Source organism: Streptomyces sp. H27-D2 (assembly GCF_035828615.1).
In the GTDB taxonomy this organism is placed as follows: Bacteria; Actinomycetota; Actinomycetes; order Streptomycetales; family Streptomycetaceae; genus Streptomyces.
Genome location: NZ_JAYMZR010000020.1, coordinates 1 through 57671, shown reverse-complemented (window position 1 = coordinate 57671; position 57671 = coordinate 1). Strand labels below are relative to the sequence as shown.

At 72.1% G+C, this 57671-nt stretch carries 46 protein-coding genes and 2 pseudogenes (1 of these 48 running past the window's edge); 28 read left to right on the top strand and 20 right to left on the bottom strand.

Annotated elements, in window-relative coordinates:
* The 4 genes from QMK28_RS11015 to QMK28_RS11000 form a co-directional block, all read left to right on the top strand.
* Window positions 1-1099, top strand: the end of a protein-coding gene (locus QMK28_RS11015; protein ID WP_443050655.1) for an ATP-binding protein. Its footprint begins 1151 nt before the window's first position; the window shows 1099 of its 2250 coding nt (coding positions 1152-2250); its start codon lies off the left edge, out of view; the stop codon is at window positions 1097-1099.
* A 126-nt stretch (window positions 1100-1225) separates the two neighbouring features.
* The gene (locus tag QMK28_RS11010) at window positions 1226-2431 is read left to right on the top strand and encodes an acyl-CoA dehydrogenase family protein (RefSeq protein ID WP_326436888.1); all 1206 of its coding nucleotides are present in this window, start codon (window positions 1226-1228) and stop codon (window positions 2429-2431) included.
* A gap of 59 nt (window positions 2432-2490) precedes the next feature.
* Window positions 2491-3318: an enoyl-CoA hydratase family protein gene (locus QMK28_RS11005; protein ID WP_326436887.1), complete on the top strand. Its 828-nt coding sequence runs from the start codon at window positions 2491-2493 to the stop codon at window positions 3316-3318.
* On the top strand, window positions 3297-3992 hold the full coding sequence (locus tag QMK28_RS11000) for a TetR/AcrR family transcriptional regulator (RefSeq protein ID WP_326436886.1): 696 nt from the start codon (window positions 3297-3299) through the stop codon (window positions 3990-3992). The genes QMK28_RS11005 and QMK28_RS11000 overlap by 22 nt, the downstream gene beginning before the upstream one ends.
* 323 nt (window positions 3993-4315) lie before the next feature.
* Here QMK28_RS11000 and QMK28_RS10995 read toward each other — a convergent pair whose 3' ends face one another.
* Window positions 4316-5416, bottom strand: a complete 1101-nt coding sequence (locus tag QMK28_RS10995; protein WP_326436885.1) for a citrate synthase 2 — start codon at window positions 5414-5416, stop codon at window positions 4316-4318.
* Window positions 5417-6146: 730 nt separating this feature from the next.
* On the opposite strand from QMK28_RS10995, the gene pdxH reads away from it, so the two are divergent.
* Entirely contained in the window at window positions 6147-6827 is a 681-nt protein-coding gene (gene pdxH, locus QMK28_RS10990) for a pyridoxamine 5'-phosphate oxidase (protein WP_326436910.1), read from the top strand.
* 443 nt (window positions 6828-7270) lie between these two features.
* Window positions 7271-8983: a PAS domain-containing protein gene (locus QMK28_RS10985; protein ID WP_326436884.1), complete on the top strand. Its 1713-nt coding sequence runs from the start codon at window positions 7271-7273 to the stop codon at window positions 8981-8983.
* 131 nt (window positions 8984-9114) lie between these two features.
* Here the strand turns inward: QMK28_RS10985 and QMK28_RS10980 are convergent, their stop codons facing one another.
* The 4 genes from QMK28_RS10980 to QMK28_RS10965 form a co-directional block, all read right to left on the bottom strand.
* Window positions 9115-10269, bottom strand: coding sequence for an ABC transporter permease (locus QMK28_RS10980; protein WP_443050650.1), 1155 nt, complete (start codon window positions 10267-10269; stop codon window positions 9115-9117).
* Between the two features lie 110 nt (window positions 10270-10379).
* On the bottom strand, window positions 10380-11264 hold the full coding sequence (locus tag QMK28_RS10975; protein WP_326436883.1) for an ABC transporter ATP-binding protein: 885 nt from the start codon (window positions 11262-11264) through the stop codon (window positions 10380-10382).
* Window positions 11261-12322, bottom strand: a complete 1062-nt coding sequence (locus QMK28_RS10970) for a peptidoglycan-binding protein (RefSeq protein ID WP_326436882.1) — start codon at window positions 12320-12322, stop codon at window positions 11261-11263. The genes QMK28_RS10975 and QMK28_RS10970 overlap by 4 nt, the downstream gene beginning before the upstream one ends.
* On the bottom strand, window positions 12319-12843 hold the full coding sequence (locus tag QMK28_RS10965; RefSeq protein WP_326436881.1) for a hypothetical protein: 525 nt from the start codon (window positions 12841-12843) through the stop codon (window positions 12319-12321). Before QMK28_RS10965 ends, QMK28_RS10970 begins: the two co-directional genes overlap by 4 nt.
* Window positions 12844-12984: 141 nt before the next feature.
* Between QMK28_RS10965 and QMK28_RS10960 the strand changes: the two genes are divergently transcribed.
* Both QMK28_RS10960 and QMK28_RS10955 read left to right on the top strand, forming a co-directional pair.
* The gene (locus QMK28_RS10960; protein WP_326436880.1) at window positions 12985-13686 is read left to right on the top strand and encodes a response regulator transcription factor; all 702 of its coding nucleotides are present in this window, start codon (window positions 12985-12987) and stop codon (window positions 13684-13686) included.
* Window positions 13683-15098 carry a sensor histidine kinase gene (locus QMK28_RS10955; protein ID WP_326436879.1) on the top strand — a complete coding sequence of 472 codons (1416 nt, stop codon included), beginning with the start codon at window positions 13683-13685 and terminating at the stop codon, window positions 15096-15098. Before QMK28_RS10960 ends, QMK28_RS10955 begins: the two co-directional genes overlap by 4 nt.
* 82 nt (window positions 15099-15180) lie before the next feature.
* Here the strand turns inward: QMK28_RS10955 and QMK28_RS10950 are convergent, their stop codons facing one another.
* Complete coding sequence (locus QMK28_RS10950; protein WP_326436878.1) at window positions 15181-15936, bottom strand: SIS domain-containing protein; 756 nt, start codon at window positions 15934-15936, stop codon at window positions 15181-15183.
* A gap of 198 nt (window positions 15937-16134) precedes the next feature.
* Here QMK28_RS10950 and QMK28_RS10945 point away from each other — a divergent pair, with 198 nt between their 5' ends.
* Both QMK28_RS10945 and QMK28_RS10940 read left to right on the top strand, forming a co-directional pair.
* On the top strand, window positions 16135-16827 hold the full coding sequence (locus tag QMK28_RS10945) for a metal-dependent transcriptional regulator (RefSeq protein WP_326436877.1): 693 nt from the start codon (window positions 16135-16137) through the stop codon (window positions 16825-16827).
* Window positions 16828-17491: 664 nt separating this feature from the next.
* Entirely contained in the window at window positions 17492-18355 is an 864-nt protein-coding gene (locus QMK28_RS10940; protein ID WP_326436876.1) for an alpha/beta fold hydrolase, read from the top strand.
* Between the two features lie 101 nt (window positions 18356-18456).
* Here QMK28_RS10940 and QMK28_RS10935 read toward each other — a convergent pair whose 3' ends face one another.
* From QMK28_RS10935 to QMK28_RS10925, 3 genes are all read right to left on the bottom strand, one after another.
* Entirely contained in the window at window positions 18457-20151 is a 1695-nt protein-coding gene (locus QMK28_RS10935) for a transporter (protein ID WP_443050647.1), read from the bottom strand.
* Window positions 20148-20927, bottom strand: a complete 780-nt coding sequence (locus QMK28_RS10930) for an ABC transporter ATP-binding protein (protein ID WP_326436907.1) — start codon at window positions 20925-20927, stop codon at window positions 20148-20150. The genes QMK28_RS10935 and QMK28_RS10930 overlap by 4 nt, the downstream gene beginning before the upstream one ends.
* Window positions 20928-21358: 431 nt before the next feature.
* Window positions 21359-22033, bottom strand: a complete 675-nt coding sequence (locus tag QMK28_RS10925) for a bifunctional DNA primase/polymerase (RefSeq protein WP_326436875.1) — start codon at window positions 22031-22033, stop codon at window positions 21359-21361.
* A 439-nt stretch (window positions 22034-22472) separates the two neighbouring features.
* Between QMK28_RS10925 and QMK28_RS10920 the strand changes: the two genes are divergently transcribed.
* Together QMK28_RS10920 and QMK28_RS10915 are read left to right on the top strand one after the other, a co-directional pair.
* Window positions 22473-23861, top strand: a complete 1389-nt coding sequence (locus tag QMK28_RS10920) for a transcriptional regulator (RefSeq protein WP_326436874.1) — start codon at window positions 22473-22475, stop codon at window positions 23859-23861.
* Window positions 23862-24270: 409 nt separating this feature from the next.
* A complete protein-coding gene (locus tag QMK28_RS10915) occupies window positions 24271-26586 on the top strand; it encodes a hypothetical protein (RefSeq protein WP_326436873.1) in 2316 nt (771 codons plus the stop codon).
* 94 nt (window positions 26587-26680) lie between these two features.
* On the opposite strand, the gene QMK28_RS10910 is transcribed toward QMK28_RS10915, so the two are convergent.
* Complete coding sequence (locus QMK28_RS10910; RefSeq protein ID WP_326436872.1) at window positions 26681-28006, bottom strand: ABC transporter substrate-binding protein; 1326 nt, start codon at window positions 28004-28006, stop codon at window positions 26681-26683.
* 117 nt (window positions 28007-28123) lie between these two features.
* On the opposite strand from QMK28_RS10910, the gene QMK28_RS10905 reads away from it, so the two are divergent.
* The gene (locus QMK28_RS10905) at window positions 28124-28624 is read left to right on the top strand and encodes an SCO4402 family protein (protein WP_326436906.1); all 501 of its coding nucleotides are present in this window, start codon (window positions 28124-28126) and stop codon (window positions 28622-28624) included.
* 190 nt (window positions 28625-28814) lie between these two features.
* Window positions 28815-29696 carry a formyltetrahydrofolate deformylase gene (purU, locus tag QMK28_RS10900; protein WP_326436871.1) on the top strand — a complete coding sequence of 294 codons (882 nt, stop codon included), beginning with the start codon at window positions 28815-28817 and terminating at the stop codon, window positions 29694-29696.
* A gap of 135 nt (window positions 29697-29831) precedes the next feature.
* Here the strand turns inward: purU and QMK28_RS10895 are convergent, their stop codons facing one another.
* Complete coding sequence (locus QMK28_RS10895; protein WP_326436870.1) at window positions 29832-31466, bottom strand: zf-HC2 domain-containing protein; 1635 nt, start codon at window positions 31464-31466, stop codon at window positions 29832-29834.
* Window positions 31463-32029 carry a sigma-70 family RNA polymerase sigma factor gene (locus QMK28_RS10890; protein WP_326436869.1) on the bottom strand — a complete coding sequence of 189 codons (567 nt, stop codon included), beginning with the start codon at window positions 32027-32029 and terminating at the stop codon, window positions 31463-31465. Before QMK28_RS10890 ends, QMK28_RS10895 begins: the two co-directional genes overlap by 4 nt.
* A 390-nt stretch (window positions 32030-32419) precedes the next feature.
* On the opposite strand from QMK28_RS10890, the gene QMK28_RS10885 reads away from it, so the two are divergent.
* Complete coding sequence (locus QMK28_RS10885) at window positions 32420-32794, top strand: STAS domain-containing protein (protein ID WP_326436868.1); 375 nt, start codon at window positions 32420-32422, stop codon at window positions 32792-32794.
* A gap of 271 nt (window positions 32795-33065) precedes the next feature.
* On the opposite strand, the gene QMK28_RS10880 is transcribed toward QMK28_RS10885, so the two are convergent.
* Window positions 33066-34739, bottom strand: coding sequence for a class I adenylate-forming enzyme family protein (locus tag QMK28_RS10880; protein ID WP_326436867.1), 1674 nt, complete (start codon window positions 34737-34739; stop codon window positions 33066-33068).
* Between the two features lie 300 nt (window positions 34740-35039).
* Between QMK28_RS10880 and QMK28_RS10875 the strand changes: the two are divergent.
* The 4 genes and pseudogenes from QMK28_RS10875 to QMK28_RS10860 form a co-directional block, all read left to right on the top strand.
* Window positions 35040-36227, top strand: a pseudogene (locus QMK28_RS10875) (amidohydrolase family protein); the annotation flags it as partial.
* A gap of 107 nt (window positions 36228-36334) precedes the next feature.
* Complete coding sequence (locus QMK28_RS10870; RefSeq protein WP_326436866.1) at window positions 36335-37516, top strand: acyl-CoA dehydrogenase family protein; 1182 nt, start codon at window positions 36335-36337, stop codon at window positions 37514-37516.
* A 7-nt stretch (window positions 37517-37523) separates the two neighbouring features.
* Window positions 37524-38720, top strand: coding sequence for an acyl-CoA dehydrogenase family protein (locus QMK28_RS10865; protein WP_326436865.1), 1197 nt, complete (start codon window positions 37524-37526; stop codon window positions 38718-38720).
* A 414-nt stretch (window positions 38721-39134) separates the two neighbouring features.
* Entirely contained in the window at window positions 39135-39644 is a 510-nt protein-coding gene (locus tag QMK28_RS10860; RefSeq protein ID WP_326436864.1) for an ATP-binding protein, read from the top strand.
* A 119-nt stretch (window positions 39645-39763) separates the two neighbouring features.
* Here the strand turns inward: QMK28_RS10860 and QMK28_RS10855 are convergent, their stop codons facing one another.
* On the bottom strand, window positions 39764-40732 hold the full coding sequence (locus tag QMK28_RS10855) for a cyclase family protein (protein WP_326436863.1): 969 nt from the start codon (window positions 40730-40732) through the stop codon (window positions 39764-39766).
* A 200-nt stretch (window positions 40733-40932) separates the two neighbouring features.
* Here QMK28_RS10855 and QMK28_RS10850 point away from each other — a divergent pair, with 200 nt between their 5' ends.
* From QMK28_RS10850 to QMK28_RS10835, 4 genes are all read left to right on the top strand, one after another.
* On the top strand, window positions 40933-41844 hold the full coding sequence (locus tag QMK28_RS10850; RefSeq protein ID WP_326436862.1) for an SDR family oxidoreductase: 912 nt from the start codon (window positions 40933-40935) through the stop codon (window positions 41842-41844).
* 90 nt (window positions 41845-41934) lie between these two features.
* The gene (locus QMK28_RS10845) at window positions 41935-43179 is read left to right on the top strand and encodes an acyl-CoA dehydrogenase family protein (protein WP_326436861.1); all 1245 of its coding nucleotides are present in this window, start codon (window positions 41935-41937) and stop codon (window positions 43177-43179) included.
* Window positions 43176-44681 (top strand): aldehyde dehydrogenase family protein, encoded by a 1506-nt coding sequence (locus QMK28_RS10840; RefSeq protein ID WP_326436860.1) that lies wholly within the window; start codon window positions 43176-43178, stop codon window positions 44679-44681. The genes QMK28_RS10845 and QMK28_RS10840 overlap by 4 nt, the downstream gene beginning before the upstream one ends.
* A gap of 90 nt (window positions 44682-44771) precedes the next feature.
* Window positions 44772-45839 carry a Zn-dependent alcohol dehydrogenase gene (locus QMK28_RS10835; RefSeq protein WP_326436859.1) on the top strand — a complete coding sequence of 356 codons (1068 nt, stop codon included), beginning with the start codon at window positions 44772-44774 and terminating at the stop codon, window positions 45837-45839.
* A gap of 303 nt (window positions 45840-46142) precedes the next feature.
* Here the strand turns inward: QMK28_RS10835 and QMK28_RS10830 are convergent.
* Window positions 46143-47073 (bottom strand): annotated as a pseudogene (locus QMK28_RS10830) (GlxA family transcriptional regulator); the annotation flags it as partial.
* A 301-nt stretch (window positions 47074-47374) separates the two neighbouring features.
* Here QMK28_RS10830 and QMK28_RS10825 point away from each other — a divergent pair.
* Window positions 47375-48667: an MFS transporter gene (locus QMK28_RS10825; RefSeq protein ID WP_326436905.1), complete on the top strand. Its 1293-nt coding sequence runs from the start codon at window positions 47375-47377 to the stop codon at window positions 48665-48667.
* Window positions 48668-48755: 88 nt separating this feature from the next.
* Here the strand turns inward: QMK28_RS10825 and QMK28_RS10820 are convergent, their stop codons facing one another.
* Window positions 48756-49442: a flavin reductase family protein gene (locus QMK28_RS10820; RefSeq protein ID WP_326436858.1), complete on the bottom strand. Its 687-nt coding sequence runs from the start codon at window positions 49440-49442 to the stop codon at window positions 48756-48758.
* Between the two features lie 180 nt (window positions 49443-49622).
* On the opposite strand from QMK28_RS10820, the gene QMK28_RS10815 reads away from it, so the two are divergent.
* On the top strand, window positions 49623-50264 hold the full coding sequence (locus tag QMK28_RS10815) for an RNA polymerase sigma factor (protein WP_326436857.1): 642 nt from the start codon (window positions 49623-49625) through the stop codon (window positions 50262-50264).
* Window positions 50261-50908: a hypothetical protein gene (locus QMK28_RS10810; protein WP_326436856.1), complete on the top strand. Its 648-nt coding sequence runs from the start codon at window positions 50261-50263 to the stop codon at window positions 50906-50908. Before QMK28_RS10815 ends, QMK28_RS10810 begins: the two co-directional genes overlap by 4 nt.
* 213 nt (window positions 50909-51121) lie before the next feature.
* Here the strand turns inward: QMK28_RS10810 and QMK28_RS10805 are convergent, their stop codons facing one another.
* From QMK28_RS10805 to QMK28_RS10795, 3 genes are all read right to left on the bottom strand, one after another.
* Window positions 51122-52024 (bottom strand): enoyl-CoA hydratase/isomerase family protein, encoded by a 903-nt coding sequence (locus QMK28_RS10805; protein WP_326436855.1) that lies wholly within the window; start codon window positions 52022-52024, stop codon window positions 51122-51124.
* A 61-nt stretch (window positions 52025-52085) separates the two neighbouring features.
* On the bottom strand, window positions 52086-54335 hold the full coding sequence (locus QMK28_RS10800) for an acetate--CoA ligase family protein (protein ID WP_326436854.1): 2250 nt from the start codon (window positions 54333-54335) through the stop codon (window positions 52086-52088).
* A 194-nt stretch (window positions 54336-54529) separates the two neighbouring features.
* The gene (locus tag QMK28_RS10795) at window positions 54530-55705 is read right to left on the bottom strand and encodes a flavin-containing monooxygenase (protein WP_326436853.1); all 1176 of its coding nucleotides are present in this window, start codon (window positions 55703-55705) and stop codon (window positions 54530-54532) included.
* A gap of 190 nt (window positions 55706-55895) precedes the next feature.
* Between QMK28_RS10795 and QMK28_RS10790 the strand changes: the two genes are divergently transcribed.
* Together QMK28_RS10790 and QMK28_RS10785 are read left to right on the top strand one after the other, a co-directional pair.
* Window positions 55896-56348 (top strand): DoxX family protein, encoded by a 453-nt coding sequence (locus QMK28_RS10790; RefSeq protein WP_326436852.1) that lies wholly within the window; start codon window positions 55896-55898, stop codon window positions 56346-56348.
* Between the two features lie 32 nt (window positions 56349-56380).
* Window positions 56381-56881 carry a Zn-ribbon domain-containing OB-fold protein gene (locus tag QMK28_RS10785; RefSeq protein ID WP_326436851.1) on the top strand — a complete coding sequence of 167 codons (501 nt, stop codon included), beginning with the start codon at window positions 56381-56383 and terminating at the stop codon, window positions 56879-56881.
* A 77-nt stretch (window positions 56882-56958) separates the two neighbouring features.
* Here the strand turns inward: QMK28_RS10785 and QMK28_RS10780 are convergent, their stop codons facing one another.
* Entirely contained in the window at window positions 56959-57627 is a 669-nt protein-coding gene (locus QMK28_RS10780; RefSeq protein ID WP_326436904.1) for a pyridoxine/pyridoxamine 5'-phosphate oxidase, read from the bottom strand.
* Window positions 57628-57671: the final 44 nt, after the last annotated feature.

Below are 57671 nucleotides of genomic sequence, written 5' to 3'. Positions count from 1 at the left end.
GTTCGAGGTGCTGGGGGCTGGTGGTTCGGGCGGGGCGAGCGGCTCTCTCTTTGGGGCTGCGCCTGACGGGACCTCCACCGGCGGGCTGCGGCTCGATACGGGGGTCGCCGACGGGGACGTCATCGGCGTCCGCTACGACCCGATGCTCGCGAAGGCCATCGCCTGGGCCCCGACCCGTGCGGAGGCGGTCCGCCGCCTGGCGCACGCCCTGGACCGGGCGCGCATCCACGGTCCGGTCACCAACCGCGCGCTGCTCGTACGGTCGCTGCGCCACCCGGACTTCGTGGCCGCCCGCCTCGACACCGGCTTCTACGACCGCAACCTCGCCGGGCTGACGGGGAGCGGGACGGGGACTGGGACGGCGACCCCGGCCGGTCGCGAGCCCGACTCCGGTTCCGGCTCCGCCCCCGAGCCCGACCGGCTCGCGTCGCTGGCCGCGCTCGCCGCCGCGCTGGCGGACGCGGCGGCCCGTACGGCACCCGGCGCGCCGAGTCTGGCGGGCCGGCTCGGCGGCTGGCGCAATGTGCCGTCCCGGCCGCAGTCCAAGAGCTACCGCTCCGAGCCCGACGCGACCGAGTACGAGGTCCGCTACCGGCTGACCCGCGAGGGGCTGCACGCCGAGGGCCACCCCGGCGTACGGCTGCTGCACGCGACGCCCGGCCGGGTCGTGCTCGAAGTGGACGGCGTACGGCGGACGTTCGACGTGGCCGCGTACGGAGACCCCGCCTCCGGCGGGCATCGGCTCTCCGGCGGCCGGCTCCACGGCGAGCAGCCGCTCCGTGGCGATCAGCTGTACGTCGACTCCCCGCTGGGCGCGCACGCGTTCACCGCGCTGCCCCGCTTCCCCGACCCCACGGCCCGTACGACCCCGGGCTCGCTGCTCGCACCGATGCCCGGCACGGTCGTCCGGATCGCCGAGGTGGCGGTGGGCGACGCGGTGACAGCGGGCCAACCGCTGCTCTGGCTGGAGGCCATGAAGATGGAACACCGCGTCACAGCCCCCGCCGACGGCACCCTCACCGCCCTGCATGCGGCGGTCGGCCGCCAGGTCGAGGTCGGAGCGCTGCTCGCGGTCGTGGCGACGGACCCGGAGGAGTAACGACCCGCCCCGCCCCGACCTGAACTGCATCGCTCCGCACCCGCACCCGCACCCGCACCCGCACCCGCACCCGCATTCCATCACCGCGTCCCGTCCCCGCATCCCGTCTCAGGAGGAGTCCAGGCCATGACCACAGACACCGTCGCGAGCGCCGTCATCGAGACCGAGGAGCAGCGTGCTCTGCGTGCCGCCGTCGCGGCGCTCGGGAAGCGCTACGGCCGTGAGTACTTCGCGGCTGTCACCCGTGAGGGCAAGCACACCGACGAGTTGTGGCGCGAAGCGGGCAAGCTCGGCTATCTCGGGGTCAACCTGCCGGAGGAGTACGGCGGCGGGGGCGGCGGGATAGCCGAGCTGTCCATCGTCCTGGAGGAGCTGGGGGCGGCGGGGTGCCCGTTGCTGATGATGGTCGTGTCGCCCGCGATCTGCGGCACGGTCATCGCCCGCTTCGGCACCGAGGCGCAGCAGCGCGCCTGGCTGCCGGGCCTGGCGGACGGCACGCTCAAGATGGCCTTCGGCATCACCGAGCCGGACGCGGGCTCCAACTCGCACCGCATCACCACCACGGCCCGCCGCGACGGTGCGGGGCAGGACGCCGATTGGCTGCTGACGGGCCGCAAGGTCTTCGTCTCCGGGGTGGACATCGCCGACGCGACCCTCATCGTCGGCCGCACCGAGGTGACGTCGACCGACGGTGCGAAGACCGGCAAGCTCAAGCCTTGCCTGTTCATCGTCCCGCGCGACGCGCCGGGGTTCAGCCGCAGCCACATCGCCATGGAGCTGGCCGCTCCGGAGAAGCAGTTCGAGCTGGTCATCGACGAGGTGCGGCTGCCCGCCGAGGCGCTTGTGGGGGACGCGGACGCCGGCCTGCTGCAACTCTTCGCCGGGCTCAACCCCGAGCGGATCATGACCGCCGCGTTCGCGCTCGGGATGGGGCGATACGCGCTGTCGAAGGCCGTCGACTACGCCCGTACACGCCAGGTCTGGAAGGACCCGATCGGCGCGCACCAAGCGATCGCGCACCCTCTCGCGCAAGCGCACATCGAGCTGGAGCTGGCCCGGCTGATGATGCAGAAGGCCGCCTACCTCTACGACGCGGGCGACGACATGGGCGCGGGCGAGGCGGCGAACATGGCGAAGTACGCCGCTGCGGAGGCGGCCGTGAAGGCGGTGGACCAGGCCGTGCACACGCTTGGCGGCAACGGCCTGACCAGCGAATACGGGTTGGCGACGCTGATCACGGCGGCGCGGGTGGCGAGGATCGCGCCGGTCAGCCGGGAGATGATCCTCAACTATGTGTCGCACCAGTCGTTGGGGCTGCCCAAGTCGTACTGATCAGGCCCGTGCCGCACGTCAACAACCTGCCGCCCCCGTCTCCGAAAGTGAGCGTCACCATGGCTGATGCCCCGCCCCTCGTGCACCGCGCCGACGACCGGGGGATCAGTACGCTGACGCTCGACTCCCCGCACAACCGCAACGCGCTGTCCGCGCGGCTCGTCACCGAGCTGTACGAGGGGCTGGCGGCAGCCGCGCGGGACGACGGCACCCGAGCGGTGCTGCTCACGCACACGGGCAATACGTTCTGCGCGGGCGCGGACCTGGCGGAGGCCGGCGCGGCCGGGGGCGCGGGGGCGGCATCCACAGCAGGGCCGGAGGCTGCCCCCGTGTCCGGGCCGCTCGGGCTCGCGCGGCTGTTGCGGACGATCGTCGAGCTGCCCAAGCCGGTGCTGGCCATGGTCAGCGGGCATGTACGGGCGGGGGGCCTCGGGCTGCTCGGGGCGTGCGACATCTCCGTGGCGGGGCCGGGGGCGAGCTTCGCGTTCACGGAGTCCCGGCTCGGGCTGGCGCCCGCTGTCATCTCGATGCCGCTGCTGCCGCGCCTCGACCCGCGCGCGGCGGCCCGCTACTACCTGACCGGCGAACGGTTCGACGCGGTCGAGGCGGCCCGGATCGGACTGGTGACGCTGGCGACCGCCGAGGAAGGCGCGGACGGCACAGCCGCCGCCCTGGCACCTATCCTGGACGGCTTGCGGCGGGCCTCACCGCAGGGTCTCGCGGAGTCGAAACGCCTGGTCAACGCCGAGGTGTTGCGTACCTTCGACCGGGACACCGATGATCTCGCGAAGCAATCCGCACGCCTTTTCGCCTCCGAGGAGGCCCGGGAGGGCATGACCGCCTTCCTCGAACGACGGGACCCCGCATGGTCGCAACGACCAAGGTGACCAGGACCAAGGTGACCAGCGCTTCAACCGCAGCGCCCGCGTCGGCCGCAGCCCCGGCCCGGGCGGCCAGGGCGACGGAGCCCAAGCAGGACCGCAGCCGGGCCACCCGCCAGGGGCTGCTGGAGGCGGCCGTCGCGTGCCTCGCGGAACGCGGCTGGAGCGGGAGCACCGTCACGGTCGTGGCGGAGCGCGCGGGCGTCTCGCGCGGCGCCGCGCAGCACCACTTCCCGACCCGCGAGGATCTCTTCACGGCGGCGGTGGAACACGTCGCCGAGGAGCGCTCGGCGGCTCTGCTCGGCCTCGCCCGCGATCTGCCGCCGGCCGGTTCGGCGGCCAGGACGCGAGCCGTCGTCGAGGCGCTGGTCGGGCTCTACACAGGGCCGCTGTTCCGCGCGGCCCTGCACCTGTGGGTGGCCGCCTCGAACGAGGATCAGCTGCGCCCGCGCGTGACGGACCTGGAGGCCCGGGTCGGCCGGGAGACCCACCGCATCGCGGTGGAGCTGCTGGGGGCCGACGAGCGGGCGCCCGGCGTCCGGGAGACCGTGCAGGGCGTACTCGACATGGCGCGCGGCCTGGGCCTAGCCAACCTGCTGACGGACGACGGCCCGAGGCGCGAGGGCGTGATCGCGCACTGGGCGGGGCTGCTCGACGGGGCGCTGGGCGCGCGGCGTTGAGCAGCTACGGGGCCCGCAGCCCCCGCAGCCCCCTAACCCTTAACCCTTAACCCGTAGCCCCTAAGCCCGTAGCCCGTAGCCCGTAGCCCGTAGCCCGTAGCACGGGGTGGCCGGGCAGCCGTGGGCCTGACGGGGCAGCCGGCCCGCCCGTACAACGCGAAGCGCCGGCGACAGCGGCTCAGGCCGATGTCGCCGGCGCTCGATGCGGCGGGATGAACGCGCGCGGTCCGGGCCGGACCGGACCGGTTGAATCCGCCCCGGCCCGATCAGCCCGCCCGCTCAGCGCGAGTCAGCGCGAGTCAATGCGGCTCAGCGCGCGCGACTCAGTGCGAGATGTCCTCGTACCCCGAGACCGCCTGCGGGCTCCGCGTCCCCGGCCCGACGTAGCGGGCGGAGGGCCGTACGAGGCGTCCCGTCCGCTTCTGTTCCAGGATGTGCGCCGACCAGCCCGCCGTGCGGGCGCAGGTGAACATCGAGGTGAACATGTGCGCCGGGACCTCGGCGAAGTCGAGGATGATCGCCGCCCAGAACTCCACGTTCGTGGCCAGCACCCGGTCGGGACGACGGGCGTGCAGTTCGTCGAGGGCCGCGCGTTCCAGGGCCTCGGCGACCTCGTAGCGCGGTGCGTCGAGTTCCTTGGCCGTGCGGCGCAGCACGCGCGCCCGGGGGTCCTCCGCGCGGTAGACGCGGTGGCCGAAGCCCATCAGGCGCTCGCCCTTGTCGAGCGCCTGCTTGACGTACGCCTTGGCGTCGCCGGTGCGCTCGATCTCTTCGATCATGCCGAGCACGCGGGAGGGCGCGCCGCCGTGCAGCGGGCCGGACATGGCGCCCACCGCGCCGGACAGTGCGGCGGCGACGTCCGCGCCGGTCGAGGCGATGACGCGGGCGGTGAAGGTGGAGGCGTTCATTCCGTGCTCGGCGGCCGACGTCCAGTAGGCGTCGACGGCGGCGACGTGCTTCGGGTCGGGCTCGCCGCGCCAGCGGATCATGAACCGTTCGACGACGGACTGCGCCTTGTCGATCTCGCGCTGCGGCACCATCGGCAGGCCCTGGCCGCGCGCGGACTGCGCCACGTACGAGAGGGCGGTGACGGCGGCGCGGGCGAGGTTGTCGCGCGCGGTGGCCTCGTCGATGTCGAGGAGCGGTTTGAGGCCCCACACGGGCGCCAGCATGGCGAGCGCGGACTGGACGTCCACGCGGATGTCACCGGAATGGACCGGGATCGGGAACGGCTCGGCGGGCGGCAGGCCCGGGTTGAAGGCACCGTCCACCAGCAGGCCCCAGACGTTCCCGAAGGAGACGTGGCCCACCAGATCTTCGATGTCTACGCCCCGATAGCGGAGCGAGCCGCCTTCCTTGTCGGGTTCGGCGATCTCCGTTTCGAACGCGACGACTCCTTCGAGTCCGGGTACGAAGTCGGACATCAGGCGGCTCCTCATGATGTGGTCGACATGCGGCTTGTGACCAAGGTGTCAAGGTCTCACGATGTCGAGACGGTTACGCGGCTGTACGAAACGGCTCGCGGTCCGTATCGGTCACCCCGGTGATGCCCCGCGAGGGCGGTGGTCACCCAACCACGGGTTGGCAGGCCCGCGAGGGGGACGCGTCCTGCGATCGGGCGAACCGGGTGTGTTGACGGTTCGCCTCGGTGCGGAGTGGTGCGGGTGCTGCGGTGTGGTGCGTGGTGCTGCGGTGTGGTGCCGGTCGGTATAGCTCAGTACGACTCGTACGACTCGGTACGGCTCGGTGCGGGTCGTTCGGGGCGCTATAGGTCGGACACGATATCTCTCGGTGTCCGCAGGCCACAGTGCCCCAGCCAATGATTTTGGCGGGTTCCGCCGGTGCGCGGAAGCGTGATAAGCGGCACACTGCGCCAATCGAGCCCGGGGGGATTACCCGCTCCGACTCGGGGGCAGACTCGGCGGACGTGTGGGCCCGACGTGTGGGCCTGAGAGGCCCATGCTGCAAGATGTGGACGTGCGACAAGCCGATTCATCTCGCCCCGCCGCCCCTTCGCCCTCCGACTCGCCGTTTTCGTCCCCGGCCGCGGAATCCCTCGCCTCCTCCGGCGCCGCGGGGGCCGCCGCGCCCGTCGCGCCGGCCGACTTCTCCGGGGCCGAGGCAGGTCCCGGGCCGCAGTTCGACCCGGCCGCGATGCGCGCCCAGTACCGGGCCGAGGGTCTGGACGAGAGCGATCTCGCGGACAGCCCGCACGAACAGTTCGCGCGCTGGTTCACCCAGGCCGGCCAGAGCGGCCTGCACGAGCCGAACGCGATGGTCGTCTCCACCGCGGACGCGGCGGGCCGCCCCAGCTCGCGCACCGTGCTGCTGAAGCAGTACGACGCGCGCGGCTTCGTCTTCTTCACCAACTACGCCTCCCGCAAGGGCCGCGATCTCGCGGAGAACGCCCATATCTCGCTGCTCTTCCCCTGGCACCCGATCGCCCGCCAGGTGATCATCGGCGGCACGGCGGAGCGCATCGGCCGCGATGAGACGGCCGCGTACTTCCGCGGCCGTCCGCATGGCTCGCAGCTCGGCGCGTGGGCGAGCGCGCAGTCGACGGTCGTCGCCTCACGGGCCGAGCTGGACCGGGCGTACGAGGAGCTGGTCGTCCGTTACCCGGAGGGCGAGCAGGTCCCGGCGCCACCGCACTGGGGCGGCTTCCGGGTCGTGCCGGACTCCATGGAGTTCTGGCAGGGCCGCGACAACCGGCTGCACGACCGGCTCCGCTACGTACGGGAGGAAACGGCCGGAACCGGGGCGGGCGCGGGGGCCGACGAGGCGGTCGACCTCACGGTCGCTGCCGCCTGGCGGATCGAGCGGCTCTGCCCGTAGCCGCTGGTGGGGCTGCCCCTGGGCCCTTGGCCAGGGCGGGCAGCAGGCGACCCGCGGGCCTGCTCCCTCGGCGCCGTGCGGCGTCGACGGGCCGATCGGACGAATCGGCGAGCCCGCGGGTCGGGTGACTGCATGGGGATTGGCCGGCTGCGTACCTGGATCGCACGCTGGCGCGGCGCTGCGCAAGAGCGCGACGACGGGCCGTCAGCCCGCAGTCACCTCACGCGTCCGGGTTGTAAACATCTGCCGAACCACCTCCCTTCTCGTGTGCTCAATAGCTTAGGAATCGGCCCCGGGCGTCACAAGCGAATTTATGAGCGGCAAAGATTTCGGCGAATGCGGTGTGGGCTGGGTCACGTTCGAGTTCAATGATCCGACGTGGGAAACGTGCGAGAGATGCCTGACATGCCGCAGGTTCAGCCGCGTCCAGCAAGGGGTGTGCTGTGACTCCTTCCCAGCGTTCCGGCGCCACTCATTCCGCTCCATCGGACGGTGACGACTCCGATCTGCTGGCCGCGCTCCTCGACGGCATGGACGCCGCGCTGTGCGCGTTCGACGCCGAGGGGGTCGTCACCCACTGGAATCGCGAGGCCGAGCACATCCTCGGCTGGTCGGCGAAGGAAGCGGTCGGCAGGCCGGGCCTGGCGGGCTGGGCGGTGCGCAGCGCCGACGCCGACGAGGTGCAGGCGCGGCTGCTCGGCGCGATGCACGCCCCCGGCCGCCAGGTGCACGAGTTCGCGCTGCTCACGAAGGACGGCGGCCGGGTACTGGTCCGTACCCAATCGGCGGGCGTACGGGGCGCGGACGGCCGACCGGCGGGCGTGTACTGCGCGTTCAGCGAGGTGCACACGCAGATCGACCTGGAGCGTTCGATCGCGCTCAGCGAGGCTTTGTTCGAGGACGCGTCCTGGGGCGTGGTGCTCGTGGACGCCGATCTGCGTCCCGCGGTGGTCAACGCCTTCGCGGCGCGCGCGCTCGGCGCGGGGCGCACGAAGCTGCTCGGGCGCCCCCTGGGGGAACTGCTCGACCAGGGCGTCGAGGAGCTGGAGAGCGCCCTCCAGCATGTATTGGCGCAGGGCGCGCCACCCGCCCCGATCGAGCTGTGGGTGACGCTGCGGGATGACGGCGGGGGTGGTGAGGCGGGTGGGTCCGGTGGGTCTGGTGGTGTCGGCGGGGTGGGGCGACGGCGTTGTTGGCGCAGCAGTTTCCTGCGGCTCGCCTCTCCGCTCGCCGAGGAGCCGGTGCCGCTGGGGGTGAGCTGGTTCTTCCACGACGTGACCGAGGTCAAGGGGATCGAGCAGCAGGGCTCCCAACTGCGCTTCCGGGGCAATCAGCTGTACCGGGCGGGGCGTTCCGCCGCGGAGTGCGAGGACCCGATGGAAGCGGCCACGGTCTATCTGGACTTCGCGCTGGTGGGCTTCGCCGACCATGCGCTGATCGACTTGGTGTTCGCGGAGTCGGCGGCGGACGTGACGGCGCAGGCGGAAGCCGCACCACCGGCTGCGGATGAGCCGCGCTCCCCGGTGCCGGACGCCGACGCGGCTGCCGGGGCCGCGCTGGGGGATGCGGCGGACAGCGCCGAGGGCCCGCTCCGGCTCGTACGGGCCGCGGCGACGCCGGTCGGCTCGCCGGGCCCGTGCCTGCCGATCGAATCGACCGGCATCCCCCTGCGCTACCCGGACGGGCACCCGGCCCTCCTGGCGGTCGAACGCTGCGGCTCGGTACGGGCGGCGAGCCCGACGACGACGACGGCGAGGGCGGGCAGCGGATCCGGGGCCGGCGCCGGCTCCGCCGACGGGGGCTCTGCGGGCAGCACGGAAACTGACGCCGGCGCGGGCGCGGGGACTGACGCCGGCGCGGGCGCGGGGACTGACGCCGGCGCAGCCGCTGCCGCCGCCCCTCCGGCTGATCCCGGGGGCTGGGCGGCGGCGCGGAAATGGCCGTACGGCACGGTGTACGGGCTGTGCGTGGTGCTGCGCAGCCGGGGCCGGACCTTGGGTGTGGCGACCTTCTTACGCGGCCCGACCCGCCGCGCGTTCGACCGTTCGGACGCGGTGTACGCGGAGGACGTCGCGGTCCGGGTCGCGGCGGCGCTCGACTTGGCGCTGTCCTCAACCTCCGCCGGAGTTCGTCCGGGGGTGCCCCCGACGGGCTGAATTCAGCCTTCCCCCAGTGCTCCCCCAGCCCTCCCCCAGCCTTCGGCCGGGAGGTGCCCCCGGCCGATTGAGGACACCGTCCACCGGCCGGGCGGAGCCCACCGCGAGCCGAGCCCACCGCGCCGAGCCCACTACACCGCCAACAACGCCAACGTCGGCGGCAGCCGCGCAGCCCGTACAGCCGGATACAACCCCGCGACCGTGCCGATCACCAGCGTCGCCCCGAAGCCGCCGGCCACCGCCCAGGGCGGCACCACCCACGGCAGCCCGCCCGCCGTCGCGAAGACCCCCGTGGCGAGGGAGCCGAGGATGACGCCCGCCACCCCGCCCAGGCCGGACAGCAGCAGCGACTCCGTGACGAACTGGATCCGGACCTGGCCGCGGGTCGCGCCGAAGGAGCGGCGGAGGCCGATCTCGTAGCGGCGTTCCAGCACCGAGATGATCATGGTGTTGGCGACCCCGACGCCGCCGACGAGCAGCGCCACGCCGCCCAGCCCGAGCAGCAGGTCAGTGAACGCGCCCTCGGTGGCGGCCTTGGCCTGGAGGGCCGAGGAGGGGTCGGTCACCTCGACGTTCTGCGGGTTCTCCGGGTTGGCCGTCGAGCCGATCACCTTGCGGACGGCGCTCACCGTCGCGTCGCTGGACCGTTCGTAGACGGCGGTGGGGTGGCCGTCGAAGCCGAGCAGCCGTTGGGCTCCGGTCCAGCCGACCAGGGCCGAGCGCTCGATCTCGGGCGCGAGCGGCAGCTTGTCGAGGATTCCCGCGACGGTGAAGTAGCGGTCGCCGAGGTAGATCTGCTGGCCGGGCGCGGTGATGCCTAGGCGCTGCGCGGCGACGTGCCCCAGCACGACCGACGGGTAGCGGCCGGTGGCCCGGTTGAGCCAGCTGCCCCGGTCGACCCGGCCGCGCAGGGTCTTGAGCAGTTCCTCGGTGGTGGCCTTGGCGGTGATGCCGCCGGTCTCGTCCTCGGAGATCTTCTCCGAACGCCGGACCGACTGCTTCAAGTCGGCGGTGGCGCCCACCTGTTCGACGCCCTCGATCCGGCCGATCATGCCGACCGCGTCCTTTGGGAGCTTGACGTCCTCACCGGTGAACATCCCCTCGCCGGGGCTCACCACGAGCATGTTGGTGCCCAGCCGGTCCAACTGCCGCATGAGCTGCGCCTTGCTGGAGGACGAGATCCCCACCACGGCGATCATCGTCGCGATGCCGATCGCGATCCCCAGCGCGGACAGCACGACGCGCATCGGACGGCTGCGCAGCCCGGCCGACCCGACATGCAGCACGTCGCGGACACTCAGCCGGGCCGGGACGAGCCGCGAGTGGGGGCGCGAGCGGGAACGCAGGGAGCGCGTGCGCTTCCCGGATGCGCCCCCCGGCTCCTCCTGAAGCGGATTCATGAGGCATCAGCCCCGGCGGCGCTGCCTGCGGCGGACTCCACGTCAGCCGTTCCGGCGCGCGCGGCCAGCCGCTCGTACGCCTGCCCGTCCAGCCGCCCGTCCAGCCGCCCGTCGGCACGTCCGTCCGCGACGATCCGGCCGTCCCGAATGCGTACCTGCCGGGGCAGTTGGTCGGCTATCTCGGCGTCGTGCGTGATGACCGCGATGGTCGCGCCCTCCCGGTTGAGGTCGTGGAGCAGTTCCATGACGGCCGCGCCCGAGGCGGAGTCCAGCGCTCCGGTCGGCTCGTCGGCGAGCAGCAGGTCCGGCTCGCCGACGACCGCGCGGGCGATGGCGACCCGCTGTTTCTGGCCGCCGGACAGCTCGTGCGGCTGGTGTCTCATCCGGTCCGCGAGACCGACCCGGTCCAGCGCGACGGCGGCGCGCTTACGGCGCTCCGCGCGCGGCAGCCCGGAGTAGAGCAGCCCCTCGGCGACGTTGTCGCGCGCGCTGAGGCCGGGCACGAGGTGGAACGCCTGGAAGACGAAGCCGACGTGCTGGGCCCTGAGCGCGGACAGTTTGCGGTCGGTCAGCGTGGCGACGTCGTGGCCCGCGATGGCGACCGTGCCGACCGTGGGGCGGTCCAGGGTGCCGACGATGTGCAGCAGGGTGGACTTGCCGGAGCCGGACGGGCCGACGATGGCGAGCAGTTCGCGCTGCTCGATCCGGAGATCCACCCCGCGCAGCGCGGCGACGCCGCCCGGGTACTCCTTGGTGACACCCAGCAGTTCGACGACGGCATCAGCCCGGGCAACGTGAGCCTGGGCAGCGTCAGCCCGGGCAACATCAGTGTGGCGGGCTCCCGGGTCGCTCATCTCGCCCAGATCGCTTATATCCGTCATACGGACGGCACCCCGACCTTCATGCCCGCGCGCAGCCCGCTGCCGGTGACCTCGACCCGGCCCTGACCGAAGATGCCCAGCTCGACCTTGACCTCGCGGGCCTTGCCGTGTGCGACGACCTGGAGGCCGAAGCCGCCGCCGGGCAGCGCCAGCAGGGCGTTGACGGGTACGGAGAGCACGTCCTCACGGGTCTCGCCGGTGAGGTTGACGGTGACGGGGGACTGGTCGAAGCCCTTGACCTCGGCCGGGTCGTCGAAGGCGACGGTGATGTTGATCTTCGGCGTCTTGTCCTGCGGATCGCTGCCCGGCTTGGCGGTCTTGCCGACGGCGGAGACTTTGCCCCGCGCGGTGCTGCCGTCCGGCAGCGAGACGGTCACCTTGGTGCCGGTCTTCGCGAGCTTGCCCTCGGCGACGTCGAGGGCGAACTGCACGACGCGCTGCGAGCCGGTGGTGGTCAGCACCGGGTTGCCGGGGGCCACCTGGTCGCCGACGGCCGCGCCGGTCGCCTTGATCCGTACCGGGCCTGAGGAGAAGGCGATCTGGTCCATGCCGGTGCGGCCGGTCTGCGGCAGGTCGTGCGCCTTCTGCCAGCGCTTGACCGCGTCGGCGGTGCCGGAGGTGTACGTCCCGTCGACGGTGAGCCAGCCGCCGTAGCCGAGGTCGCGGAGGTTGGCCTCCAGCTGCTCGACGTCGTCGCCCTTGTCGCCGGTCTTGAGCGTCCGGTACATCGGCGCGGTGCCGTACATCAGCCGTACCGGCTTGCCGTCGACCTCGTACAGCCGGTCGTCGCGGCCGGCCGTGGAGCCGCTGCCGCTGACCCAGGTCAGCATGCCGGCGGCGCCCGCGTTGAGCTTGCGCTCCTTGGCGTAGCCGAGGGTGCCCTCGGCCTGGGTGCTGTCGCTGAGGTCGCCGCGCTGGAGCGGGGCGGTGGCAGGGGGGAGGCCCGAGTCCCGCCGTACCCCCTGCTTGTCCGGGGCCGCGAGCGCGGTGACCGCGACACCGCCGCCCGCCACGGCGAGGATCACCACGGCGGCGATGACGACTCTGCGGCGCTTCACCGGGTGACGCTCTCGCAGGCCTTGTTGGCCTTTTCGAACTTCTTCTGCGCGGCGCCCTTCGGCATCGGCCTGGCCTTGACCGAGCCGCCCCCGCCGCTGAACTCGGGGTCCGGCATGTCGACGCCGTTCTTGCGCATGCACCGCGCGAATTTCAGCGCCTTGTCCTTGTCGGCCTGCGTGATCTTTCCGCCGCCGCCGGGCGCCTTGCTCCGGCAGGCCTTCATGGCCTTCTCCATCTTTTCCTTGCTCATGCCGTCGCCGTTGATGGCGATCCCCCGGTTGTCCTGGCCCGGCTTGGGGTCCGGCACGTCGAGCCCGTTCTCGCGCAGACACTTGCGGTGCTTCAGCGCCTGGTCACTCTGCTTGCCCTTGCCCTTGCCGCTGCTGCTGCCGCCGCCGCCTCCGCCGTCACCGCTGTCGGACCCGCCGGAGGAGCCCGAGCAGGCCGAGGTGAACAGGGCGAGTGCGACGAAGCCGCCGGCTATGGCGGCGCTGCGCGCGTGGGGCTTCAGGGTTTTCATGGACGTTCTCCCATTTGCCGATGCGGTCCGGTTGCCTACGTGGTCCGGTTGCCTACGAGAGCGTGCCGAGGAGCGGCATTTCGTTTCTCTCAACGGAGTCGCTTACATCGGCGAAAGGTCCACTTCGGGTACACAGGGCCCATGCGAGTGCTGGTAGTGGAGGACGAGGAATTCCTCGCCGAGATGATCGCCGAGGGGCTGCGCCGCGATGCGATCGCGGTCGACATCGCCCCGGACGGCGTAGAGGCGCTGCGCAAGCTTCAGCTGGGCGACTACGACGTGCTGGTGCTCGACCGCGATCTGCCGCACATCCACGGGGACGAGGTGTGCCGCCGCGTCGTCGAGCAGCGGCTGCTCACCCGCGTCCTGATGCTCACCGCCGCCGGGACCGTACGGGAGCGGGTCGCGGGCCTGGGGCTGGGCGCGGACGACTACCTGACCAAGCCGTTCGCGTACGACGAACTGCTCGCCCGGGTGCTGGCGCTGGGCCGCCGCGCCCGCCCCGCGTTGCCCCCGGTCATCGAACGGGCGGGCCTCGTGCTGGACACCGCACGGCGGCAGGCGGGCCGGGACGGGCGTTATCTGGCGCTGTCCCGCAAGGAGTTCGCCGTGCTGGAGGTGCTGATGAGGGCCGAGGGCGCGGTCGTGAGCGGCGAGGACCTCATCGAGCAGGTCTGGGCGGAGAACACCAGCTACCGCACCAACGCGGTCCGGGTCGTCCTGAGCAAGCTGCGCGCCAAGCTCGGCGAGCCGGCCGTGGTGGAGACGGTGCCGGGGGCGGGGTACCGGATCGGGGGCGGGACCGGCCGTACGGGGACCGAGCGCATGGGTGACCACGGATGACCAGGACCATGACCGGCTGGCGGCGGCTGCTGCCGCGAGGGGAGCGCGCGCGGCTGACCGCGCTGTACGGCGGGCTGCTCGTGCTGGCCGGGGCGATCCTGATGACGGTGGTCTATGTGCTGGTCAGGCAGGGCCTGTACTCCAACATCAACTCGGCCGTCACCACGGCCGTGCCCGCGCAGCAGTTCGGCTCGTCCCGGCCCACGGAGCCGTACGGCCCCCTCGACCGGCCGCCTTACCTGCTTCCCACCGAGCCCTCGCCGGGGTACTCCACCGGGCGCACGGCCGAGCCGCCCGCCGCGACGCTCCCTCCGCCGTACTCGTCCCCGGGGTACCCGGGCCCGGCGTATTCGTCCCCGGCGTACCCGGACCCGTCATCTGCGTACCCGCCGTCCCCGTACCCGCCGTCCCCGGTGCGGCCGGGCGACCCGTCGGTGTCCCAAGGGATGACGTTCGACGGCGTGGCACTGAAGAGGGTGACCCGGAACGCCAGCGACGCCGCCGAGCACGCCGCGCTGAACAGCCTGCTGACCGTCTCGGGCGTCGCGCTGCTCGTCTTCGCCCTGGTGTCCGTCGCGCTGGCGTGGTGGATGGCCGGGCGGGTGCTGCGGCCCGTCGGGGTGATCACCGCGAGCGCGCGGCGGCTGTCCGGCGAGAACCTCCACGAGCGCATCGGCCTCAAGGCCCCGCCGGGCGAGCTGAAGGAGCTGGCCGACACCTTCGACGCGATGCTGGGCCGGATAGAACAGCTGGTCTCGGCGCAACAGCGCTTCGCGGCCAATGCCGCGCATGAGCTGCGCACGCCGCTCGCGGTACAGCGGGCCGCCGCCGAGATCGGCCTCGCGGGCGAGCCGGACCCTCGGCGGGTCGCCCGGATCAGGGACAAGCTGATCGAGGTCGCCGACGACAGCGAGCACCTCATCGAGGGCCTGCTGCTGTTGTCGGTCAGCGACCAGGGGCTGCAACGGCCGATGCCGACCGCGCTCGACGAGATCGCTGTGACGGTGACGGACGCGCTCGCTCAGGAGGCGGCGGAGCGCGGGCTCACCGTCGAGACCTCGGTGCGCCCGCTGACCGTGCAGGGCGACGCCGTGCTGCTGGACCATCTCGTCCACAACCTGGTCGGCAACGCGATCCGCTACAACCACCCGGGCGGCACCGTATGGGTCGGGGTCGGCCCGTACGGCCTGGAGGTCTCGAACACCGGCCCGGGTGTGCCGCCCGAGGCCGTACCGCACCTCTTCGAGCCGTTCCGACGTGTGCGGGAGCGGCGGCACGCGCCGGGCGAGGGGGCGGGGCTGGGCCTGTCTATCGTCGCCTCGATCGCCCGCGCGCACGGGGCAAGGGCCACGGCTACGGCGAGTCCGGGCGGCGGGCTGACGGTCCGGGTGGCGTTTCGGGGGGCGGGCTGACGCTCCGGGTGGCGTTCCGGGCGGAGGGGTGACGCGCCGGGCGGCGGGCTGACGCGCCGGGCCGATGCCGTCAGGCCACGCGCTAATGCCGGAAGAAGATCCGGTCGCGGTACTCCGTCATCACCCGGCCGTTCCACTCATGGCCCCCATCGACATTGCCGGAACGCAACAGCGGCGGGTCGATGCCGCGCGCGGCGAGCGCGCCGGCAGCCGTCGCCATGACGGCTTGCAGCAGAGCGCTGGTGACGACGGTCGAGGCGGGGGCGAACGGGGCGTCGATGCCCTCCACGGTCAGCTCCGCGTCGCCGACCGGGATCTTGCTGTCCAGCACGAGGTCGCAGTGGTCCTTGAGGTACGTACCGGAGGGGTGCCGCGATTTGGTGCCGTCGGCGTAGGCGACGGAGGTCACGCCGATGACCTTCAGCCCCAGGGCGCGCGCGTTCATCGCCATCTCCACCGGCAGTGAGTTGCGGCCGGACAGCGAGATGATGATCAAGACGTCGCCGGACCGCGCGGGGCTGGTGTCGAGGACGGCCCCGGCCAGCCCGTTCACCCGCTCCAGGGCGCTGCCGAGGGTGGCCGGCATGACGTCCACGCCCACCACCCCGGGGACGGCCAGCAGGTTCATCAGGGCCAGGCCGCCCGCGCGGTAGACGATGTCCTGGGCGGCGAGCGAGGAGTGGCCGGCGCCGAACGCGAAGAGCCGGCCGCCCGCCTCCACGGTCTCGGCGATCATGTCGCCGGCGGTGCCGATGTTCTCGGCTTCCGCGTCGCGGACCTGCCGGAGCAGATCGATGGCGGCGTCGAAGTACTGCCCGGCCAGCTTGCTCTCGCTCATCGCTGCGGGTGCCTTCCGTCAGTGCGTTCCTGGGTGGATGCGGGGTGTCATCGGGGCTGAAAACAGGGGTGGCGCGGATCACGTTGCGGTCTGGACCAGTGGGCTGTCAAGACGGCGGGGAGTCGGCGGGACACGGTTGTCCGTGGGATGCGTCAGAATTGGGTGCGGGGCCACCGCACGACTTATCGAGGGGCACGCATGTCCGGACTGATCGACACCACGGAGATGTATCTCCGCACCATCCTGGAGCTCGAAGAGGAAGGTGTGGTCCCGATGCGCGCCCGGATCGCGGAGCGGCTCGATCAGAGCGGCCCGACGGTCAGCCAGACAGTGGCGCGGATGGAACGCGACGGCCTGGTCGCGGTCGCGGGCGACCGGCACCTGGAGTTCACCGAGGAGGGCCGCCGGCTGGCGACCCGCGTGATGCGCAAGCACCGGCTCGCCGAGTGCCTGCTGGTCGACGTGATCGGCCTGGAGTGGGAGCAGGTGCACGCGGAGGCCTGCCGCTGGGAGCACGTCATGAGCGAGGCGGTGGAGCGCCGCGTGCTGGAACTGCTCCGGCACCCGACCGAGTCGCCGTACGGCAACCCGATCCCCGGGCTGGAGGAGCTGGGCGAGAAGGTCGAGGCGGACCCGTTCCTGAACGAGGGCATGGTCAGCCTGGTCGACCTCGACCCGGGCACCGAAGGCAAGACCGTGGTCGTGCGCCGCATCGGCGAGCCCATCCAGACGGACGCGCAGCTGATGTACACCCTGCGCCGGGCCGGGGTGCAGCCGGGCTCGGTCGTCAGCGTGACGGAATCGGCCGGCGGAATCCTGATCGGCAGCAGCGGCGAGGCCGCCGAGCTGTCGGCGGACGTCGCCTCGCATGTGTTCGTCGCCAAGCGGTAGTGCCGTGACCGGCAGGTTTTCCCCCGGGCCCCGTCCGGGAGGTACCCCCGGGGTTACGCGTCCTTCGGGCGGGAGGCTGTTGCCCCGCCCGCCAGGGAGCATGTGCACGCGTGTGTGAATTTGATGTTCCGGTGGGCGACGGCCGCGCGGCTCCTCGGTGAACCGGGCGGTCCGCGCGAGCTATACGAACAGGCTCATTCCGTATCGGAGTTGGCGGAATACGAGCGCCTGCGCCATCGGCATGCGACCCTGTCGCTGACGCATATGCCCACATGCACAGATGGCCTGCGGCCGAGGCTGGGGTGGTTTCGAGGCCCGGTCCGCGCGCCCTCCAGGTCGGGGGAGGGGACTCTCGTGAGTCCGTGGGGTTGGTTTTTTGTCGGTTTGGCTGCCGACAGCGAGGGCCCCGGCGCTGTTCATCGCCGGGGCCCCGCCTCCCCATGTCCCCCCGTGCCGACCCGGAGCCCCGAGCTCTCAGGGTCGCCACGCGCGGACCTTCTTCCCCGAAAGGTCCGCCTCCCGGTCGATGTCTCCCCTCGGCTGAGCCGGTCAACCCTGGAACGGCGTCACTCGAACGAGGGGTGTTGTGCCCGAGGACGGTGTATTCGAATAGGGGTTCGATAGTGTGGGGCTGTTCGAGGACCGAATGGAGGTGCCAGGACACATGGTGCGACGCATCGACGTGACCGGAGCCGACGGCGTGCGGCTGGTCGCCTGGGAGTTCGCAGATCCGCCCAAGGACGGTCGGGAGGGCGAGCGGGCGCCCGGCATCCTGTTACTGCACGGACTGATGGGCAGGGCCTCGCACTGGTCCGGCACCGCCCGTTGGCTCGGCGCGCGGCACCGTGCCGTCGCGCTCGACCAGCGGGGCCACGGGCGCAGCGACAAACCCGCCGACGGCCCGTTCGACCGGGACGCGTACGTCGCCGACGCCGAGGCCGCCGTCGAGCAGCTCGGCGCGGCCCCCGTCACCCTCATCGGTCACGCCATGGGCGCGCTCACGGCCTGGCAGCTCGCCGCCCGCCGCCCCGACCTCGTACAGGCCCTGATCATCTGCGACATGCGGGCCTCGGCGCTGGGAGCGGCCTCGCAGCGGGAGTGGGCGGACTGGTTCAAGTCCTGGCCGGTGCCCTTCGCCACGCTCGCGGACGTACGGAAGTGGTTCGGTGAGGACGACCCGACCCTGGAGCGCCCCCGGCCCGCCCGAGGCGAGTTCTACGCCGAGGTGATGGCCGAACGCGCGGACGGCTGGCGCCCGGTCTTCTCCCGTCGGCAGATGCTCATGGCCCGCGAGACCTGGGTGCACGACGCGCACTGGGAGGAGCTCGCGCAGGTCAGCTGCCCGACGCTGGTGGTGCGCGGGCTGGACGGCGAGTTGGGGCGCGCGGAGGCGCAGGAGATGGTGCGGGTGCTCCCGCAGGGCGTCTACGCCGAGGTTTCCGACGCGAGTCACCTGGTGCCGTGGGACCAGCCCGACGGCTGGCGCGAGGCGGTCGAACCCTTTCTGGAGGGGGTGCTCCCGGCCTGAGGCGGGGAGTGGGCTGCACGCACCCCCGCACCCCCGCACCCCCGCATGCCCGCCACGATGTGCGGCGGGCATGCGGGGCGCGGGCATGCGGGGCGTACGGCTCAGCCCTTGCTGACCGCCGTCAGGATCTCCGGCAGCCGGGCGGCGGTGCGTGGGGCCGCGAGCCGGAGGCCGAGGTGGGTGATGCCCAGGCCGTACGCGGCGCCCAGCGGAAGCACCAGCCACAGCCAGTCGTGCGCGCCGGCGATGTGCATCCAGATGGTCAGGCCCAGCAGCGGCGTGCACAGCACCGCGCCCGTGAGCATGCCGCCCAGGATGCTGATCCAGGCGAGACCGGCCTGCCCCGGCGCGACGTTCTTGTAGCCGCTGTCCTGCGGGATCGAGTACGGGACGAGTGCGGAGGCGAGCGCGCCCGTCGCGAGCAGCGCGCCGAGCAGGCCGAGGGACAGCCCGAGCGCCTCGGGGAACGCCTTCCACTGGTGCAGCAGCGCCGCCGAGCCGATCATGACCAGCAGCACGTACGGCACCGCGACCAGCGCGAGGGCCAGTACGCGGCCCCGGAGTTCGAGGTAGGCGTCGCGCGGCGAGGAGATCGTCGAGGCGACCATCCAGAACGCCGAGCCGTCCTGCCCGAACTGGTTGTACATCTGTATGCCGAGCAGTCCGGCCGCCCAGCAGCCCGTGTAGACGCTGCCGCCGCCCTGCACCGCGCTGACGATCGGCAGCAGCAGCCCGATGGCCAGCGAGGTCGCATACGCGGCCTTCGCCTTGGGGTCCCGCCAGGCGTAGCGCAGCGTGCGCTCCGACACCGTGCCGGTGCGGCCGGCGGGCAGCAGCCGGGCGAGGCCGCTGGCCCTGCCGTCGCTGCGGAGTGCGGCGCGCGCTTTGTCCGGCTTGCCGGCGGCGGCCAGCGTGGAGGAGTCGGGGGAGGTCATCAGCTTCGTCAGGCTCCGCTGCCACCACCACAGCAGCAGCACGAGCGCCGCCGCCGTCAGGGCGAGTTGGAGCGCGGCGATCCCGTACGAGCCTTCGCTCGCGGCCCGTACGGCGTCGATCGAGGCGGCGGGCGGCACCCAGCGCAGCACGTCGGCGGCGGGTTGCAGCACCGACAGCCCTTCGGGGCCGGACAGTTTCGTCACGGCGATGTTCACGAACTGGGCGCCGACGGCGATGATCAGGCCGCTGAGCAGCGCGAGGTCGCGGCCCTTGCGGCTGGTCAGCAGCCGGATGTTGGCGGTCGCGACGGCGCGCGCCAGCGCCACGCAGACCAGCACGGTCAGCAGCGCGGCGAGCACGCCGACGACCGCCGCGCCCACACCGTGCGCCACGGCGATGACCGAGCCGACGACGAGCGCGAAGGTGAACAGCGGGCCGATGCCGACGAGTGAGGCGACCAGCAGCGAGACGATCAGCGAATCGGCGCGCAGCGGGAGCATCACCAGCCGCGTCGGGTCCAGCGTCTCGTCGCCGCTCGGGAAGAACAGCGGCATCACGGCCCAGCCCAGGGCGAGGATCGCGGCCAGCAGGGTGACCAGCGCGGCGGCGTGTTCGTTGCCGCGCAACGCGATCAGGCCGAGCAGTTGCAGCGCGGCCACCAGCAGCGTCGCGACGACGGACGCGATGTAGGCGGCCTTGCGGCCGGCGGACTGACGCAGGCCGTTGCGCAGCAGCGCCAGTTTCAGCCGGACGAAGACGGCGGTCGAGGCGGCGGGGGTGAGCATGGTCGCGGTCACCGGGGCGGTCACCGGGACGGGGTCCAGGAGCGGGGCGGGGCGGGGGTGCGGCGAGGTGGTCATCGGGCGCCGCCGCCCAGCCAGTCGAGGGTCTGCCCGGCCTCGCGGTCATGCGCGCCGACCAGTTCGAGGAAGGCCTCCTGGAGCGACGAGGCCGAACCCCGTACGTCCGCGAGCGGCCCCTGTGCGCGGATGCGGCCGGCGGCCATCACCGCGACCCAGTCGCACAGGCTCTCCACCAACTCCATCACATGGCTGGAGAAGACGACCGTCGCACCGGAGCCGGTGTACCGCTCCAGCACCCCGCGGATGGTCTGCGCCGACACCGGGTCCACGCCCTCGAACGGCTCGTCCAGGAACAGCACTTCCGGGTTGTGCAGCAGCGCCGCCGCCAGCCCGATCTTCTTGCGCATGCCGGTCGAGTAGTCGACCACCAGCTTGTGCTGAGCGCCGCTCAGGTCCAGTACGTCGAGGAGTTGGGTGGCGCGCTGGTCGACGACGTCGCCCGGCAGGCCGCGCAGCCGTCCGGTGTACGCGAGGAGTTCCCGGCCCGACAGCCGCTCGAAGAGCCGCAGCCCCTCCGGCAGCACGCCGATCCGCGACTTGACCGCGACCGGGTCCCGCCAGACGTCGTGCCCGCCGATCACGACCTGCCCGGAGTCGGGCCGCAGCAGGCCGGTCACCATGGAGAGCGTGGTGGTCTTCCCGGCGCCGTTCGGACCGACGATGCCGATGAACTGCCCGGCGGGCAGCTCCAGATCGATCCCGGCGACGGCGACCTGCTCGCCGAACCGCTTCCAGAGGCCGCGTACGGATACGGCGGGGGTGGGGGTGGGCAGGGCTTCGGCTTCGGTCGCTTCGGGGGCGCCGCCGCTGCTGCTGCTCGTGGTGCCCGTGGTGCCCGTGCTGCCCGTGCTGCCGGTATCCGCGACGGCGTCGCCTATCGCCCCGCCCGCCGCCCCGCTGGTCGCCTCGCCCGTCGCGTCGGTGTGCTCGCGGTCCCGTGCCACTGGTGCTGCCTCTCGCCCGTCTCGCGCGGGAACGGTTGCGCCCCCGTCCAGCGGCCCACGATACGGGTGGCCTGGTTACGGGGGCGCAGCCGGAGGCGGAGCGGTTTCGCCGGGGGCGCACGCGGCTCACCACGCGGCGCACGGGGTTCATCCCCGGGCGCGGGCCGGCGCTTCGGCCTCAGCGCGCGGGCCGCCGCCGCTCCCGGCGGCGTACGGGAGCGGGCGTACGGGAGCGGGCTGTTCAGTTCCTCGGCTCGGCCTCAGCGCGCGCGGGCCGCCGCCGCTTCCCGGCCGCAGGCGTACGCGAGCGGGCTGATCAGTTCCTCGGCGTCCGGCAGCCAGCGGTTGGCGGCGGTGGGCCGGCGGGCCCACTGCACCGAACCGTGCGTGCCCATACGGCTCGGCGGGGCGACCACGTAATCGCCCTCGCCCCGGGTGACCAGGTCGATCGTGGCGGGAGGCCAGCCGACCTTGCGGATCAGGTCGGGCACCTTCACGGCCGCGCCGGGCAGCACGAAGAAGATCATCCGCCGGTTCGGGGTGCAGCTGATCGGCCCGAGCGTGATGTCCATCCGCTCCATGCGCGCCAGCGCGAGGCAGCCCGCCGTCTCGGAGACGTCGATCGCGTCGAAGGTACGGCCGGTGGGCAGCAGGATCGAGGCATTGGGGCTCTTGGCCCACAGGCGGCGGGCGGCCACCGCGCTGCCGGTGGCCTGGGTCGCCCAGTCCGGCCGGGTGGGGTGCGCGCCGGGTACGGGGCAGTCGGCCGCCTCGCACGAACAGAGGGGCGCACTGCCTCCGTGTTCTTCCAACGAGGTGCCGGGAAACACGTCCCAATGCCGCTCTTCTGCGTAACGCACCGCAGTGTCGAGCAGCTGCTCGCCGCGCTGCTTGGGGATCTGCGGGGCTGCTGTGACTCCGAGGGTCTCTTCCACGCAGAACTCAACTCCGCTTGTCACCAAGGGTTACGGCCAGGGGCTCGGTCGGACACGGGCGCATCGTTCCGCCATGTGGGGCGCATGGATGCAGATGCGGGGGCGCGCATGAGGACTCGGCGTAATCGGTGGGTAGCCCCTGCGTAACGGGGTCGCCACGCGGCCGCCGACAGGCTGCCGGCCAGAGGTCCGGCCCTCGGAGAACGCACTGAGCAGCACGGCATGAGCAGCACGGCATGAACTGAACAGCACTCCGTGAACAGCACAGCGCACCGCACTGACCCGCTGACACCGGATCGTTAACACCCGATCCGGAAACACCGCATCGAGTGACGCGACGGGTATAGCAGGAAACTTCTGCATTTCTAGCCACTGAGAAGGCAATGATCACTGGGGACAGCGTTCCCGGTGAACGCACCGCATCCTTAGGGGGTCCGACATGGCCGCAAGGCCGTTGGTGGCACGCCAGCCGAACGAGCGACTCCAGGCGCTCATCCAGGAAGCCGCCTGTTCCAACGCCGGTTTGGCCCGACGCGTCAATATGTGCGGTATCGAGCACGGGCTCGATCTGCGCTATGACAAGACGTCCGTCGCGCGCTGGCTGCGCGGCCAGCAGCCACGCGGTCGCGCGCCGGCCATCATCGCGGAGGCGCTGGGCCGCAAGTTGGGCCGTACGGTCACGATCGACGAGATCGGCATGGCCAACGGCAAGAACCTCGCGTCCGGCGTGGGGCTGCAGTTCTCGCCCACCGTGGTCGGCGCGATCGAGCAGGTCTGCGAGTTGTGGCGCAGCGACGTGGGGCGGCGCGACTTCCTGAGCGGCTCGACGGTCGCCTCGTCGGCGCTCGTCGAGCCCAGCCGCGACTGGCTCATCACCGGCGCGGACACCCAGGTGGCCCGTACGGCGGGTTCGCGGGTCGGCCCGTCCGACGTCGACGCGGTCCGGGCGACGACGAGCGCCCTCGTCGCGCTGGACCACCAGTACGGGAGCGGGCACGTCCGCCCTGTGGTGGTGCACTACCTCAACAGCGTCGTCTCCGGGCTGCTCGCCGGCTCGTACCGCGAGGCCGTGGGGCGTGATCTCTTCGCCACGGTCGCGAGGTTGACGGAACTCGCGGGCTACATGGCCGTCGACACCGGCCAGCCGGGGCTGGCGCAGCGCTATTACATCCAGGCGCTCCGGCTGGCGCAGGCCGCGGGCGACCGTGGGTACGGCGGCTATGTGCTCGCTGCGAGCATGAGTCATCTCGCCGCCCAGCTGGGCAATCCGCGGGAGATCGCCCAGCTGGCGCGGGCCGCGCAGGAGGGGGCGCGCGGAAGGGTCACCCCGCGCGCGGAGGCGATGTTCTGTGCGGCGGAGGCGCGCGGGCACGCGCTGATGGGTGACGTACGGGCGTTCCAGGTGCTGGCCGGGCGGGCGACGGCGGCGATGGAGCGGGCGCAGGCCGCGTCGGACGAGGGCGACGACCCGGTGTGGATCTCGCACTTCGACGAGGCGTACCTCGCGGATGAACTGGCGCACTGCCACCGGGACCTCGGCCAGCCGGAGCCCGCGCGCCGCCGCGCGGAGGAAGCCCTCGCGGGGCACCCGGAGACGCGGGTGCGACGCCGGGCGATCGGGCTGGTGCTGCTGGCGACGGCGCAGGTTCAGCAACGGGAAGTGGAGCAGGCGTGCCACACGGGGACGCAGGCGGTGGAACTGCTGAGCGGGCTGCGCTCGAACCGGGGCGCGGAGTACCTGGAGGACTTCAGGGAGCGCCTGGAGCCGTACCAGGACGAGCCGGTGGTGCGGGAGTTCGGGGCGCGGATGGAGGTCGCCGCGGCCTGACGGAGCGCGGGCTCCTGAGCGCGCGCGGGCTGCGGACGCGTGGCCTGAGAGCGCGGGGTCCGACAGCGTGCGGTCCGATGGCGGGGTGGCTGCCGGGTTTGGCCGGCGGCCACCCCGCCCTCGGCATGGCTGCCCGGTCTGGCTGCCCGGTCTGTTCATCCGGCCTGGCTGTCCCGCTGTCCGGTCCGCTCGTCCGCCCGGCCGGGGTGTCCGGGCGGGGTGTCCGGGCGGGCCGCAGTGCGGGTGGATCTTGCTGATTGGGCTGGTCGGGGCGCTGGAGGGGCAGGGGGAATGTCCTGATGCGGAGTGGATGGTTCCGGGAACGCGGAACGTGAGCGTGGTTGAGCGGTGCGGAGACCCGGTAGCGTGGGCCGACGGTTCCTTAAGGTCGGCATAAATAGGAGTCCCGGTGACGCACAGCGGACAGGGCCACGACCCGCAGATACCTGCGGTCCAGCCCGCCCACGAGGGCGTCGTGCTGCCCGCTCACGGCGAGCCGTGGGTACCCGATCAGCAGGCCGCGCCTGCCTCCGGGCAGCCGTGGGGGCAACCCTGGGGACCGGACGCCGGAACGGCGACTCCCGGCCCGCCCGGAGAGCTGACGCCGCTCCCCGCGTCCCCCTTCCCGTTGATCCCCGCCCAGTTGCCGCTCCCGCCCGCTTCGCAGCCTCTTCCGCTGCCGCAGGGCCGAGGACAGAGCGACGGGTACGGGCAGCCGCTGCCCGGCCAGCAGGGATACGGGCAGCAGGGGTACGGGCAGCAAGCGCCCGGCCAGCAGGGATACGGGCAGCAGCAGGGCTACGGCCAGCAAGGGCAGAGCCAGCCGGGGCAGAGCCAGCAAGGGCAGAGCCAGCCGGGATACGGCCAGGAGGGCTACGGCCAGGATTACGGCCAGGGGCCGGGGCCGATACCCCAGGCGCAGATGCCGTCAGGCCAGCTGCCGCAGGGCTATCAGCCGGCCCAACCCCCGGCGCAGCCGCACGCAGCCCAGCAGCAGCCCCAGGCCCAGCCGGGCTACACGTACGAAGGCCAGCAGGGCCACAGTCAGCAGGGATACGGCCAGCTGGGGTACGGCCAGCAGGACCCCGGACAGAACCATGGCCAGCAGGGGCAGGGGCAGGGGCAGGGCCAGAGCCAGGGCCAGAGCCAGGGCTACGGCAGGCAGGACTACACGCCGCCGCCGGCCCAGATGCCGCAGCCACAGACGCCTCCGCCCCAGATGCCCCCGCCCCAAACACAGCAGCCCCAGACACAGCAGCCGCACCCCCACATGCCGCCGCCGCAGATGTCCGCCGCCGACGAAACGCAGATGCTCCCGCCGATACCGGCGGCCCAGGACTCCGACGCCACGCAGCTCATCCCGCCCTTCGGCTCGGCTCCGATGCCGCCGATGGGGCAGTCGTACGGGCAGCAGAACCCGGTGCCCGCGCCGTGGGGCGCCCAGCAGGGGCGGCCCGAGTCGGACTCCGAGTCGACGCAGATGATGCAGCCCGTGCCCGGGGCGCACCGGGCGGGGCCTTCGGCCGGTGGTCAGGCGAGCCCGCTGCCGCCCGAAAGCGGCGCTGAGGCAACTCAGTTGATCTCTCCCATTCCGTCGCACGGGCCCGTTCCACCCCAGGTGTCCCCACAGTCACAAGGGTCTCCGCAGTCACAGGGATCCCAGCAGCCTCCCCCGTACACCGCCGCTCTCCCGCCGGAGAACTCCGGTTCCCGGCGCGGGATGCCGCCCGAGGTGGACCCGCCGCGGCCCGCCGCCGCACCGTTCGGGATACGGCCCGGCATGCCCGGCGACCGGCCGCCGCCCGCCGAGTTCGACGGGCTGTTCAAGGCGGAGGCCCCGGAGGAGCCCGAGGGGCCGGCCGCCACCCAGCAGATGCCGCGCTTCGACCCGGCGACTGCGGGCTCGCAGCAGCCGCGTCAGCAACAGCCCCAGCCGCCGCGCCAGGCACAGCAGCCGCGCCAGCCGCCGCAGCAGCCCCCGTACGGGCAGCCGGCGCAGCCGCAGCCGGCTCCCGGGGCGTACGGGCAGCAGGCCGCCCCGGAGGCGTATGAGCCGCAGGGGCGGGCCGCGCGGCGCGGTGCGGACCGTAAGCGCAAGATGTCCCCGATCGCCCTCATCGCCATCGTCGTGGCGGGGTGCACGCTGGCCGGGCTGGCCGCCGGGGCCGCGCTCACCTCGGGCGGGGACGACAAGTCCGAGGACAAGGATCCGGGCGCCGCCGCCACTGCGGGCGGTGCCGACGAGAAGCCGGACAAGCCCGCCGTCGACCCGGCGAAGAAGCAGGCCGTAGCGCTCGACGCGCTGCTCAAGGACAGCAACAACAGCCGTGATTCGGTCATCGGCGCGGTCCAGGACACCAAGAGCTGCACGAATCTGGCCGGTGCGGCGAAGGACCTGCGCGAGGCGGCGAAGCAGCGCAACGGCCTGGTGACGCGGTTGAGCACCGTCTCCGTCGACAAGCTGGCCGATCACGCGGCGCTCACCGCCGCGCTGAACAAGGCCTGGAAGTCGTCCGCTTCGGCCGACAACCACTACGCGGCCTGGGCCGGCCAGGTGGCCCGCAAGAAGGGCTGCCACAAGGGCAAAGCCCGGCTCACGCCGCAGACCGCCGCGGGCAACCGGGCGAGCGGCGAGGCGACGCTGGCCAAGGACCAGGCGTCCAAGCTGTGGAACGCCATCGCTGCTCAGTACAACCTGACGAAGCGCGAGAAGACGCAGCTCTGAGCGGGGCGCAGCCAGCAGGGGACGGGGCCAGCAGGGGGCGGGCTGAGGCGAGTTCAGTCCCGCCGCAGTCCCGCCCGTAGCCCCTCCCGCACGCTCACCCTTCCTGGCGGTGCTCCTCCAGCGTCTCGCCGACGTTCACGGAACCCTTCCGTACGGCGACCAGTTGGCCGTTCCGTACGACCTGGAAGGTGACCATCGCGTTGACGATCCGGGGGAAGTCCTGGACCGCGAGCATGTCGCCGTGCCGCCAGCTCAGGGTGGGGGTCAGCCCGCCGGTGTCCACCGTCGTGCCGCGGTCGAGAGCCTGCGAGATGGTCCGCGGGGAGATCTCGTCGTCGCCGAGCGACTCGATGACCTGGCGGAGCGCGGTGTAGGCGATCCAGGTCGTCTGGACGCCGGGGTCCGCGGGGTCGACGCGGTTGTCGCTGAAGGCCTGTTCGCGGATGACCTTGCGCATCGGCGACCAGCGGGCGTCGTCCGCCGCCGGGTACCAGCTGGTGGCGAGCGCGCCCTCCAGCGGGCTGGCCTTGCCGCCCGTACGGTCCACCAGGGACTGCTGGATGCTGCCGACGATCGAGGCGATGCCGACCTGGTGGTTGTCGCGCTGGAGCCGCCGGAAGGAGTCGAAGAAGGTGTCCGTGCGGTCCCCGAGAGCGGCCGTGACGCAGCCGCCCGCCGCCTTCGCGTTGTAGCCCGGCGTCCCGAGGCGGTCGGAGTCCGCGCCCACGCCGCTCAGGGCGAGCTGGGCCTGCCGGGTGTACTCGGTCGCGTCCTCGGGGGCGCGTACGTCCTTGGCGGGCGAGCGTTCGCCCTGTACGAGGCCGGAGTTGAGCAGTCCGGGCAGCTGGTCGCCCGCGATGGTGTCGGGGCGGACCAGCGAGACGCGCTCGCACTGGCGGGCGAGCTGCCGTCCGCTGCCCGCGAGCAGCGTGGCCTGGCCGCCGTTGACGGGGTAGGAGAGCGGGCTGTTGAACTCCTCGTCGGATATCCCGTAGCCGCCGATGTAGGGAATCCCGGCCGCTTCGAGCGGGGAGACGAACGCCCGGCCGTGCTGGCTGTACGAGCCGACGACCGCGGCCACCTTCGCGTTGACGGCCTTGCGGGCGCAGCGGGCCGCGCGGATCGAGCGGTTGTGGTCGTTGCAGGTGAGGACCTTGAGGGGGTGGCCGTTGATGCCGCCCTGCGCGTTGATCCAGCGGGCGTACGCCTGCGCCATGGCGGGCATTCCCGGCATATTGGTCGCGTGGGTGCCCTCGGGCGCCCAGGTCATGACGGTCACCGGGTCCTTCGAGGAGTCCGCCGTACCGCCGGGGAGCGCCCCGCAGCCGCTGAGCAGTGACGCGCTCACCGCCATGGCCGCCGCGGCCGCGGCAGCCGTCCTGGAGGGATGGAGCAGGGGAGCGCGCAGGCGTCCGGTCATGTTCGTCAACCATTCCGCCTCACTGGGAACAGCAGCGTGACCGCAGAGCAACGGGTGGTGACGCAGAGGTGAATTCAGGGGGCAGGGTCCGGCCGGGCTGTGGAGAACGTACGATCGATCACCGTGCAAGGTTCGGAGAACTCTTCCCGTCGCGGCTGTCGCTCGCCCACCATGGGTGGCATGCCGCTCAATGACATGCCCTGGTGGCGCTGGCGCTGCAATGTGCGCTCGGCGCTGCACATGCTCTCCGACCCGGTCTTCCAGCGCGAGTGCTGGCTGGCCGGCCTCCCCGGATACGGGGACGTCACCGACGCCGTCTACCGGCTCGTCGAGGACACCTGGCTCGACAACTGGTCCGCCGAGAAATACGTCGGGACGATCTTCCGTGACTCGCAGGAGGCGGCGATGGTGGACGTCGCCGTGCTGCGGGTGCTGCGCATCATGCATCAGGTCGGCCCGGACGCCCAGGTCGGCGCTTACATCGAACACCACGGCTGGCCCGAGGCCCTGCGCGCCGCCCGGGACGCGCACGTACGGATGGCGACGAGCGACGGCGAGGACCCGGACGCGCCGCCGCGCTCGCTCGAAGTGCTGGCGATCATGACGCGGAGCGTTTGAGGCGGAGCGCTTGAGGTAGGGCGCTTGAGGTAGAGCGCCTCGCCTGACGGGGAGCGCCTGCGGCGGGCTGTCCGGCGGGGGTGGCGGGGCTTGGCCTCGCGGTCCTCCTCGTGGCCCTCGTCGCGGTCCTCCTGGCGGCGCTGGCCGGGTGGTCCCGGTGTGCGCGCGGGGTGTGCCACGCTATGGGGTCATGAGCGATTCGCAGCCCGCTGCCCCCGAACAGCCCGAACAGTACGTCCTGACGCTGTCCTGCCCGGACAAACAGGGCATCGTGCATGCCGTGTCCAGCTATCTCTTCATGACCGGCTGCAATATCGAGGACAGTCAGCAGTTCGGCGACCATGACACCGGGCTGTTCTTCATGAGGGTGCACTTCTCGGCCGACGCCCCGGTGACGGTGGAGAAGCTGCGGGCGAGTTTCGCGGCGATCGGCGACGCCTTCCGGATGGACTGGCGGATCCACCGGTCCGAGGACAAGATGCGCATCCTGCTGATGGTCAGCAAGTTCGGCCACTGCCTCAACGACCTGCTGTTCCGCTCGCGGATCGGTGCGCTGCCGGTCGAGATCGCCGCCGTGGTGTCCAACCACACCGACTTCGCCGAGCTGGCCGCCTCGTACGACATCCCGTTCCACCACATCCCGGTGACGCGCGAGACGAAGGCCGCCGCCGAGGAGCAGCTGCTGGAGCTGGTCCGGACGGAGGACGTCGAGCTGGTCGTCCTCGCCCGCTATATGCAGGTGCTCTCCGACGACCTGTGCAAGCAGCTCTCGGGGCGGATCATCAACATTCACCACTCCTTCCTGCCGAGCTTCAAGGGCGCCAAGCCGTACCACCAGGCGCACGCGCGGGGCGTGAAGCTGATCGGTGCGACCGCGCACTTCGTGACGGCCGACCTGGACGAGGGGCCGATCATCGAGCAGGAGGTCGAGCGGGTCGGGCATGACGTCACCCCCGACCAACTGGTGGCGATCGGGCGCGACGTCGAATGCCAGGCGCTGGCGCGAGCGGTGAAGTGGCACAGCGAGCGGCGCGTGCTGATCAACGGCCGCCGGACGGTCATCTTCGCCTGAGCCGGGTCCGCCTGAGCCGGGTTCGGGCGCGGCTGCTCGGGCTGGCCAGCGGTGCGGACAGGGGCTGGTGAGCGCCGGGATGCGGTCTTCTCCACAGTGTGACGCGGTCTGGTCAGCGGCGGGACGCACCCCCGGTCAGAGGCGGGACATGGAAGCCGCCGCGAAGAGCACGTCCCGTATCGCCTGCCGGTCGCCGTCCTGGCCCGCGGCTGCTTCCTCGGGCGACACATGCCCCGCGGTCAGCTGGCAGAACTCGACGCTGTCCAGGGCTATGTGCGCCACCGACTCCTCGGGCGAGGCGGTGGCTCCGGGGGAGTCCAGCGCGATGTACCAGTGGCCGCCGCCGCTGCCCTCGACCTCCAGATGCAGCGTGCGGCCCGGTGCGCCCGCCGCGACCAGCCGTCCCGGCGGGCCCGCCAGGCCCGCCCTGCGCCGATCCGCGAGGGCGCTGGGCAGCAGCCGCGCGGCCAGGTCGACCATCCGGTGGAGGTGCCCGGGGGACGGGGCCCGGTACGGGTAGTCGACGGCTTCGGCGATGTCCCCCGCGTGCACCCAGCACTCGAAGGCGCGCTCCAGGAACGCGTCGCGCAGCGGCAGCGCGAAGCCGCCGTAACCGACGCCGAGTTCGGACGTGCCGCCACCGGCGAAGGAGACCGTACGGACCAGGGTGTGCGCCTGATCGCGCCACGGGGCGCGGATCGCGCTCGGCGGCCCGGCGGTGGGCGATCCGCCGGACGCCGCCCGCTGGACCGAGCGCCAGTACGCCTCGGTACGGGCCGTGGGCGACCCGGGAGCGTGCGGCCCGGCAGGGGAGCTGGACGCCGACGCGGGGGCGGCCAGGAAGCCGGGGACGCCCGGGGCCGTGGTCGTGGTCGTGAGCGGGTCGGACAGCCCGAGCGCGGTGGCCACCAGGCCGTCCACGATCATCAGATGGCCGATCACCTCGGCGACCGTCGTCTCCCGCTCGACCGCCCGCTCACCCTCGAACCACCGCAGCCGCACCGGCGCCCGCCACTCGGACTCGCCGATGTCGCGCAGCAGCGCGTCGAGCCGGGCCACCTCCGCGTCGTACGGAGCGGCCCACTGGGGCACCGGAATCCTGGCCGGACGGCGGCCGAGGCACGCCTCCAGCACCCGGGAGCGCAGCATCGGGTCCAGGTCGAGGCTGTCCTCCGGGTGCAGCAGATCCACCGCGTCGCGCAGCCGCAGCGCCTCGTCGGCGCACGCGGCGCAGTCGGTGAGATGCGCCTCGACGGCGGCGGTCTCCTCCGCCGAACAGGCCGCCAGGGCCCAGGCGCCCAGCAGCGACTTGAGAACGAGGTGCCCGTAGCCGACGGGTTGGATCTCGGACTGCGGCTGGGGCGGCGGCCCCGGCCGCTCACGCGGGACGGGCCGCTCACGCGGGGCGGGCCGAGGCGCGCTCCGGTCGGGAAGCCGACGGTGCGGGCCGCCGCCCTCGGAGGACTCGCGGGGCCTCGGGATGCCGAGTCCGTTGGGCGGGGTGGGGGCGTCCGGGGGTGTCTCCGGGGTGGGCTCGCTCCGGTCGGGTTCGCCGGTAGCGGGCTCGCGCGGGTCGCTCGCGTCCGCTGTCGCGTCTTCCGCCGCTGTTGCTTCTGTTGCCGCTTCTGCCGCCGGTGGCGCGGGCGGCGGGGTCGGCAGCGGACCGTTGTCCTCCGCGGCGGACCGGGGACGCGGGATGCGCGGCGGTTCGTCCTGACCGTCCCGGCCGTCCGGGTCGGTCGGGTCGACCGGCCCGTTCGCGCCGGTCACAGCGCGGTTCCGTAGCCGGGAGGCGACATCGCGCGAGGGGAGTGACTGTGGGCCGTGGAGAGCAGTTGCAGGCCCAACCGGAGCCGCCTGCACGCCTCCTCCTCCGTCACGCCCAGATCCACCGCCGTCTCGCGGTAGTTGCGGCGCTGGAAATAGGCGAGTTCGAGCGCGGCCCGCAAAGGGGCGGGCATTGACGTGACGATGAAGTCGGCGCGGGCGGCGGTGGACGCCTCGTCGACCTTCGCTTCGATCTGCTCGGGGGTGCCGTTTCCCTGGATCTCGGCCTGGCGCAGCCGGTTCACGGCCTCGCGGTGGGCGAGGGAGGCCACCCAGGAGCGCAGCGGGCCCTGTTTGGGGTCGTAGGCGTCCGGGTTTTCCCATACGTAGCCGAAGACTTCACGGGTGATGCGGTCGGCGGCCTTCTCATCGCCGAGGACGCGGTGGGCGAGGCTGTGCACGAGCGACGCGAAGCGGTCGTACAGCTCGCCGAGCGCGGCTGCCTCGCCGCGCGAGAGCCGTTGCTGCATCCGGCGATCCCAGCGGGGCGGTGCGTCACGCGTCATACGGCCCCCTCCGAGCGCCCTGCGTCCAAGTCCCAGCATCCACGTGGCATCCAAGTGCCCACCACACCGAATGTAATCGCCCGGACTGACAACGCACGCCCCTTTACGTCAAAGTGCGCCCCCGTAGTGACGCCGGATGGTATTGAGGTCGTCACTTTGCGCTGGTTTCCGATGATGGCCGAGGATCATTGCTGCGTGAATACGCCGATGTGTTACGCGGGCGTGACCGCAACTCCGGAGGAGAAGCGGCCGACCTGGGCATAAGCTCAAAGAGAATGACCTGGTGCGTGTGGTGTTTCGCCAGGGAGAGGCCGGGCAGCCGAGGCTGGAAGGACTACTTCCGGCTAGTCGATGGTGAGACCGGCGACCGAGTGAAGGGGCTTCGAGCGCGTGACATTGAAGGTGGAAGAAGGCGAGCGGGGGGACTGGGCAGTCCTGTGGGTTTCCGGTGAAATGGATCTGGTGACCTCACCGGCTGTCCGCCAGCACGTACACGACGCGGTCGCCGAGGGGCGTCGCAGTCTGGTGCTCGATCTCTCAGGTGTTCGCTTCTGCGACTCCAGTGGCGTCGGAGTGCTGATTGCCGCGCGTCGGCTGATGCGCTCGTGTCAGGGAAATCTGCGGCTGATCCTGCCCGCTTCGGGAGCCGTCGACGGCTCCCATGTGAACCGTGTCCTCGCCGCTCTCGGCGTCCGCCGCCTCTTCGACGTCTTCCCCGACCTCGTAGCGGCCACGAACGACGCCGCCCAGCCGCTCTCCGCCTGACACCGGCGCGAGCAGCCCCGGTCCGATCGCCGGGGGCGTCGGCCTTGCGCGCTCCGGCGTGCGCGCCCCCGCGTGCGAATCGTCACCCCGAGGTCCCTCGGCGTCCCCGCCGACGTCCGCGCCACACGCTCACGGCCAAGGCCGTGGATCGTACGGACGCGGTACGGGATCCGGCACTCCGCCGCGCGCTGACGGGGTCGCTTTCCTGCCGGGTCGTGCGGTAGCGCCCCGCGCGGCAAGGCGAGGGCAGGGGGCGGGCAGACCGCCCCTCTCACGCGTCCCGCTCCGAGAACCGCTCCCGCAACTTGTACTTGAGCACCTTGCGAAGCGCCTCGTTGCGAGGCAGCGCCTCCACCAACTCCAGCTGCTCCGGCAGCTTATGGACCGACAAGCCCTCCGCCCGCAGATAGAACGTGATCGTCTCCAGCGTCAGCGGCACCGCGCCCGGCGGCTGCTCCACGACCGCGCAGACGCGTTCGCCCCTGGCCGGGTCCGGCAGGCCGATGACGGCCGCGCCGCCGACGCCGGGGTGCTGGTAGAGGAGTTGCTCGATCTCCTGGGCGGAGATGTTCTCTCCCTTGCGGATGATGACGTCCTTCGCCCGCCCGGTCAGCACCAGATGTCCGTCCGCGGTGAGATGGCCGAGGTCGCCGGTGATCAGGAAGCCGTCGGCGTCGAAGGCCCGCGCGGTCTCGGCCTCGTCCAGATAGCCCTGGCAGACGGCCTCGCCCCGGAGCCGTACGTCACCGTCCACGCCCGGGGGGAGCACCTTCCCCGCCTCGCCGCCCGCCTGGCCGCCGGCATCCGCCTCGCCGTCGGGGCTGACGATGCGGATCTCCATGCCTTCGGGCGGTCGCCCCTCCGTGGTCGCGAGGTGTTCCGTCGAGTCGTCCGGGGCGCCCATCGTGATCATGGGGACTTCGGTCATGCCGTAGCCGTGGGTGAGTTGGCAGCCCAGTTCGCGGACGACCTCGTGGTAGATCTCCGGCGGCTTGGGCGCGCCGCCGCCCGCGAGGAGGCGCAGCGAGGGGAGCAGCTTGCGGGACGGGTCCTTGCGCTGCTCGGCCAGGAACATCGAGTAGAACGCGGTGCTGCCGCCCGCCACCGTGACCCCGTGCCGCCGGTAGTCGTCGAGCGCGGCGGGCATCGCGAAGTGCTCGAAGAGGACGGCCGGGAAGCCGTAGAGGAGCAGCATCACCGTGTAGTCGGGCCCGGCGACATGGGCGTACGGGAAGGCCATGGAGCCGACGTCGTCCGAGGTGAGCCGCAGCGCGTGGGCGAGGCAGGAGCCGGCCGCGAGCAGGCTGCGGTCGGTGTGCAGGACGCCCTTCGGGTCGGAGGTGGTGCCGGACGTCCAGTAGATCCAGCGCACGGAGGTGCCGTCCGCCGGGGGCGGCGGGAGGATGCCGGGGTCGGCGTCCGGGAGGCGGTCGTACGCGGTGAGGACGAGCGGCGGCCGGGGCAGTCCGGGGGCGAGCCGGGCGGCCATGGCCGGGTAGTCGAAGCCGCGCCACTCGCCGGGGGTCGCGAAGAACTCCGCCTTCGCCTCGCGCAGCGCGTAGCCGACCTCGCGGTCCCGGTAGAACGGGATGAGCGGCGTCTGGACGGCTCCGAGCCGGGCCAGCGCGAAGGACAGCAGGGCCGTCTCGATACGGGTCGGCAGCTGCCAGGCGACCCGGCTGCCGGGGCGCACGCCCAACTCGTACAGCCCGGCGGCCACCCGCTCGGCGCGGTCGCGCAGCGCGCCGAAGGTGAGGCGGTCCTCGCCGGGGCGGGGTGGGGTGGGGGCTGGGGCGTCCGGGGCGTCTGAGGTGTCCCGGGCGGACGCGGCCTGGATGAACACCAGCGCGTCCGGGGTGAGCGTCGCGCGCCGCTCGACGAGTTCCCAGAGGGTCGCCGAGGCTCCCAGCTCGTGCGCGATGTCCGTCATTCCGGTGTCGGTCATGCCGCCCTCCCCGTGTCTGCCGATGTGCCTGCGCTGTCGGTGTGCCTGCCCTGCTGGTGTGTGTAAGAGGCGTTCAGCAAAACTGACACTTCGTCAGATCGTGCGGAGAGCGTAGAGCCCCGCGCCTTGTCGGTCCAGAGGTCGCGGCGCTAGCCTGAATCTGACGGGTCATCAGAAAGTGGCGCCCACCCGGTTGGCCGCCCACTCGAACACACCGCCCGCCCGGACACCCGGACACCCGGACACCCGGACACCCGGACACCCGGACACCCGGACACCCGGACACCTGAGGGGAACCTGATGGAACTGCCGCGGATCGTTAGCGTCGACGACCATGTGATCGAGCCCGCCCACCTCTTCGAGACCTGGCTGCCGGCCAAATACCGCGACCGCGGGCCCAAGCCGCTGACAGCCGGTATCGGCGAGCTGGAGTACACCGGCGGCAAGTACGTCATCACCATGGACCCGGACGGTCCGCCGACCGACTGGTGGATCTACGAGGACCTGAAGTTCCCGTACAAGCGCAACATCGCCGCCGTCGGCTTCGACCGCGACGACATGACGCTGGAGGGGATCACCCGGGCCGAGATGCGGCGCGGCTGCTGGGACCCCAAGGCGCGGCTGGCCGACATGGACCTCAACCACGTCGAGGCCTCGCTCTGCTTCCCGACCTTCCCGCGCTTCTGCGGGCAGACCTTCGCGGAGGCGCGCGACAAGGAGGTCGCGCTCGCGTGCGTGCGGGCCTACAACGACTGGATGGTGGAGGAGTGGTGCGGTGACAGCGGCGGCCGGCTCATCCCGCTGTGCGTCATCCCGCTCTGGGACATCGACCTCGCGGTGGCCGAGATCCGGCGGAACGCGGCGCGCGGCGTCCGGGCGGTGACCTTCAGCGAGATACCCACCCACCTCGGGCTGCCGAGCATCCACTCCGGCTACTGGGATCCGTTCTTCGCCGTCTGCCAGGAGACCGGCACCGTCGTCAATATGCACATCGGCTCGTCCTCGCAGATGCCCGCCGCCTCCCCGGACGCGCCGCCCGCCGTCCAGGCCGCGCTCAGCTTCAACAACGCGATGGCCTCGATGATGGACTTCCTCTTCAGCGGCGTGCTGGTGAAGTTCCCGACCCTGAAACTCGCCTACAGCGAGGGCCAGATGGGCTGGATTCCGTACGCCCTGGAGCGCGCGGACGACGTCTGGGAGGAGCACCGGGCCTGGGGCGGAGTGCGCGACCTGATCCCCGAGCCGCCGTCCAGCTACTACTACCGGCAGATCTTCTGCTGCTTCTTCCGGGACAAGCACGGCGTCGCGTCGCTGGACGTCGTCGGGCGGGACAACGCGACCTTCGAGACCGACTACCCGCATGTGGACTCGACCTTCCCGCACACCAGGGAGGTCGCGCTCGACCACGTCAAGGGCCTCGGCGACGAGACGGTCTACAAGCTCATGCGCGGCAACGCCATCCGGATGCTCGGGCTCGACCTGGACCGGCACATCGATCAGTACGCCGGGTTGGCGGCGCGGTCGGTCGCGGGTCCGGTCGCGAGTCCGGACCCGGTTACGGGTTCGGTTACGGGCGGCGGGCGGGCGCGCCGCTGATGGACCTCACCTACACGGACGAGGAGCAGGACTTCCGGCGTGGCCTGCGCGACTGGCTGGGCGAGGTGCTCCCGAAGCTCCCGCCCAAGCCCGACCCGGCCGACTGGCCCGGCCGGCGCGCGTACGACACCGCCTGGCAGCGGACGCTGTACGACGACGGCTACGCCGGACTGCACTGGCCCGCCGACGCGGGCGGCCAGGGCGCGACCCCCACCCAGCACCTGATCTTCCTGGAGGAGACGGAGCTGGCGGGCGCGCCCTACGTCGGCGCGAACTTCGTCGGGCTGCTGCACGCCGGGCCGACGATCGCCGCCGAGGGCACGGCGGAGCAGCGCGCCCGCTGGCTGCCGTCGATCCTGCGCGGCGACGAGATCTGGTGCCAGGGCTTCAGCGAACCCGAGGCGGGCTCCGACCTGGCCGCGCTGCGCACACGGGCCGTCCGGGACGGGGACTCGTACATCGTCAACGGCAGCAAGATCTGGACCTCGCACGCCGAGGTCGCCGACTGGTGCGAACTGCTGGTCCGGACCGAGCCGGTGAGCGAGGCGGTCCCCAAGCACCGGGGGATCTCCTGGCTCGCGATGCCGATGGACGCGCCGGGCGTCACCGTCCGGCCGCTGCGCACACTCGCCGGGTCGACGGAGTTCGCCGAGATGTTCCTCGACGACGTGCGGGTGCCGGTCGGCCACCGGGTCGGCGCCGAGAACGACGGCTGGCGCGTCACCATGGTCACCCTGTCCTTCGAGCGCGGCACCGCCTTCGTCGGCGAGGTCGTCGCCTGCCGCCGGACGCTGGGCGCGCTCGCCCGTACGGCCCGGTGCAACGGGCGCTGGGACGACGCGGGGCTGCGCAGACGGCTGGGCAGGCTGGCGGCGGAATTCGCGGCGCTGTGGCGGCTCACCCAGTGGAACGTCAGCGAGGCGCAGCGCTCGCTGCGCGCCGGGGGCAGCGGGGTGCCGGGGGCCGGCGGATCGGTCTTCAAGCTGCGGTACTCGCAGGCGCGGCAGCAGCTGTACGACGTGGCGGCCGAGGTGCTGGGCCCCGCCGGAGCGCTCGACGCCGGACACGAGTGGACGGCCGACCGGCTCTCGTCGCTCTCGTACACGATCGCGGCCGGCACCTCGCAGATCCAGCAGAACATCGTTGCCGAGCGGATCCTCGGCCTGCCGAAGGGACGGTGATCGCGGCGTGGACTTCCAACTCACGGATGATCAAGTCGCGTTGCGGGACGGGGTGCGGCGGCTGCTGGCCGGGAAGTTCGGCAGGGAGGGGCTGCGGGCTGCGGCGGATGCGGGATATGGGAGCGATGGGGAGGGAGGGATTGGTGGGGAGAAGGAGACTGGTGGCGGGAGTTTTGGGGCGGCCCCGGTGCTGGACCGGGCGCTGTGGGCCGAGCTGGGTGCGGCCGGCTTCTTCGGTCTGCGGCTGCCGGAGGCGGACGGGGGCGTCGGACTCGGTCTGCCCGAAGCGGTGTTGATCTTCGAGGAGGCGGGCCGGGTCCTGCTGCCGGGCCCGCTGGTCGCGACGCACCTGGCGGCCGGCTTCATCGAGGGCGCGGCGGACGGGCGGACCGTCGTGACGATGATCGACGGGGGCGGGCGGTCGTCGGGGGAGGGGCTGGTCGAGTACTTGCGGGCGGCCGATGTGGTGCTGTCTCTGGGTGGGGAGCCGGGTGGGGAGTGCGATGCGGAGGGCGAGGGCGAGGGCGTCCGCGTGGTGCCGCCGGCCTGGATCAGCGGGATGCGGGGGAGCCCGGCAGGGCTGTCGGGGCCGTCGGAGCTGTGGGGGCTGACAGGGCAGTCAGCCCCCACGGAGCGCGGTGCGTCGTCGCGATTCGTGGTCGAGTTGATACGGTCCGTGGACCCCGTCACGCCGTTGCACCGGGTGCTGCATGAGGGGTTCGGCGCGCCGGGCCTCACCGGTGCGCCCGCCGGGGCCCCCGTCGCTGCGGTGCTGCGGCGGGAAGCCGCCCTGCTCACGGCCGCCCAACAGCTCGGCAGCGCGGCCCGTACGGTCGAGATGGCTGTCCGGTACGCACGCGAGCGCTCACAGTTCGGGCAACCGATCGGGGCGTTCCAAGCCGTGAAACATATGTGCGCACAGATGCTCGTACGCGCAGAAATCGCCCGGAGCGGTGTCTATGCCGCAGCGGCCATCGGGGGCGCGCTCGACATCGCGGCCGCCAAATTGCTGGCCGACGAGGCCGCCGTCCGCAATGCCCGTGACTGCCTGCAGGTCTACGGCGGTATGGGCTTCACCTGGGAGGCGGAGGTGCACCTGCACCTCAAGCGGGCCTGGCTGCGGGCCGAGCAGTGGCAGCCGGCGGCGGCCGGCGAGGAGGCGCTCGCGGCCGGACTGCTTCGGGGGGCGAATGTCGACTCGTAGCGCTAAATATCGGTAAATGACGGGATTGTCATCATGGGCCGTTACCGAGCGTCGATATCGGGTTGTGTCCTAGGCGTGACTCGTCACGGGGTGGAGTCGGAGCCCGGCTCGGGTACGCTCCGTTGGATGCGAGTGGTCCTCGGGCGCAACTATCCCGGTGTTGCCTGTGTGGCGACGCCGAGCTGTCGGATGCGCGCCGCTCGCGACGGGTGGGAGCGCGATGCGCCCCACTGTTCGACTCCCCGCAGCGCTCGTCGCACAGTATGCAGTACGCGTACTCCTTTGCGCCGGAATATGCCCGAAGCGCTTGTTGGGGTGACTGTGCGTCAACCATGCTGTTCTTCAACGGGATCACGGTGTGTGATCACGTGGAGGCGCGAGGCGATGTGTCCGCCGGTTCGGATGGTGTGAGCGGTGCAGGTGCTTCAGGTTCAGTTGGAGGTCAGGCCCGACCCTGCGGAGGTGGGGCGTGCCCGGAGGTGGGCGCGCTCACGGCTCGCCGGGTCCGGGATACGGGACGACGAGCCGTTGGCCGAGACGCTCCTGCTGCTGATCTCGGAGCTGGTCACCAACGCGGTCGTGCACACCGGCTGTCCGGCTGTGCTGCGGATGTGGTTCCCGGGCGTACCGGACGATGACATTGCCGGGCGCGGCATGCGGGTGCCCTCGGTCAACGCCGCCGGCGCCGGCCAGGGCACCGTGCGGGTCGAGGTCGCCGACTCCAGCGCCCGCCCGCCATGCCAGCGGCACGCGGACAACGCGGACACCAACGGCCGCGGCCTGGAACTGGTGGACGACCTCGCGGACCGCTGGGGCTGGCAGCCGGAAGGCGCGGGCAAGCGCATCTGGTGCGAGGTGGACCGCGGCGAGCCGCTGTTGATGGGGGCTTACGAGCCGCCGTGCGCTGTCAGTAACCGGGTGTAGTCGGTCGGCTGTAGTCGGGCGGCTGTCCACGGGTACGCCAGGTGTGGCCGCGTGCAGTCGTCCGCTGGCCGGGTGTGGTTTGCCGGTCCGGTCGTCGAAATGCTGGAAGCGTCGTGGTCCTAGAAGATCGCGACCGGGGCGACCGGAGCGCCGGAGCCGCCGACGAAGGGCTCGGGCATCGCCGACAGCAGGAAGGCGTAACGCCCCTCCTCCGCGCAGACCGCCGACAGCTCCTCCAGATTCCAGTTCTGCCCCTGGAGCATCCCCATCTCGACCAGGTCGAGGGCGTGCACGGGCATCCAGAGGTTCTCTATCTCCGGCGGGAAGATCTCGAAGGTGAGGGTGTCGTTGGCGACGGCGGCGACATCGCGGGCGTGGAACCACTCGGGCGTGCGGATGGACAGGCCGGGGGACGGGAAGGCGTAGCCGTTCTTGTCGCCGGCCAGGTAGTGCTGGATCTGGCCGGTCCGCACGAGCACGATGTCCCCGGCCCTGACCTTGGTGCCGGCGAGTTCCTCGGCCGCGTCCAGGGCTTCCGGGGTTACGGCGTGGCCCCCGTCGAGCCGTGAGGCGGGGGTGGTCGCGGCGGGGTCGCCGGAGGCGGCTCGGGCCATGTCGAGAGCGCGGGCCACATCGAGCAGGACGCAGCGGGAGACGATGTGCCGCGCCTTCTCGATCCCGCCGAAGGCCGCGCCGCCGTGCGCGGTGATCGAGTCCGCGGGGCGGCCGTTGTAGATCTTCCCCGAGTGCGATACGTGGGTCAGGCCGTCCCAGTGGGTGGCGGCCTGGAGGCCCATCGTCACGGCGTCGTCGGTGGTGGCGACGGTGTCGGGGCCGAACATCTCCAGGTTGATCGCGACCATCGTGTGCAGCGGATTGACCCGGCCCGGGATCATGCCGGTCTGCACGCCGTCCTGCTGGAGCGGGAGCGCCAGCGGGACGCGACGGCCGGTTCGGACTGTGGCGGCGGCGTCCCGTACGACCTCGTCGGTGATCAGGTTGAGGGTGCCGATCTCGTCGTCCGCTCCCCAACGGCCCCAGTTGTTCACGCGCTTGGCGATGTCGTGGAACTCGGGTGGCAGTGCCATGAGGGCCTCCTTGGCCGGCGACGGACTGGGCGTCCCGCGCGCCCCGCGTTGGACGCCTCCCCCGGACCTCTTTGGGCCGCTCGCGGGGGTTCCGCTCGCGGGGTTCTCCGGAAAGCGCGGTGTGTACGGGGCTTGTGCTCGGGCTCTGCTGTGCTCATAGAATCTAACGGTCCGTCAGAAACTGCGGGAAGGGGCGCGACGTGGGGAACTTCTTGGCCGGCAAGGTGATCGCCGTGACCGGCGCGGGGCGGGGCATCGGGCGGGCCGTCGCGCTCGCCTGCGCCGCCGAGGGCGCACAGGTCGTGGTCAACGACTACGGCGTGTCCATCGAGGGCGGCGAGCCGACGAGCGACATCGCGGCGTCCGTCGTGAAGGAGATCGAGTCGGCGGGCGGCGAGGCCGTCGCCGTCGCCGACGACGTCTCGACCATGGCCGGCGGGCAGCGGATCGTGGACACGGCGCTCGCTTCGTACGACCGGCTCGACGGGGTGGTGTGCGTAGCCGGGATTCTGCGTGAGCGGATGCTCTTCAACATGTCCGAGGAGGAGTGGGACCCGGTCATCGCCACCCACCTGAAGGGCACCTTCACCGTCTTCCGGGCCGCCTCGGCCGTGATGCGCAAACAGGGCTCCGGCACCCTGATCGGCTTCACCAGCGGCAACCACCAGGGAAGCGTCGCGCAGGCCAACTACAGCTCGGCCAAGGGCGGGATCATCTCGCTGGTCCGCAGCGCGGCCCTGGGCCTGCACAAATACGGGGTGACCGCGAACGCCGTCGCGCCGGTCGCACGGACCCGGATGTCGGCGAACGTGCCGATGGAGCTGAAGGAGATCGGTGAGCCGGAGGACGTCGCGGCGCTGGTCGTCTACCTGCTCAGCGAGCGGGCCCGCGCGGAGCGGATCACCGGGCAGGTCTACACGATCGCCGGACCCAAGATCGCGGTCTGGGCCCAGCCGCGCGAACTCCGGGCCGGCTACGCGGACGGCAGCTGGACGCCGGAGCGGATCGCCGACTTCCTGCCGGGGACGGTGGGCACCGACCCGATGCCGCTGCTGACGCAGCTCGAAGCGATGGCCGAGGCCGCGACGGCCAAGGACCGGCCCAACGGCTGACGAGGACGGGGGCGGGGGCGGGGGCGGGGTCGGGGCATTCAGCGGCCGCGGACACATCGGGGCGGGGCCAGGCGGGGAGAGGGGAGCGGGATGGACTTCAGTTTCGGGCCGGAGGACGAGCGGTTCCGGGCACAGGCGCGGGCCTGGCTGGCCGCGCATCTGGTCGGCCCGTACGCCGGGCTCAAGGGCCGGGGCGGCCCCGGCAGCGAGCACGAGGGAGCCGAGGACCGGCGCGGCTGGGAGCGCGAACTCGGCGCGGACGGCTGGATCGGGCTCGGCTGGGACCGGGCGCACGGCGGCTACGGCAACCGGGGCGCGACGCTCACCCAACAGGTCGTCTGGGCCGAGGAGTACGCCCGCGCACAGGCCCCCGGTCGGGTCGGGCACATCGGCGAGAACCTGCTCGCGCCCACCCTGCTGGCATACGGCAGCCCGGCGCAGCGGGACCGCTTCCTGCCGCCGATCGCGCGCGGCGAGGAACTCTGGTGCCAGGGTTACAGCGAACCCGAGGCGGGCTCGGACCTGGCCGGGATACGTACCGCCGCCACGCTCGACGCGGGCGACAGCGGCTACCGGATCACCGGTCAGAAGATCTGGACCTCGCTGGCGCACGAGGCCGACTGGTGCTTCGTCCTCGCCAGGACCGAGGCGGGCTCCCGCCGTCATCATGGGCTCTCCTTTCTGCTCGTTCCGATGGACCAGCCGGGCCGGATCGAGGTCCGGCCGATCCGGCAGCTCTCCGGGACCTCGGAGTTCAACGAGGTCTTCTTCGACGGAGCGGCGGCCCGCGCCGAACATGTGGTGGGTGGTGCCGGCGGCGGCTGGCAGGTCGCGATGGGGCTGCTCGCCCTGGAGCGCGGGGTCTCCACGCTCGTCCAGCAAATCGGCTTCGCGAGCGAGTTGGGCGAGGTCGTACGGGTCGCGCTGAGGACCGGCGCGGCGGATGAGCCGACGGTGCGCGACCGGCTCGTACGGCAGTGGGCGGAACTCCAATCCATGCGCTGGAACGCGCTGCGGACGCTGGGCGCGCAGAGCGGGACGGGCGGACAGGGCAGGCCGGGTGGGGCGGACCCCGGCGCGGCGAGTGTCGCCAAGCTGCTGTGGGGCGGTTGGCATCAGCGGCTCGGTGAGCTGGCGATGCAGGTGCGTGGCGCGCCCGCCGCCGTGGGCCCCTACGACTGGTCCGCCGACCGGCCGTATGAACTCGACGCCCTGCAACGCCTCTTCCTCTTCACCCGCGCCGACACGATCTACGGCGGCTCGGACGAAATTCAGCGCACCATCATCGCCGAGCGCGTGCTCGGCCTCCCGAAGGGAGCCCGGCCATCAACGTGAACCCGGCCACCAACGTGAACCCGGCTGTCAACGCGAAGCCGAATACCTACGGGCACTGGATCAACGGTGCTTGGCACACCCCCTCTCAAGGCCACTACCCGATCATCAACCCGGCGACCGAGGAGGTCGTCGGACACGCCCCGGAGGGCACCGCGGACGAGGCCGACGCCGCGGTCGACGCCGCCCGAGCCGCGTACGAGGGCTGGTCGCGGACCCCGCCGCAGCAGCGGGCAGCCGTGCTCGACCGGATGGCCGAGCTGCTCGCGGAACGCGCCGGCGAACTCGTGCCACTGCTCCAGGCGGAGACCGGCGCGACCCTGCGTGTCACCGCTGGCATGCAACTGCCGCCCGCCGCCGACCGATTCCGCCGCTACGCCCGCGGCGCGGTCGAGCCTGACACCGTCGCGCTCGCCCCGCAGCCCGTGAAGTCCAGCGCGCTGGCGCCCGGCGGACTCATCGGGGCCGCGGCGGTCCGCCGCCCCGTCGGGGTCGTCGGCTGCATCACCTCCTTCAACTTCCCGGTCGCCAACCTCGCCGGCAAACTCGCCCCCGCGCTGGCCATGGGCAATACGGTCGTCGCCAAACCCGCGCCTCAGGACCCGCTGACCTGCCTGGAGTTGGGCCCCTTGCTGAAGGAGGCCGGGCTCCCGGACGGCGTCTTCAATATCGTCACAGGGTCGGGTGCGGAGGCGGGTGAGGCCCTGGTCGCACATCCCGGTATCGACATGATCAGCTTCACTGGCTCCACCTCCGTGGGAAAGAAGATCGCCGAGTCGGCGGGCCGGACGATGAAGCGCACCCTCATGGAGCTGGGCGGCAAGGGAGCGGCCATCGTCCTGGACGACGCCGACGCGCGCGTCCTGAAATCGGCGATCGGCGCGGTCGCGTCGACCTGGTCGTTTCACAGTGGTCAGATCTGCACGGCGCCGACCCGAGTGCTCGTCCATCGATCGCTGTACGAGCAGGTCGTCACCGGTCTCTCACAGTACGCACAAGCACTCACGCTCGGTGACCCTGTGGATAACTCCACGGTCGTCGGCCCGCTCATCAGCGCCGCCCAGCGCGACCGCGTCGAGTCCTACATCGCCGGAGCCCGCGAGCAAGGGGCCCGGATCGTCACGGGCGGCCGGCGCCCCGACCTCAAGCCGGGCTTCTACGTCCGGCCCACCCTGATCGCCGACGCCACCCCTGAGATGGCCGTCGCCCGGGAAGAACTCTTCGGCCCGGTCGTCGTCGCCCTGCCCTACGACGACGAGGACGAGGCCGTACGGATCGCCAACGGCACCCCGTACGGCCTGTACGACTACGTCTTCAGCGCCGACGCCGGCCGCGCGTGGGCCCTCGCCGCCCGGCTGCGCAGCGGAAACGTCGGGATCAACACCGTCCAGCGGCACCCCGAGACACCGTTCGGCGGATTCAAGGAGAGCGGCATCGGCCGGGACGGCGGCTCGTTCGGCCTGCACGCGTACAGCGAACTCCAGTCGCTCGTCTGGCCTTCCTGACCGGGGACCGGCCCACCCGCCCCGTCCAGCCCACGCATCCCGTTCCGCCCACCACCCGCCCCATCAACGTTCCTGAAGGGAATCGCTGTCATGAGAGGCGTCATCTTCGACGGCAAGCAGCCACAGGTGGTCGACGACCTGGAGGTGCGCGATCCGGGCCCGGGTGAGGTGCTGGTCGCGGTGGCCGCCGCCGGGCTGTGCCACAGCGATCTGTCGGTCATCGACGGCACGATCCCCTTCCCGGTGCCGGTCGTGCTCGGGCACGAGGGGGCGGGCGTTGTCGAAGCGGTCGGCGCGGGCGTCGCGCATGTAGCGCCCGGTGACCATGTCGCGCTGTCCACCCTCGCCAATTGCGGCACGTGCGCGGAGTGCGACCGAGGCCGGCCGACCATGTGCCGCAAGGCGATCGGGATGCCCGACCGGCCGTTCTCGCGCGGCGGCGAGAAGCTGTTCGCCTTCGCGTCCAACTCCGCCTTCGCGGAGCGCACGGTCGTCAAGGCCGTGCAGGCGGTCAAGATCGCCCCGGACATCCCGCTCACCTCGGCGGCGCTCATCGGGTGCGGTGTGCTCACCGGCGTCGGGGCGGTGCTCAACCGGGCCCGGGTGGACCGCGGGGAGACGGTCGTCGTCATCGGGGCGGGGGGCATCGGGCTGAACGTTCTCCAGGGAGCGCGGATCGCGGGGGCCCTGACCATCGTGGCGATCGACGCCAACCCCGCGAAGGAGGCGATGGCCCGGCAGTTCGGCGCGACCCACTTCATCGACGCCTCGGCCGTCCCCGACACGTCCGCCGCCGTCAAGGAGATCCTGCCGACGGGCGCGGACCACGCCTTCGAGTGCGTCGGGAACGTGCGGCTCATCCGGCAGGCGATCGATCTGCTCGACCGGCGTGGCCAGGCGATCCTGCTCGGCGTCCCGCCGGCCTCGGCGGAGGCGTCCTTCCAGGTGTCGTCCATGTACCTGGACAAGTCCATCCTCGGCTGCCGCTACGGCTCCTCGCGCCCCCAGCGCGACATCGCGCTCTACGCGAACCTCTACCGCGCCGGCCGGCTGCTGCTCGATGAACTCGTCACCGAGACCTACCCGGTGGAGGACTTCGCGAAGGCGGCGGACGACGCGCACCACGGGCGGGTGGCGCGAGGGGTGCTGACTTTTTAGCGCGGGGGGATCGATCGTCTCGGCAGGCGCTGCGGTCCGGCTCGTTTCCCGGCGCGGGAGGCTGCCCTGCCGTTGGCTAACCGACGGCGCGCGGGGTCGCGTTCACGCCCCGGAGCGTGGCTGCGGCTTGCTCGGCCGCCGCCGCGACCCTGCTCGATCCGGCACGCCGGCTCGCGCCGGTGGGCGTGCCCCGGGGCGCATTCGTACGCGTACGCGCCCCCGTATCCGCGTACGCGCCCGCAGTTGTACCCGCGGCCGTATCCGGGCCCGTAGCCACGTACGCATCCGGGCCCGTATCCGTATCAATGCGGAACGTGCGCCGGTAGGCGGTCGGGGAGACGCCGAGCACCGTTTGCAGGTGCTGCCGCATGGACGCCGCTGTCCCGAACCCGGCGTCGCGTGCCACCCGGTCCATCGGCAGGTCGCTGTTCTCCAGCAACTGGCGGGCCCGGTCGACCCGTTGTTGTACGAGCCACTTGCCGGGGCTGACCCCGACCTCCTCGCGGAAGCGGCGTGTGAAGGTCCGCAGGCTCATGGCCTCCCGCGCCGCGAGTTCGCGTACCGCCAGCGGGCGGTCGAGGCGCTGGAGCGCCCAGTCGCGAGCGGTGGCGGTGGTCGCCATCTGGGGCTCGGGGAGCGGGCGTTCGATGTACTGGGCCTGGCCGCCCTCGCGGTGCGGCGGTACGACGGTGCGGCGCGCGACGGAGGAGGCGACCGCCGTGCCGAAGTCCCGGCGCACCATGTGCAGGCACAGGTCGATGCCGGCGGCGACGCCCGCCGAGGTCAGGACATCGCCGTCGTCCACGTAGAGCACGTCGGGGTCCACCCGGACCTTGGGGAAGAGCCGCTGGAAGTGCGCGGCGGAGCTCCAGTGGGTGGTCGCCGGGCGTCCGTCGAGGAGTCCGGCGGCGGCGAGGAGGTACGAGCCGGTGCAGATCGACGCGATGCGCGTGCCCGGCCGGATACGGGCGAAGGCTTCGGCGAGCGGCTCGGGGAGGGTGCCGTGCTGGAAGACGGAGTCGAGTGCGTGCGTGGCCGGGATGATCACGGTGTCGGCCTCGTCCAGGGCTTCCTGGCCGTGCTCGACCTGGATGCTGAAGTCGGCGTCCGTACGCACCGCCCCGGCGGCGGTCGCGCAGGTGACGACGTCGTACAGGTCCGAGCCGTCCTCCGCGCGGGCGCCGCCGAAGATCCGGGCGGGGATGCCGAGTTCAAAGGGGATCACGCCGTCCATGACGAGCACGACGACGCGGTGCCGGCGGGCGCGCCGCCGCTGCCCCGGCTGTCCCTGTCCTTGCCCCTGCCGCTGTTCCCGTTGCTGTTGTTGCTGCCGCTGACGTGAGCCCATGGCGCGATCCTTTCACATCGTGGCCTTTAGGCCACTCGATCGGGCGGGTCCGAGAGCCGAGGCTGACCGAGTGACGCAGACACCCGATCTCCCCGCGCTCGATGAGGACCGTCCGACCGGCACCCCTGCCGGCACCCAGGCAGGGGCGCCTACCTCGACGGAAGCCCTGGAAACCGACCCACGCGCGATGGTGGCAGCCCTGGTGGACGTGCCGGTCAAGGCGCGCCCCCGGCTGCATCGCGCCTGGTTCGTCGCCGCCGTCGCCTTCGTGACGATCATCGGCGCGGCCGGCTTCGCCTCGCTGCCCGGTCTGCTGATCGACCCGCTGCACGAGGAGTTCCACTGGTCGCGCGGCGCCATCGGCTTCGCGGTCTCCATCAACCTCGCGCTGTACGGGCTGACCGCGCCGTTCGCCGCCGCGCTGATGGACCGGTTCGGCATCCGCAGCGTCGTCGCCTGCGCTCTGACGGTGATCGCCGTCGGCGCCGGGCTCACGGTCTTCATGACCGAGAGCTGGCAGCTGATCCTCTACTGGGGCGTCCTGGTCGGGCTGGGCAGCGGCTCGATGGCGCTGGCCTTCGCCGCGACCGTCACCAACAGGTGGTTCGTCAAGCGACGCGGGCTGGTCACCGGCATCCTCACGGCCGGGAGCGCCTCCGGGCAACTGGTCTTCCTGCCGCTGCTGTCCTGGATCGTCGAAAACCACGGCTGGCGTCCGGCCACGGTCACCGTCGCCCTGTCCGCGGTCACGGTGGTTCCTTTCGTCTGGCTGCTGCTGCGCGACCACCCGGCCGACCTCGGCCTGAATCCCTACGGTGTCGACGGCGCACTCCAGCCCAAGCCGGCCCCGCAACGGGGCGCGGCCCGGCGCACGGTGGGGGCGCTCGTCTCCGCCGCGCGCACCGGCCCCTTCTGGCTGCTCGCGGGCACCTTCGCGATCTGCGGCGCTTCTACGAACGGCTTGGTCAAAACCCACTTCGTGCCCGCGGCGCACGACCACGGCATGCCGATCACGGCAGCCGCCTCGCTGCTCGCGGTGATCGGCCTCTTCGACGTGGTGGGAACCATCGCTTCCGGCTGGTTCACCGACCGCTTCGACACCCGGCGGCTGCTCGCCGTCTACTACGGCCTGCGCGGCATCTCGCTGATGTTCCTGCCGATGCTGCTGTCCGACAGCGTCCAGCCGCCGATGATCTTCTTCATCATCTTCTACGGGCTCGACTGGGTCGCCACCGTGCCGCCGACGATCGCCCTGTGCCGCGAGCACTACGGCGAGGACGGCGCGATCGTCTTCGGCTGGGTCCTGGCGTCCCACCAGGTGGGCGCGGCCGTGGTCGCCTTCCTGGGCGGCCTCGCGCGGGACGCCTTCGGCTCGTACGACGTCATCTGGTACGCCTCGGGGGCGCTGTGCGCGGCGGCGGCGCTGATGGCGCTGGTCATCCGCCATCGGCCGGTCGCGGAGCAGACGTTGGTGGCTTGAGCGCGAACCGGGCCGCAGGGCGTGCCTGTGGCCGGGGCGGGCGAGTCCGGCGACTTCGGCGACTTCGGCGACTTCGACGAGTGGGGAGTCAGCCGCTGAGCGAGCCGAAAGCTCCCCGGTGGAAGAGCAGTGGCCCGGCCGCGCCCGCTGTCTCGTCCGAGCCGAGCGCCTCGACGCGACCGACGACGATCAGGTGGTCGCCGCCGGTGTGCACGGCCTGGATCGTGCAGTCGATCCAGGCGGGGACGCCGGCGAGGCGAGGCGATCCGGTCACCGAGGACGGCTCGTACTCCACTCCCGCGAACTTGTCCGCGCCGCTCACCGCGAAACCCCGGCAGAGGTCGCCCTGATCCGCGCCCAGGATGTTGACGCAGAAGACCCCGGCGCGGGCGATGCGGGGCCAGGTGGCGGACGTACGGGCCACCATGAAGGCGACCAGCGGCGGGTCGAGGGAGAGCGACGCGAACGACTGGCAGGCGAAACCGGCCGGGCCGTCCGGGTGGGGCGCGGCCTGGGCTGGAGCGGCGCGCGCCGTCTCACCGGATCGGTGGCCGGGGTCGACGGCGGCGCGGGCCGTCACGATGGTGACGCCGCTCGCGAAGTTGCCGAGCACGCGGCGGAATTCCGTCGGGTCGAGCGGTAGCCGCTCGTCCTCCCGCACGGCCCGGAGATCGGGACGTGGGAGTGGATCGACCGGCTGTTCAATGGTCGTCGGGGCACCGACCGAGCGCAGATAGCGCATGGCGGTGGCTGCCATCCCTGCGTGTCCCATCATGACTTCATTGAATCTGATGGCTTGTCAGATTGAAAGACATGGTCTGAGGTTCGCGCCCTGTCACATCGGGGCACTCCGCCGTGTGCGTCCCTATGGAGGCCGCATCGCGCCGGGTAGCCTGTCCGGCGGTAGCCGCGGGGGGAGTCGGTCCGTCGGCGAAGCAGGGAGAGTTCCTGAGAAATGACCACAGTGCCGAGCGGTCCGTCGCACACGCCCTTCGATGAGATCTTCTGCGGATTCCTGCCCCGGCTCTACCGGAGAGCGGTCATGCTGACGGGATCGAAGCACGCGGGCGAGGACGCCGTGCACGAGGCGTATCTCAAACTGGCCGTCCGCCCGCAGCGATTCCTGGCGCACCCGGAGCCGTACGCCTACGCGTTCACCGCTCTGCTGAGCGTCGTACGCGACGCGCACCGGCGCGACCGCCGGCAGTTGCTGACGGACGACGTCGAGCAGGCCACGGCCGGCTGGGACGGCGGGATCGGCTGGCGGGACTCGGAGTTGGAAGCGGTGCGGCTGCTCCGGCGGCTGTCCGCACGGCAGGCCGGGGTGGTGGTGCTCGTCGATCTGGACGGCTACACCATCGACCAGGCCGCGCAGATCATGCAGGTCCATCGGGGCACCGCCGCGCGGCACCGGGCGCGGGCGCTCGACAAGCTCCGTGACGTGTTGGGGGAGACCCGTCCGGGGGAACCAGGTCCGCAGGGCGGGGCGCAGCGGGCTGCGAATCCCGGGCGTGACCGGGGCGGACCGGGATACGGGCCCCGGGATGGATCACCCCGGGACGGATCGGGGCGGACCGGCGAGGGAGGGGCGCTGTGAAGCGTGAAGTGGCGCGGGAGCGCGAGAACGTCGCGGCGGCCCTGGGCGAGCGGTTGCGCGCCGCCGACGAGGAGATGCAGACGCCTCCCGGACTCTGGGCGGACATCAGGACCTCGGCGGCCGTCCGTTCCGGCGTGCGTCCCGCGGCGAGGCCCTCGTCCCGTCGCGCGCCGAGGCTCGCGCTGGTCGCGCTGACGGCGGTCATCGCGGTGGGCGCGGTCATGTTCGGCACCTGGTGGCTGCTGCGCCCCTCCGGGACCGGCCCGGGCCCCGCCTCCGACACGGACCCCGGCCCCAGCGCCCCCGACTCCCGAGTGACACTGTCCGTCCACAACGTCGAGAGCGCGTGCCGGAAGCTGCGCACCACGGAGTGCGCGCTGCGGCTCGCGAAGAACCCGTACGCGCGGTACGCGGCCCCCGACAACTCGGCCGGCCATGTCTGGCACGGCGACCGGCTGTCCGCGATCTGCGTCGTCACCGACGGAACACTGGTCAGGGACGAGCAGGGGATCACTTCGACCCGCTGGTACCTGGTCGAGCAGAAGTCCGGCGTCGAGGGCTGGCTGCCGGGCGTCAGAACCCGCAATACGACCGAGGTGCGCACGTGTTCCCCGGGCGAGGTGGACGCGACGCCGAGCCGCTGAGGCGCGCGGGGCCCGCGCCCGCCCGCCGCGCGTGAGCGGTTGTGCGAAACTCTCGCGCGAGCTGCTGTGTGAGCCACGTCACGCGCCGTCGTGTCATACGGATGGCGCGCCCCGTACGTGTGCTGGTCGACAGGCGGCCCGTGACTCCGGGGGAGTTACGGGCCACCTGCCGCTGCGCACGGTGTCGTCCTGCACCGCCTGCCGGCCGCCTGCTCACCGGCCACGGAACAGCGGTGCCCGGCGTTCCACGAAGGACGCGACGCCCTCGCTCGCGTCGGACGTGGTCATGTTGATCTCCTGGGCGGCGGCCTCCGCGCTGAAGGCCGTCGCCCGGTCGGCGTCGAGTGAGGCGTTGACCAGCTGTTTGGTCAGGGCGAGGGCACGGGTCGGCCCGGTGGCGAGGCGCTGGGCCCATTCGCGGGCCGTCTTCTCCAGGTCCTCGGCGGGAACGACGCGGTTGACCAGACCGAGCCGCTCGGCCTCGGCGGCGGGGAGGGAGTCGCCGAAGAACATCAACTCCTTGGCCCGTTGCGGGCCGATGAGGCGCGGCAGCAGATACGCGCCGCCGCCGTCGGGGACCAGCCCCCGGCGTACGAAGACCTCGATGAACTTGGCGGATTCGGCGGCCAGTACGAGGTCGCAGGCGAGCGCGAGATGCGCGCCGAGGCCCGCCGCCGTGCCGTTGACGGCGGCGATGACCGGCTTCTCGCAGTCGAGCACGGCGGCGATCAGCCGCTGCGCGCCGCGCCGGATCGTACGGGCCACATCGCCCGGTACGCGTTCGCCGCTGCCGGGGGCGGCGCTTGTTACGGGGGCGATACCTGTGACGGGCGCGGCACCTGTGGCGGGGGCGGGCGCGGAGGCAGCGGCGGTGGGGCCGGCCGGAGCCGTGCGCAGGTCGGCGCCCGCGCAGAAGCCCTTGCCGGTGCCGGTGATCACGACGGCCCGGACACCGGGGTCGGCGGAGGCGGATTCGAGCAGCGAAATGACGCGTTCGCGCTGGTCCCAGGTGACGGCGTTCATCGCTTCGGGGCGGTTGAGCGTGATCCACGAGACGCCGTTGTCAGTGGCGTGCCGTACAACGGAATCCAGTGAATCTTCGGGGGAGGGTGTCATGGGGGAGCGGCTCCGGTTCGTGCGGTGGGTGGTCCTCGGGGTGGTCCGGTGGGCGGCGGCCTCAGTGGCAGATCGCCAGCGCGTCGAGCGCCACCGCGCCCTGGCCGCGCGGGAGCACCACCAAGGGGTTGATGTCCAGTTCGGCGAGGTCGCCGTCCAGTTCCAGGGCCATCCGCTGAACGCGCAGGATGACCTCGACCAGCGCGTCCACATCCGCCGGAGGCGCCCCGCGTACGCCTTCGAGCAGGGCGTGGCCGCGCAGTTCGCCGAGCATGGCGCGGGCCTGGTCCTCGCCGAACGGGGGCACGCGTACGGCGGTGTCGTGCAGCACTTCGACGAGTACGCCGCCGAGGCCGACCGTCACCGTCGGCCCGAAGAGGGAGTCGCGGGTGACGCCGACGACCATCTCGACACCGCGTTCGATCATCTGGCAGACCAGCACGCCGTCCAGGGTCACGTCCTCGTAGCGGGCGATGTCCGTGAGCTCCCGATAGGCGTCGCGGACCTGGCTGGCCGAGGTGAGTCCGACCTTGACCAGGCCGAGTTCGCTCTTGTGGGCGAGCTGCGGGCCGGACGCCTTCATGACGACCGGGTAGCCGACGAGCCCGGCCGCCCGCACCGAGGCGGCGGCGCTGGTGACGAGTTGCTCGCGCGGAACCCTGATGCCGTAGGCCCGCAGCAGTTGCTTGGCCGTGTGCTCGCTGAGCCGGCGGCCGGGGCGCAGCAGGGCCTGGGCCTTGCGCGCGGAGGGCGAGAGGGTGCGTGGCGCGTCGTCGAAGGGGGAGCGGTAGCCGCTGGTGAAACGGTGGTGGTCGAGATAGCCGCGGACGGCGGTGACGCAGTTCGCGAAGGTACGGAAGGTGGCGACCCGCGAGGAGCCGAGCAGGGTGCTGCGGTAGGCGTCCTCGGTGCCGACGGGCGAGCCCCAGATGACGCAGACGAGCTTGTCGGTGGCTTCGGCGGCGTCGACCAGATCCTGGGCGAGTTTGTCGCTCATCGGGGGGAAGGGGCCGGTGATCGGGCAGATGAGGATGCCGACCTCCGGGTCGGCGAGGATCGCGTCGATGATCTTCCGGCCGCGCCAGTCGCCCACCGGATGGCCGCCGTTGTCGATCGGGTTCGCGACGCTGAGGTAGTCCGGTATCCACTGGTGCAGCTCGGTCTGCTTCTCGGCGGAGAGGGTGGGTATGGGCAGGTCGGCGACCGTGGCGAGGTCGGAGAAGTGGGCTCCGGTGCCCCCGGAGATCGAATACACGGCGACGCCCTCCGCCTGCGGCGGGCGGGCGCGGGCGAGCAGCGCCGCAGTGTCCTGGAGCTCGTCCAGGCCGTCGACCCGGATCACGCCGAACTGCCGCATCGCGGCGTCGATCACCTCGTCGGCGCCGGTGAGTTTGCCGGTGTGCGAGGCGGCTGTCCTGGCCCCGGTCTCGGTGCGGCCGACTTTGACGGCGACGACGGGGACTTTGTTGCGGGCGGCCCGGTCGGCGGCGATCAGGAAGCCGCGGCCGTCCTTGAGCCCTTCCATATAGGCCGCTATCGCTCCGACTTCGGGTTGTTCGGCGAAGTAGGAGATGAAGTCGGCGGTTTCCAGGTCGGCCTCGTTGCCGGTGGGCGCCCAGTGGGAGAGCCGGATGCCCAGTTCCTGGAGGGCGAAGACCGGGCGGCCCTGGTGGCCTGACTGCGTGATCAACGCGATCGCGGGGCCGTCGAGGTCGTCGCGGAACTCCTCGAAGGCGTTGAGGTTGGTGTTGGGGCCCAGTAGGCGCAGGCCGGAGCGTTCCACGGCTGCGGCGAGCCGGGCTTGGGCGGCGGCGCCCAGCTCGCCGGTCTCGGCGAATCCGGAGGCGAAGGCGACGGCGAACTTCACCTTGGCTTCGGCCAGTTCCTCGATGACGGGGACCGGGTCGGCGATGAGGAGGACGGCGAGATCGACCTGTTCGGGGAGGTCGGCGACGGTACGGAAGCAGGGGAGGCCGAAGACGGAGGTGCGGGTGGGGTGGACCGGGTGCAGGCGCGCGCCCACCCGCCCGGACCAGGCGATCAGCTGGCGGGTGATGCCGGTGTTGGGGCGGCCCTCGGCATCGGAGGCGCCCACGACGGCCACGGACTCGGGCCGGAAGAAGCGGTCCAGGTCGGGGACGGGGGCGCGCAGTGGCCGGCCGCTGACGTCGAGGTCGGCGGCCGAGCCGCCGCCGTTGCCGACTCCCGGTTCGGTCGTCTCGCGGACGGTGGGCCGGGAGGGCTCGCCGCAGGCCACGACGCGGGCCGCGCGGGGGGCGGTACTGAGGCTGCCGTGAGTTGAACCAAGCATCGATCTCGCCCACTCCTGCTCGATGGCCAATGCATCTGACGCATAGTCAGGTTACTGAACTGACGGCAAGTCAGGAATGGGGCTGCACGTAAAGCCGTACGGCCGGTCGGCTCGGCTGCGGTGCGCTGCGACCGCTGTGCGCCGGGACGGCTGATCGCGCGTCGGCCTATGGCCGGTGACCGGGGCGGGCGGGGCTACTTGACGGAGCGGGCTACCGCCCGTGCGATCTTCTGTGCGTCGATGGCGAGTTCGCGGAACATTCCGCTGATCGGGTTGGTGTAGCCGGTGAAGTGCAGCCCCGGCGCGGTGGGGAGGGTGCGGGCGCCGTGGGTTCTGGGTCTGCTGCGGGTGTCCAGCACGTCGAGGTGACCGACCATGGACTCCAGGCCGCGCCGGTAACCGGTGGCCGCCACGACCACGTCGGGCTCGACGCTGATGCCGTCCGCGAGCACGACCTTGCTCCCGGTGAAGGACTCGACCGCGGCGACCACCTCGACCCGCCCGGCGCGCACCGCGTCGAGCAGCCCCACGTCCTGGACCGGGATCGCCCCCTCGCGAGCCCGCGAGTACAGGCCGGTCGCCGGTCGCGGCAGCCCGTGGTGGGCGAGGTCCGAGCCGAACATCCGGTCCATGAGCCGGGCCGCGCGGTCCACCGCCCAGGTCGGCAGCCGTCGGATCAGGATGCCGGTGGCCTGCGCGGGCCAGCCGCCCGTCGACCGCCGCACGATGTGCGGCACGGTGCGCACCGAGAGCCGCACGCGCCGCGCGCCGCCCTCGGCGAGGTCGGCGGCGATCTCCGCGCCCGTGTTGCCGGCCCCGACGACCAGAACGTCCCGGCCCTCGTACGGGGCGGCGTTGCGATAGGCCGAGGCGTGGATCAGTTCGCCGCCGAAGTCGTCCCGGCCGGGCCACTCCGGCAGATGCGGGGTGTGGTTGTAGCCGGTGGCGACGACGACCGTGCGGGCCACCAGTTCGCGCCCGCCGCTGGCGTGCAGAATCCACCCGGAGTCGGCTGCGCGTTCGATGCGGCTGACCTCTATGCCGGTGGAGACCTCGATGCGGTGGTGCTCGACGTACTGCTCCAGATAGCGGATCACATCGTCGCGGCCGACCCAGCGGCCGAATTTCCTGGGGATCAGCAGGCCCGGTAACGCGGACAGCCGCCGCGTGGTGTGCAGCCGCAGCCGGTCGTAGTGCCCCCGCCAGGAGGCGGCGACACTCTGGGATTTCTCCAGGACCACGGTCTCGATCCCGCGTTCGCGCAGCGCCGCTGCCGCCGCGAGCCCGCCGGGTCCGCCGCCGATGACATACACGGGCGGGGTGTGTGCGGTCGTGGGCACGGGTTTTGGGGATATCCGGTCGGCCGACATGCGGGTGAGCGTAGCTCCGTTGGTGCCCACTTTCGGGGGGTTCCGCTCGAAAGTGGTTGCGGATCGATCACGGAGAGTCGATCGCCGGTCGCTGCCTCTTGCGCTCCGCCTCCCTCATCCGGTGAACTGACGTACCGTCAGAAACATTTGTCCGGGACCTCGGTCCGATCGGTCCAAGAGGAGCGCTCCGATGCAGACGATCTGGCTCACCGGCGCCGAATGGCTCGCCGTGCTGCGCATCGGCCTCGGCCTGTGGTGGCTGGAGAGCTGGCGGCACAAGGACAAGGCGGCCTGGTTCGAGCGCGGCACCGGCATCGCCTGGGCGGCGGATGTCGCGGGGAAGCACCGCTGGGAGTTCGTTCGCGGCGGCTTCGGCGTGGTGGTCACGCCCCGGCCCAAGGCGATGGCGTACGTCGTCGTCTACGCCGAACTCGCGCTGGGGCTCGGCCTGGTGCTCGGGCTGCTCACACCGATCGCGCTCGCGGGAGGTCTGCTGCTCAACCTGCTCTACCTCGTCCTGATGATCCACGACTGGGCGGAGCAGGGGCAGAACGCGATGATGGCGCTGATCTCCCTCGTCGCGCTCCTCGGTATGAGCTGGCAGGTGTGGTCGCTCGACAACCTGTGGGGGCTGTTCCTGTGACGCCGGAGCGCACGGCGGGGCAGGGGCGCGTGATGCCGGAGCGCACGCCGGAGCAGGCACCGGCGCAGCCTTCCGTGAACGCGCGGCCTGCGGGTTCGCCTCGGTTCGATCTGCCGGAGATCGACGCCTTCACCCGTCCGTACTGGGAGGCCGCCGCTGCCGGCCGGCTGCTCATCCGGCGCTGCCGCGCGGCGGACTGCGGTGCGGCACACCACTACCCGCGCGAGTTCTGCCCGCGCTGCTGGAGCGAGGACGTCGACTGGGAGCGGGCGAGCGGTCGCGCCACCCTCTACACGTGGTCGGTGGTGCACCGGAACGACCTCCCGCCCTTCGGCGGCCGAGTCCCGTACGTCGCGGCCGTCGTGGACCTGGCGGAAGGCCCGCGCCTGATGACCGAGGTCGTCGACTGCCCGGAGCCCGACCTGCGGATCGGAATGGACCTCGGGGTCGCGTTCCGCACGGAGTCCGGGCGGGGAGCGGGGCCGCCGGAGAGCGGTGAGCCGTACGCGATCCCGGTCTTCAGGCCCGTGTAGCGGTACGGGCTGGGGCGGGGGCGCCGGCCCCCACACAAAGCCTGTACGGGCCCGTACCAGGGGCTACGCCATGGCGCTCAAGGCCACAGCAGATCCCGCGCCCAGCTGTCGCCCTCCCGCCGATAGCGCAGCCGTACGTGCCGTCGCCGCTCGTCGCCCTGGAAGAACTCGACCTCGTCCGGTTCCAGGACGTACAGCGTCCAGGTCAAAACCTCGGAGTCCGGCTCCCGCCGCGCGCGCTCCCACGCGGCGGTCGAAGCGCGGTCCAACTCCTCGCAGGAGTCGAGCACGTCGCTCTGCCGGCCGACCAGCGCGGCGGCCAGCGCGCCTGCTGAGCGGCGGTGCAGGTCGGCGGCGCTCTCCGCCGGCCCGGCCGCCGTGACCTTCCCCTGGACGCGCACCTGACGTCCCAGGCCCGCCCAGTAGAAGCCCAGCGCTGCGTACGGCTGCTCGGCCAGTTCGCGGCCCTTGCGGCTCGTGCGGTGCGAGGCGAAGTGCCAGCCGTGGGCGTCCGCGTCGTGCAGCATCACAGTGCGCAGCGACGGGCGTCCGGACGCGTCGGCGGTGGCGAGTGCCATCGTGTGCGGCTCGGGCACTCCGGCCTCCGCCGCTTCGCGGAGCCAGCGGTGGAACAGCGGCAGTGGCTCGTCCGGCGCGCTGTCCGGCTCGAATGCGGGGAGCGCGCCCTCCCATACGCGCAGTGTGCGCAGGAGGTCGCGGAAGGCTTGTTGGTCCTGGGAGGTCATCGGTCCTCGTCGGTGCGGGGTGCGGGGTGCGGGGTGCGGGGTAC

Excerpts from the sequence above, each read along its gene's own strand:
- QMK28_RS11010 (WP_326436888.1), top strand. The coding sequence starts at position 1,226 with ATGACCACAGACACCGTCGCGAGCGCCGTCATCGAGACCGAGGAGCAG.
- QMK28_RS11005 (WP_326436887.1), top strand. The coding sequence starts at position 2,491 with ATGGCTGATGCCCCGCCCCTCGTGCACCGCGCCGACGACCGGGGGATC.
- QMK28_RS11000 (WP_326436886.1), top strand. The coding sequence starts at position 3,297 with ATGGTCGCAACGACCAAGGTGACCAGGACCAAGGTGACCAGCGCTTCA.
- QMK28_RS10995 (WP_326436885.1), bottom strand. The coding sequence starts at position 5,416 with ATGTCCGACTTCGTACCCGGACTCGAAGGAGTCGTCGCGTTCGAAACG.
- pdxH (WP_326436910.1), top strand. The coding sequence starts at position 6,147 with ATGCGCGCCCAGTACCGGGCCGAGGGTCTGGACGAGAGCGATCTCGCG.
- QMK28_RS10975 (WP_326436883.1), bottom strand. The coding sequence starts at position 11,264 with ATGACGGATATAAGCGATCTGGGCGAGATGAGCGACCCGGGAGCCCGC.
- QMK28_RS10965 (WP_326436881.1), bottom strand. The coding sequence starts at position 12,843 with ATGAAAACCCTGAAGCCCCACGCGCGCAGCGCCGCCATAGCCGGCGGC.
- QMK28_RS10960 (WP_326436880.1), top strand. The coding sequence starts at position 12,985 with ATGCGAGTGCTGGTAGTGGAGGACGAGGAATTCCTCGCCGAGATGATC.
- QMK28_RS10955 (WP_326436879.1), top strand. The coding sequence starts at position 13,683 with ATGACCAGGACCATGACCGGCTGGCGGCGGCTGCTGCCGCGAGGGGAG.
- QMK28_RS10950 (WP_326436878.1), bottom strand. The coding sequence starts at position 15,936 with ATGAGCGAGAGCAAGCTGGCCGGGCAGTACTTCGACGCCGCCATCGAT.
- QMK28_RS10945 (WP_326436877.1), top strand. The coding sequence starts at position 16,135 with ATGTCCGGACTGATCGACACCACGGAGATGTATCTCCGCACCATCCTG.
- QMK28_RS10940 (WP_326436876.1), top strand. The coding sequence starts at position 17,492 with ATGGTGCGACGCATCGACGTGACCGGAGCCGACGGCGTGCGGCTGGTC.
- QMK28_RS10935 (WP_443050647.1), bottom strand. The coding sequence starts at position 20,151 with ATGACCACCTCGCCGCACCCCCGCCCCGCCCCGCTCCTGGACCCCGTC.
- QMK28_RS10920 (WP_326436874.1), top strand. The coding sequence starts at position 22,473 with ATGGCCGCAAGGCCGTTGGTGGCACGCCAGCCGAACGAGCGACTCCAG.
- QMK28_RS10910 (WP_326436872.1), bottom strand. The coding sequence starts at position 28,006 with ATGACCGGACGCCTGCGCGCTCCCCTGCTCCATCCCTCCAGGACGGCT.
- purU (WP_326436871.1), top strand. The coding sequence starts at position 28,815 with ATGAGCGATTCGCAGCCCGCTGCCCCCGAACAGCCCGAACAGTACGTC.
- QMK28_RS10890 (WP_326436869.1), bottom strand. The coding sequence starts at position 32,029 with ATGACGCGTGACGCACCGCCCCGCTGGGATCGCCGGATGCAGCAACGG.
- QMK28_RS10880 (WP_326436867.1), bottom strand. The coding sequence starts at position 34,739 with ATGACCGACACCGGAATGACGGACATCGCGCACGAGCTGGGAGCCTCG.
- QMK28_RS10870 (WP_326436866.1), top strand. The coding sequence starts at position 36,335 with ATGGACCTCACCTACACGGACGAGGAGCAGGACTTCCGGCGTGGCCTG.
- QMK28_RS10855 (WP_326436863.1), bottom strand. The coding sequence starts at position 40,732 with ATGGCACTGCCACCCGAGTTCCACGACATCGCCAAGCGCGTGAACAAC.
- QMK28_RS10845 (WP_326436861.1), top strand. The coding sequence starts at position 41,935 with ATGGACTTCAGTTTCGGGCCGGAGGACGAGCGGTTCCGGGCACAGGCG.
- QMK28_RS10835 (WP_326436859.1), top strand. The coding sequence starts at position 44,772 with ATGAGAGGCGTCATCTTCGACGGCAAGCAGCCACAGGTGGTCGACGAC.
- QMK28_RS10825 (WP_326436905.1), top strand. The coding sequence starts at position 47,375 with ATGGTGGCAGCCCTGGTGGACGTGCCGGTCAAGGCGCGCCCCCGGCTG.
- QMK28_RS10820 (WP_326436858.1), bottom strand. The coding sequence starts at position 49,442 with ATGATGGGACACGCAGGGATGGCAGCCACCGCCATGCGCTATCTGCGC.
- QMK28_RS10815 (WP_326436857.1), top strand. The coding sequence starts at position 49,623 with ATGACCACAGTGCCGAGCGGTCCGTCGCACACGCCCTTCGATGAGATC.
- QMK28_RS10805 (WP_326436855.1), bottom strand. The coding sequence starts at position 52,024 with ATGACACCCTCCCCCGAAGATTCACTGGATTCCGTTGTACGGCACGCC.
- QMK28_RS10800 (WP_326436854.1), bottom strand. The coding sequence starts at position 54,335 with ATGCTTGGTTCAACTCACGGCAGCCTCAGTACCGCCCCCCGCGCGGCC.
- QMK28_RS10795 (WP_326436853.1), bottom strand. The coding sequence starts at position 55,705 with ATGTCGGCCGACCGGATATCCCCAAAACCCGTGCCCACGACCGCACAC.
- QMK28_RS10790 (WP_326436852.1), top strand. The coding sequence starts at position 55,896 with ATGCAGACGATCTGGCTCACCGGCGCCGAATGGCTCGCCGTGCTGCGC.
- QMK28_RS10785 (WP_326436851.1), top strand. The coding sequence starts at position 56,381 with ATGCCGGAGCGCACGCCGGAGCAGGCACCGGCGCAGCCTTCCGTGAAC.
- QMK28_RS10780 (WP_326436904.1), bottom strand. The coding sequence starts at position 57,627 with ATGACCTCCCAGGACCAACAAGCCTTCCGCGACCTCCTGCGCACACTG.